The organism is Streptomyces sp. NPDC051051 (assembly GCF_040682975.1).
Lineage (GTDB): Bacteria > Actinomycetota > Actinomycetes > Streptomycetales > Streptomycetaceae > Streptomyces.
Genome location: NZ_JBFBCB010000026.1, coordinates 1 through 57671, shown reverse-complemented (window position 1 = coordinate 57671; position 57671 = coordinate 1). Strand labels below are relative to the sequence as shown.

The following is a 57671-nucleotide window of genomic DNA, read 5'->3' as shown; positions in this document are numbered from 1 at the left end:
CGGCCGGCCGGTTGTCCCGGGGGCGGAGCGTCAGGGCCACCGCCAGCGAGGCCGCCGCGGGGGTCAGGGCCACGAGGGTGAGGGCGGCGGGCAGGGGGAGCGGGATGTCCGCCGCCAGGAACGATGCCGCCGCTCCGTCGAAGGGCATGCCCGTGAGGTCACCGCGGAGGTGGAGGAAGACGAGCAGGGCCAGCATCGAGCCGAGCGCGGTGGACAGGGCCGTCGTGGCCGCCGCGATCGCCATCAGGCGGGCGGGGCCCAGGCCGATCGCCGCCAGGCCGGGGCGGGGCCGGGTGCCGGGGTCGGTGCGGGCGACCGCGAGGGCGAAGTGGACGGTGGCGGCCAGCGGGACCGCGCACCAGGCCAGCCGGAGCGCCGCGCCCGCCGGGGCGCCGGGGTGGCTCAGGGCGTGGCCGAGGGTGCACAGCAGGAGGAAGCCGGTGCCGGCCGAGGCCGTCGCGACGAGCAGACGGCGCAGTTGGACGGCCGGACGGGCGCTGCGGGTCAGGCGGAGAGCGAGCACGTCGCCCGGCCTTCCGACTCGGTGACCGGCGGCAGGTGGACGGTGCGCACCCGACGTCCGTCCAGGAGCGAGACCGTGCGGTCGGCGAGGGCCGCGGTCTCGGCGTCGTGTGTGGCCAGGACGACGGTGATGCCGTGCGAGCGGGCCGCCGTGGTCAGCGTGCGCAGCACGTGGCCGCGGTCCGCCCGGTGCAGGGGGGCCGTCGGTTCGTCCGCGAAGAGGACGGACGGGGCCGGGGCGAGGGCGCGGGTGATGCACACGCGCTGGCGTTCCGCCTGGGTCAGCTCGTGGGGCCGCAGGCGGCACTTGTCGCCGACGTCCAGGCGTTCCAGCCACTCCAGGGCGGCGACCTTGGCCCGGCGGCGGCTGGTGCCGCGCAGCATCAGGGGGAGGGCCGCGTTCTCCCAGACGTTCAGCTCCGGGACGAGCGCCGGCGCCGGGTCGATCCAGCCGAAGCGGTCGCGGCGGAGCCGTTCGCGGGCCATCGGGCCCATGGTGTGCACGGGGACGCTGTTGAACCACACCTCGCCGCGCTGGCCGCGGGCCAGCCCGGACAGGCAGTGCAGCAGGGCCGTCTTGCCGCTGCCGCGCGGGCCGGTCACGGCGAGGATCTCGCCCTCCCGCACGCCGAGCGACACGCCGCCCAGCGCGGGGGAGCCGTCGGGGTGCGTGTAGTGCAGGGCGCGTGCCCACAGCACGTCGTTGTCCGGCGGGGCCTCCATGGGCGTACACCTTCGTTCAGATCCGTAGTTCCCGTGCCGTTCCCCCGTCCGGGGGAACGAAGGCAGGGCCGATCGGTCACTGGCACGCTAGGCAGCCCGGGTCGGGCATCCGGACAGCACACGGCCCCGGGCCGCCGTTTCTCACTCGAACGGACGGCACCGGGGCCGGTGTTGATCACCTGAGAGGAAGATCCCCACGGCTCGGCCGGGGATCCGCGAAGGCCGTCAGAGCTTCGTCCACGCCTCCGTCAGCGTGGCGCGCAGGATCTGCTCGATCTCGTCGAAGGTCTCCTGGTCGGAGATCAGCGGCGGGGCGAGCTGGACGACCGGGTCGCCGCGGTCGTCGGCACGGCAGTACAGGCCGTTGTCGAAGAGCGCCTTGGACAGGAAGCCGTACAGGACACGCTCGGTCTCCTCGTCGGTGAAGGACTCCTTCGTCGCCTTGTCCTTGACCAGCTCGATGCCGTAGAAGAAGCCGTTGCCGCGGACGTCGCCGACGATCGGCAGGTCGTGCAGCTTCTCCAGGGTGGCGCGGAAGGCGCCCTCGTTGTCGAGGACGTGCTGGTTGAGGTTCTCGCGCTCGAACAGGTCGAGGTTGGCGAGGCCCACGGCCGCGGAGACCGGGTGGCCGCCGAAGGTGTAGCCGTGCAGGAAGGTGTTGTCGCCCTTGTAGAACGGCTCGGCCAGGCGGTCGGAGATGACGCAGGCGCCGATCGGGGAGTAGCCCGAGGTCATGCCCTTGGCGCAGGTGATCATGTCCGGCACGTAGCCGAACTTGTCGCAGGCGAACATCGTGCCGAGGCGGCCGAAGGCGCAGATGACCTCGTCCGACACGAGCAGCACGTCGTACTGGTCGCAGATCTCGCGGACCCGCTGGAAGTAGCCGGGCGGGGGCGGGAAGCAGCCGCCGGCGTTCTGGACCGGCTCCAGGAAGACCGCGGCGACGGTGTCCGGGCCCTCGAAGAGGATCTGCTGCTCGATCTGGTCGGCGGCCCAGCGGCCGAAGGCCTCGGGGTCGTCGCCGAAGATCGGGGCGCGGTAGATGTTGGTGTTCGGGACCTTGTGCGCGCCCGGGACGAGCGGCTCGAAGGGGGCCTTGAGGGCCGGCAGGCCGGTGATGGACAGGGCGCCCTGCGGGGTGCCGTGGTAGGCCACCGCGCGCGAGATGACCTTGTACTTGGTGGGCTTGCCGGTCAGCTTGAAGTACTGCTTGGCGAGCTTCCAGGCGGTCTCGACCGCCTCGCCGCCGCCGGTGGTGAAGAAGACCTTGTTCAGGTCGCCGGGCGCGTGGTGGGCGAGGCGTTCCGCCAGCTCCACGGCCTTGGGGTGGGCGTAGGACCACACCGGGAAGAACGCCAGCTCCTGCGCCTGCTTGAAGGCGGTCTCGGCCAGTTCCGTGCGGCCGTGACCGGCCTGCACCACGAACAGGCCCGCGAGACCGTCGAGGTAGCGCTTGCCCTTGTCGTCGTAGATGTGGGTGCCCTCGCCCCGGACGATCGTCGGGACGGGAGCGTTCTCGTACGAGGACATGCGGGTGAAGTGCATCCACAGGTGGTCGTACGCGGTGCGGCTGAGGTCCTTGGTGCTCACGGTTATCGGGTCCTCACGGTTATCGGGTTCCCCACATGTAGGTCTGCTTCTTGAGCTTCAGGTAGACGAAGCTCTCGGTGGAGCGCACGCCGGGCAGCGCACGGATGCGTTTGTTGATGACGTCGAGCAGGTGGTCGTCGTCCTCGCAGACGATCTCGGCGAGGACGTCGAACGAGCCCGCGGTCATCACCACGTACTCGACCTCCGCCATGTCGGTCAGCGCGTCGGCGATCGCCTCGGTGTCCCCCTCGACGTTGATCCCGACCATCGCCTGCCTGCGGAATCCCACGGTGAGCGGGTCCGTGACGGCGACGATCTGCATCACGCCCTGGTCGAGCAGCTTCTGGACGCGCTGGCGCACGGCCGCCTCCGACAGGCCGACGGCCTTGCCGATCGCGGCGTACGGCCGGCGGCCGTCCTCCTGGAGCTGCTCGATGATGCCGAGGCTGACGGCATCCAGGTGCGGGGTGCCGTTCTTGGACTCGCGGGAGTCCCGGTGCTCTGCGCTTCGACTGGCCACGGGGTCACTCTGCACGACGTATCGACAGTTGCGCAAGGTAAGGGCGATGAAATTCGTTGTTTACGTGACTGAGACTTGCGGATTTCGCAGCGGCGGCGCGATCGGGGGTGTTGAAAACGTCGGTGCCCCGATTAGGGTGGGTGTCTCAATCATTGGACAGTTCGACCCTGACACAGGAGGCCGGCAGTGAGCACGGAGCTGCGTGGGCTGCGCACCCTACGGAATTACATCGCCGGTGAGTTCCGGGACGCCGCCGACGGACGGACCACCGAGGTGGTCAACCCCGCGACGGGCGAGGCGTACGCGACGGCACCGCTGTCCGGCCCGGCGGACGTGGACGCGGCCATGGAGGCCGCCGCGGCCGCCTTCCCGGCGTGGCGCGACACCACCCCCGCCGAGCGCCAGAAGGCCCTGCTGAAGATCGCGGACGCTTTCGAGGAGCGTGCCGAGGAGCTGATCGCCGCCGAGGTGGAGAACACCGGCAAGCCGATCGGCCTCACGCGGTCCGAGGAGATCCCGCCGATGGTCGACCAGATCCGCTTCTTCGCGGGCGCGGCCCGGATGCTCGAGGGGCGCTCGGCCGGCGAGTACATGGAGGGCATGACCTCGATCGTCCGCCGCGAGCCGGTCGGCGTCTGCGCGCAGGTCGCGCCGTGGAACTACCCGATGATGATGGCCGTGTGGAAGTTCGCCCCGGCGATCGCGGCGGGCAACACGGTCGTCCTCAAGCCGTCGGACACCACCCCGGCCTCCACCGTCCTGATCGCCGAGATCGTCGGCTCGATCCTGCCCAAGGGCGTCTTCAACGTCGTGACCGGCGACCGCGACACCGGCCGTCTGATGGTGGAGCACCCGGTCCCGGCGATGGCGTCCATCACCGGCTCGGTACGCGCCGGCATGTCCGTCGCCGAGTCCGCGTCGAGGGATCTCAAGCGCGTCCACCTGGAACTGGGCGGCAAGGCGCCGGTCGTCGTGTTCGAGGACACCGACATCGCCAAGGCCGTCGAGGACATCTCCGTGGCGGGCTTCTTCAACGCCGGCCAGGACTGTACGGCGGCCACCCGCGTCCTGGTCCAGGAGGCCATCCACGACGAGTTCGTGGCGGCGCTGGCCAAGGCCGCGGCCGAGACGAAGACCGGGCAGCCGGACGACGAGGACGTGCTCTTCGGCCCGCTGAACAACCCCAACCAGCTCCAGCAGGTCACCGGCTTCATCGAGCGCCTCCCCGCCCACGCCAAGGTGGAGGCGGGCGGCCACCGGGTCGGCGACAAGGGCTACTTCTACGCCCCGACCGTCGTCTCCGGCCTCAAGCAGGACGACGAGATCATCCAGAACGAGGTCTTCGGCCCGGTCATCACCGTCCAGACCTTCACCGACGAGGACCAGGCCGTCGAGTACGCCAACGGCGTCGAGTACGCCCTCGCCTCCTCGGTGTGGACCAAGGACCACGGCCGCGCGATGCGCATGTCCAAGAAGCTCGACTTCGGCTGCGTGTGGATCAACACCCACATCCCGCTCGTCGCCGAGATGCCCCACGGCGGCTTCAAGAAGTCCGGCTACGGCAAGGACCTGTCGGGTTACGGCTTCGAGGACTACACGCGGATCAAGCACGTGATGACGTCGCTGGACGCGTAGGCCTCCGGCGGTTCGGCCGTCGCACCTCGCCGCCCCGGACGGGTGTTCCCGTCCGGGGCGGCGCCGTTCGCGTCGTCGCCGCCGACCGGCTTTGCCATCTCTTTACAACCTGTGTCCCCGCTGTCTCGTCTCTCCGCTCGATCCGTCACGCAGCCCGTGCGGACCGACGAAGGAGAGCGACACATGCGACACACACCCCGGACCGGCCTCACCGCCCTGGCAGTGGCGGGCGCCGCCCTGCTGATCGGCGCGGGGCCGGCGTTCGCCGACGGGGGGACGCCGACGCCCGTCCCGTCCGCCCCCGCGTCCGCCCCCACCCCCGTCCCCGCTCCCACCCGGGCTCCCGCCGAGGCGACGCCGGTGCCCGAGCCCACCGTGATGCCGGGCTCCCGCGGCCAGGTGCCCGTCGTCCCCCGCGGCGCCGCCGACACCGGTGCGGCCACGACGGCCGCGCCGTCGTCCGGCGCCGGCGGCGTGATCGGCGGCGGGGTCGCCGCGGCCTTCGCCGTGGGCGGCGCCGGGGTGTACGTCCTGCGGCGCCGGAGGACGACCGGCGCATGAGCCCGTCCTCCAGGCGCGCCTTCCTCGCCGCGGCCGGCGCCGGCCTGCTCGCGGGCTGCACCGGCGGCCACCCGGCCGACCGGACCCCGGGCACACCGCCCGCTTCGCCGGTCACCTCGCCCGCTCCCCTGCCGGGGGGCCGGGCGGGGGCGGTACGTCCGCTCGGGCGCTCGGCGCCTGTCGCCCTGCGGATCCCCGCCATCGGGGTCGACACCCCGGTCGTACGGCTGGGTCTCCAGGCCGACGGCAGCGTGGAGGTGCCCGCCGTCACCGCCGACGACCGGGCCGGCTGGTACCGGTACTCGCCGACGCCCGGCCAGACCGGGCCGTCGGTGATCCTCGGCCACGTCACGGTCGGGAAGTACGGGGACGGCGTCTTCCGCCGGCTCGACCGGCTGCGCACCGGCGACGGGATCACGGCGCGCCTGGAGAACGGCACGAGCGCGGACTTCGCCGTCACCGCCGTACGGACCGTCGGCAAGGAGGAGTTCCCCACGGCCGACGTCTACGGGAACGTGGACCGGCCCGAGCTGCGTCTCATCACCTGCGGCGGGCCGGTCACCGGGGACGGGTACCGCGACAACGTGATCGTGTTCGCGGTCCTGACCTCTGCGGGAGAACGGTGAAGCGATCCCGCGAGCGGGCGGCGGCCGAACTCTTCGCCGCCCTCTACCCGCGCCTGGCCGGCTGGTGCCGCCGGCTCGTCGACGACGACGAGACCGCCCACGAGATCGCCTCGGAGGCGTTCACCCGGCTCTGGGCGCGCTGGACGGCGGTCGCCGAACCGCAGGGCTTCCTCTACGTCACCGCGGCCAACCTGGTCCGCGACCACTGGCGCAAGCTCGAACGCGAACGCCGGGCCGTGCGCCGGGCGACCGTGGAGGCCGCGGTGAACCCGCCCGCCCCGCCCGCCGACCCGTCGGTCCGGCTGCTCGTGCAGTCGCTGCCCGACCGGCTGCGGGTGCCGATCCTGCTGCACTACTACGCTGACATGCCGATCCGGGAGGTCTCCGTGCTCACCGGGCGCAAGGAAGGAACCGTCAAGGCCGATCTGCACGCGGCCCGCGAACTGCTCCGCGCACACCTGGGGAGAAGCCTTGATCACGCACGCTGACGACGCCGACGACGGCACGCGCGCCGCCGACGACCCGCTGACCGTCATCCTGCGGCCCCCCGCCGGCCACCTCGCCCCGCCGCCCGGCCGCTACGAGGCGGTCCGTCGCGGCGCCGTCCGCCGACGGCTGCTGCGGACCGCGGTGGGAGTGGGCGCGACCTGCGCGGTCGCCACGCTCGTCGTCCTGCCGCTGCGCTCCGGCGGACCGGACGGGCCGGCCGCCCCGGTGGTGCCGATGGCCCCACCGCCCGCGCGCAGCCCGTCGACCGTGCCGACCCCGTCGACGTCACCCGTGCCCACCTCGGACCTCGCCCGGGAAACCCGGGCCCCCGACCCCACCACCGCGCTGCCCACGCCCGGCCCCGACCGCACCGGGTCGCAGGAGGGCCCCGCGTCGTCGCCGTTCCGGTGGCGACAGGGAGCGGCGTCCTCACCGTCACCGTCCACCCGTCGGGACACGCCGTCGGAGGCAGCCACGCGCCGGTGAGGCCGCTCCCCGCGCCGCAGTCGCGGCCGGACCTCCACCATCCCTCCTGCTCCTCCTCCGGGAGGCTGCCGTGGCGGAGGGGCGGCGGGTGCGGCGCCCGTGACGGCGGCGCACGCCCGGGCCCGGGTGGGACGGCCGGCGCCGGCCCCGTCGTGGCGCGGGCGGGTGGCGCTCGGTCCGGGGCCGGACCGCCCGGTGCCTCTCACCGTGTGACCGCCAGTGCCCCCACCGAAGCCGTCACCACCGCCGCCGAGAGAACCGCACCCGTTCCCATCAGGCGGGCCGGCGGCACCCGTACGCCGTACGCGTGGCAGCGTTCGTACCAGAGCAGGGTCGCCAGGGAGGCCCACGGAGTGATCAGCGGGCCGGCGTTGGTGCCGACCAGCAGGGCCAGCAGCTGGTCGTGGTTGGCCAGGGGGACGGCCGCCTCGCCCGCCAGGTAGACGGGGAGGTTGTTGAGGACGTTGGACAGGCCCGCGCCGACCGCCGCCGCGCGGAACATGCCCGCGAGGCCGCCGTCGTCACCGATCGCGGAGGCCAGCAGGGTGTCCAGGCCGTTGGCGTTGACGGTCTCCACGACCAGGAACATGCCGGGGACCATGACCAGCAGCCGCCACGGGATCAGGGAGAGCCTCAGCGCGGCGCGGTCGCGTACCGCGAAGGCCACGACGACGACCACGGCGGCCGTCGCCGAGGCCAGCCACAGCTCCACGTCCGCGACCAGGATCGCCAGCAGGAACCCGCCGCAGGCCAGCGCGCAGGCGCGGAACAGCACCGGGTCGGCGGGCCGGTGCGGACCGGGCGGCACATAGCGGTCCGCGCCCCGCGCATCCGGACCGGCCTCGGGCCGTACGTCCGCCGCGAGCGCCGCGCCCGGCCCGGTGCCCGGGACCGTCTCGCCCGGTCCCGGCGCGCCCCGCCGTCCCCGCCGCCAGTAGAACCCCCACAGGCAGGCCGCCGTCACCACGATCGCCGCGAGCTGCGGCGCCCACATGCGGCCCGCCAGCCCCGCCGGGGACAGCGCGACCCGGTCCGCCGCCAGCAGGTTCGTCAGGTTGGAGACGGGCAGCAGCAGGCTCGCCGTGTTGGCGAGCCAGACCGTGGTCATCGCCAGGGGGAGGGGGGCGACGCCGACGCGGGCGGCCATCGCCAGCATCACCGGGGTGAGGAGGACCGCCGTGGTGTCGAGGTTCAGGGCGATGGTGGTGACGGAGGCGAACGCCACGCAGAGCAGGAAGAGGAGCGGGTATCTGCCTCGGCCGGCGCGGGCGATACAGGCCGCGACCACGTCGAAGACCTCGGCGCGGCTGGTCAGCTCGGCGAGCACGATCACCGTGCCGAGGAACGCCACCAGCGGGGCGACACGGGTCATCGCGTCCGAGGCCGGGCCGGTGGGGAGCAGCCCCGTGGCCACGCAGACCAGTCCGGTCGCGAGGAGACCGATCGCCACCCGGTCCAGTGCATGAAGACGTCGCAGGACAATCACGCCCGAAAGGGTTGCACACCTGTGCCCCGCCGTTGTCGGGAGTCCCCGGCGGCGGGCGGGCTCACGGCCGCGGGCGACGCAGGGGGGAACCGCCGGGCGGGCTCAGTGGCCGTGCGGGGTCTCCTCGTGGGCGCCGGGGCCGGTCCCGGGTGCCGGTGCGACGTCCGTCCCTACCGTGAACGCCGCGGTGCGGACCGTCCCGTCGATCTTGAAGTCGAGGAACAGCCGGTAGGTGCCGGTGCTGGGCGCGGTGGCCGCGAACGACACCTCGGGCCCGGAGGTCTTCTCGCCCTCGGCCTCCTGGTGCGGGTGGACGTGCAGGTAGGCCAGGTCGCCGGAGCGCAGGGCGACCAGATGGCCGTAGGCGCCGAGGTAGGGCTCCAGGGCGGTGACCGGCCGTCCGTCCCGGCGGACGGTGAAGGTCAGGTCGCTCTCGCCGCCCGCGGCGAGCGTGCCCTCCAGGGCGACGGTGTAGCCGTCGACGGTGGCGGTCGCCGCGGGCGCGGGCGCCCGGCTCGCCCGGTACGGCCCGGTGACCGACAGGTCGGAGCCGAGGGTGAGGCCCTCGCCCGCACCGGCCGGCACGAAGTCCGCGAAGACGCGGTAGCCGCCCGCGGCGGGCAGGTCCACCGGTGTGCTCCAGGTGCCGTCGGCGGCCCGGACGGGATGCAGATGGCGGTACGTCGTCAGCTCGCGGGAGGCGACGATCAGGTGCAGCTGCTTGCCGTGGGCCGTCTCGTAGCGGGTCACGGGGGCGCCGTCGGCGTCCCGGACGACGAAGCGCAGACTGCTCCTCCCCGCCGGTACGGCGGTGGTCTCCAGGTCCAGGGAGTAGCCGTCCTGGGAGACCTGGAGGCCGGCCGGGAGGAGGTTCCCGGCCGAGGGCCTCGCGGCCGGCTCCGAGCTGTGGCTCCCGGTGTGTCCGGCGGCCGTCGTCTCCGGGCCGGCCGGGCCGAGTGCCGTGCCGACCCCGTAGGCGGCGCCGAAGGCCGTGGCCAGCGCCGCCGTGAACGCGCCGATCTTCTGCAGGGGGTTCATACCGGTCTCCCGACTCGTCTCTCTTCGCCTGCCACGCATACCCATGGGGGGTATATGTGAGTCAGCTTATACCCCCTATGGGTATGAGAGAAGAGGGGGGTGGTGCGGTGGGTGTCGACCCTGTTTTGAACATGTTCAACTCGTGGGCGTACGCTGCCCGCATGAGCGACAGAGCCGCCCTTCTCCGGGGCATCCGAGCCTGGCTTGTCATCTTCGTCGTCTGCCTGGTGCTCAGCGGCGCCACGGCCTTCCCCCTCGTGCACGAACTGCGCTGGACCGAGGGCCTGTTGCGGTCCCTGTCCGCACCGGAGCACCTCCCCGCCCTCATGGACTGGATCGTGCGGGTACGGCAGGGGCTCGACGTGGTCGACGCCGAGCACCCCTTCGTGCTCTACGGCACCGACTGGCTGGCCTTCGCGCACCTCGTCATCGCGGTCGCCTTCTACGGCCCCTACCGGGACCCGGTCCGCAACATCTGGGTCGTCGAGTTCGCGATGATCGCCTGCGCCGGGATCATTCCGCTGGCCCTGATCTGCGGGCCGATCCGCGGCATCCCCTTCTGGTGGAGCGTGCTGGACATGTCGTTCGGCGTCTTCGGCGTGATCCCGCTGTACGTCGTGCGGCGCAAGATCAAGCGGCTGGAGGCGTTCACCGCCCCCAACGCCTGCACCCCGGCGACTACTTGAGGGCGGCGAGGGCGATGCGCTCGGCCACCGGGTTGGCCTCCTCGCCCTTCGCGTCCGTCGCGTTGACCGAGTAGACCAGGGTCCGGCTCAGGTCCCGGGTCCCGGCGACCATCGCGTTGTAGCCGTACCGGCCGCCCGTCTTGAGCCAGTAGACCCGGCCGCCGTACGCGAACCGCTGGAGCCCGGCACTGTAGGTGGCCCCCTCGACGCGTGCCGGCAGCGTGAACATCTCGCGCAGTTGGGGCCGCGGCACGATCCGCCCCCCGAACAGCGAGGTGAGCAGGCGCTCCAGGTCCGCGGTCGTGGAGATCATGTCCCCGGCCGCGAACCGGTCCGCCTGGTTCCACTCGGTGACGTCGACGAACTCGGTCGTCCCGTCCGCCTTCCTGACGGCCTGATAGCCGCGGTTGTGCGGGCCGGCGATGCGCGGGTCGGTGCCGGGGAAGTACGTGTCACGCATCCCGGCGGGCGCCAGCACCAGTCCGGTGGCCGCGGAGGCGTACGGCCGCCCGGTCACCTTCTCGATCAGCAGGCCGAGGATCGTGTAGTTGATGTTGAGGTAGTGCTGCTTCCGGCCGGGCCGGAACTCCGGTCCCTTCGCCGCCGCCGACGCCACGACCGCCCGGGGCGTGAGCGTGTCGAAGCGGTGGGCGTACAGCTCGGCGAACGTGTCGCCGAGACCGTCGCCGGCCGGGATGCCGCTGGTGTGGTTCAGCAACTGCCGTACGGTGACGGGCCGGAAGTCCCTGCCGAGGAGACCGGGCAGATAGCGCTGGACGGGCCGGTCCAGGTCGATCTCACCGCGCGCCGCGAGCTTCAGCACGGCCGCCGCGGTCACCACCTTCGTCACCGAGCCGGCCCGGAAACGGGCGTGCGGATCGGCGGGACGGCCGCTCGCCAGGTCGTGCACGCCGGCGCTGCCCCGCCAGGTGCCGTCGGTGCCGCCCACCCGGACCAGGACCGCCGTCGCGTCCGCGTCCGGCAGTCCGGTGACCGCCTCGCGCAGGGCCCGCCGATCGAGGTCGTCGGAACGCGGCCCGGCCGGCGCGGAAGCGGGCGAGGCCGGAGCGGGCGAGGCCAGGGCGGGGACCGCCAGCGGGCCCGCCCCGAGGGCGAGCACCAGGGAGGCGGCGAGGGCGACGGTACGGCGGCGGGTGCGCATGCGGGGAGGCTCCTGGGGGATCGGCGTCGGATGCGTGCCCATCCTGCGGCCTTCCGGCGGCGGCCGGATCGTCATCCGGGAGGGCACCCGACCCCGGACTGTCCCGGAGCAAATGGCCCACTCGACAGGGGAGTTGTCGGGGACCACCCCCTAAGGGCTCCCGGCCGTCCCGCTCCCGCCGCCGGCATGCTCCCGCCGCCGGTCAGCCTTTGTCGCGGAGGGCGCGCAGGACGTCGATGCGGTTGGTGGTGATCGAGTCGACGCCGAGGTCGATGAGCCGGCGCATGGAGCGGCGGGTGTCCGGGGTCCACACGGACAGCAGCCGGCCGTCCCGGTGGATCCGGGCGACCAGGTCGCGGTCGACGAGGGAGAAGCGGTAGTTGAGCCAGCGGGGCTCGACCGCCGCCAGCAGCGCGGGCCGCGGCGGTGCCAGGCTCGTGCAGGTCAGGGCGATCTCGGCGGACGGGTCGGCGGCCCGGACGGCGAGCATCGCGGTGGCACCGGCGCAGTAGTAGACGCGCTCCGCCGCGCCGGCCTCGCGGACGGCGTCCACCACCCGGCGCGCCGTCCGCACCTCCCGGGTGCCCGGCAGGTCGATCATCACCCGGCTGTCCCCGGTCGCCGCCAGCGCCTCCGCCAGCGTCGGCACCCCGCCCTCCGTCAGCCCGCGCACCTCGGCCGCCGACAGCGACAGCAGCGGCCGGTCCCGCTCCCACAGCCGCTTCAGCGTCTCGTCGTGCAGCAGCACGGGCACACCGTCCCGGGTGAGCCGTACGTCGATCTCGACGGCGTCCGCGCCCCGGTCGAGCGCGGAACGCAGCGAGTCGAGGGTGTTCTCACGGACGCGGTAGGGGTCGCCGCGGTGGGCCACGGCAGTCACGGTCTGCATGGGCCCATTGTGGTGCCGGCCGGGGAGCGGGGTGGCCGTCAGGGGGCGAGCCACTCCGTGGTGTACCTGTCGATCTCGGCGGCTATCCGCGCCTTGCCGGGCCCGTCGAGGAAGGACGCCTCGACGGCGTTCTTCGCGAGGTCGGCCAGCCCGCGCTCGTCCAGGTCGAGGAGGCGGGCGGCGACGCCGTACTCGCTGTTCAGGTCGGTGCCGAACATGGGCGGGTCGTCGGAGTTGATCGTCACCAGGACGCCCGCCGCGACGAAGTCCCGCAGCGGGTGCTCGTCGAGGGTGCGGACCGCGCGGGTGGCGATGTTGGACGTCGGGCACACCTCGAGCGCGACGCGGTGCTCGGCGAGGTGGGCGAGGAGCTTCTCGTCCCCCGCGGAACTGGTGCCGTGCCCGATGCGCTCGGCGCGCAGATGGGTCAGGGCGTCCCACACCGTCTCCGGTCCGGTGGTCTCCCCGGCGTGCGGCACGGACCGCAGCCCGGCCGCGATCGCCCGGTCGAAGTAGGGCTTGAACTGCGGGCGCGGTACGCCGATCTCGGGCCCGCCGAGGCCGAAGGAGACCAGTCCCTCGGGGCGCAGCCGGTCGTCGGTGGCCAGTCGCGTCGTCTCCTCGGCGGCCTCCAGGCCGGCCTCGCCGGGGATGTCGAAGCACCAGCGCAGGATCGTGCCGAACTCCGCCTCGGCCGCCTTGCGGGCGTCCTCGATCGCGTCCATGAAGGCACGCTCGTCGATGCCGCGGCGGGTGGAGGAGAAGGGGGTGATGGTCAGCTCGGCGTAGCGCACCTGCTGGCGGGCCAGGTCGCGGGCCACCTCGTACGTCAGCAGCCGCACGTCCTCCGGGGTGCGGATCAGGTCCACGACCGAGAGGTAGACGTCGATGAAGTGCGCGAAGTCGGTGAACGTGAAGTAGTCGGCCAGCGCCTCCGGGTCGGTGGGGACCTTGGAGTCGGGGTGGCGGGCGGCGAGTTCGGAGACGATCCGCGGGGAGGCCGATCCGACGTGATGGACGTGCAGTTCGGCCTTGGGCAGGCCGGCGACGAAGGCGTTCAGGGTCAAGGGGTCCTCCCCGGGACGGCACCCCGGGCCACGCGGGCCGGCGGGGTGCGGGTGATCGGCTGATCGGTGAGACGGCATCATCGTAGGCGGACGGGCCGGGGGAGCAACGAGGGCGTCGACGGACGAGGGCGGGCCACCGGCGTCGGGACCTGTGCCGTCGGGGTCCGGTCCCGCGGCCGGCCCGATCGTTCCCGTCCGCCCCCGCCCCCGCCCCCTGCCCCGTCGGCCTCACCCGCCCCGCCTCCGGCCGGACGACGGGATGCGCCGGACAGGCCCTAGCATTGCGGGACGCATGACAGAGGGGGTCCCGCGCATGTCCGACGACGCACCCGGTGGTCCGTCCGACAACTCGTCCCACAACCCGTGGGCCGCGCCCGGCTCCGTGCCCGACGGAGCGGAAGGGCCGCAGTACGCCCACGTGCCCCTGGACAAGTCGGCCACGTCGGGCGGGGAGAGTGTGTCCGGCGGCCCGGCCACCGAGGCCACGACCGCGTCCGGCGCCTCCGCCCGGGACGGGGCGGAGCCCGCCCCGCAGGACGCGCCGGCCCCCGCCGGCCCCGCCCCCGACCCCTGGCCCGCTCCCGCCCCGGCCCCGGACCACGACTCCGGCGTCACCATCGCCGCCGGCGAGGTGCCCACCCCGCAGGACCTCGCGCCTCCTTCCGTCCATGACCAGCAGACGATGACCTCGCTGCCCGGCGTGACGCCGGCCCCCGCGGCCGGCACCCCGCAGGGCGACGTCTCGTTCGCGTCCTTCCCGCCGCCCCGTCCCGGTACCGCGTCGCCCGGCTCGGTGGGCGGCCCCAGCCCCTTCGCCCCGCCCGCCGACGGAGCGGTGCCGCCGCCGCCGATATCCCCCGACGGCCCCGGACAGGTGCCGTACGGCTATCCCGGCGGCTACGGCCACCCGGGCCCGCCCGGTTACGGCGCCACCCCGAGCTACGGCGGCGCCCCGGGCTACGGCGGCGCCCCCGGCCACTACGGGTGGCCCGGCATGCAGCCGGCCCCGAGCAACGGCATGGGGATCACGGCGATGGTCCTCGGCATCGTCGCCGCCGTGGGCTTCTGCCTCTGGCCGGTCGCGATCATCGTGGGCGTCCTCGCCCTGATCTTCGGACTGATCGGCAGGAGCAAGGCCAACCGGGGCGAGGCCACGAACCCGGGTCAGGCCCTGGCCGGCATCATCTGCGGGGCCGTCGGGCTGGTCCTCGGGGTGGGCCTGGCCGTCCTGATCATCGTGGCGCCGTAGGGCCGGCCCGCCCCGGACCTCTCAGGCCCCTCGCAGCAGCAGCCTCGCCTCCATCAGCGCGAAGCCGAGCAGGTTGAGGCCCCTCCAGCGCTCCGGGTCCGTCGCGGCCCCGTCGTCCGCGGCGAGGCCGATGCCCCACACGCGGTCCACGGGGCTCGCCTCCACCAGTACCCGCTCGCCCGTGCCCAGCAGGTACCACCGCAGCTCCGGGTCCGCGCCGAACTTGTGGACGCTGCCCTCGACCACGATCCGGAACCGCTCCCGCTCCCAGACCGCCTCGTCGAAGCCGCGCACCAGCCGCCCGGCCTTCTTCGCCTCGGAGGGGTGATCGGCGGCCAGCACCCGCCGCTCCGCCTCCGCGTCGCCGAACAGGCGTGCCTTGCCGGCCATCATCCAGTGCTCGGCCGTGCGGTACTCCACGCCGGCCACGGTGAACGGGGACGGCCACCACTGGCTCAGGCAGCTCGCGCCCACCTGTCCGTCGTGCCGCGCGCGGTGGCCCCAGAAGTGCAGATACTTGATCCTCGCCCCCGTCCGGACCTCCCTGATCAGGGCTTCCCGGGAATCGATCTTCGCCATGCATTCCACTGTGGCACGCGCCACTGACAGGGCGTCTCGCCTTTTCCGGCTCGACTCGACACCTGGTCGACAGATTCCGTCGCGTAACCAAAAGGCAACAACGGAATCACTTGTTGGAGTCCTATTGCTCTGTCAGGATCGGCACTCAAATCAAGCTGGAGCTACGTCACCCGCCCCCGCGGACATCGGGGCGAAGGCGGAGGAGAGCGACATGCAGAACCCGGGAAGCACCACCCCGGACCCACTCGGCCGGTTTCCCGCACAGGAACGTTTCGCGGACGGCGCCCAGTACATCGCGGGCCGCCTCCGGGCGGGCACGTCCGGCCGCACGCACGCCGTGATCGACCCGGCCACCGGGGAAGAGGTCCTCACCTGTGAACTCGCCGGGGCGGACGACGTCGACGCGGCCGTGGCCGCCGCCCGGTCCGCCTTCCCGGCCTGGGCGGGCGCCACCCCCGGCGAGCGCTCCGACGCGCTGCACCGCTTCGCCGCCGTCCTCGCCGAACAGGCCGAGGACCTCGCCCGCGCCGAGTCCCTCCAGTGCGGCAAGCCGCTGAAACTGACCCGCGAGTTCGACGTCCCCGGCACCATCGACAACACCGCCTTCTTCGCGGGGGCCGCCCGGCACCTCCAGGGCCAGTCGGCCGGCGAGTACTCCGGCGACCACACCTCGTACGTACGGCGCGAACCCATCGGGGTCGTCGGCTCCATCGCCCCCTGGAACTACCCCCTCCAGATGGCCGCCTGGAAGATCCTCCCGGCGATCGCCGCGGGCAACACGATCGTGCTCAAGCCCGCCGAACTCACCCCGCTCACCAGCCTCCTCTTCGCGCAGGCGGCGACCCGGGCGGGCATCCCCGACGGCGTGATCAACATCGTCACCGGGACCGGGAGGGAAGCGGGCGAGCGCCTCGTCGGCCACCCCGACGTGGCCATGACCTCCTTCACCGGCTCCACCGCCGTCGGCCGGCGGGTCGCGGAGATCGCCACCGCCACCGTGAAGCGGCTGCACCTGGAGCTGGGCGGCAAGGCGCCCTTCGTCGTCTTCGACGACGCCGACCTGGACGCCGCCGTGCAGGGTGCGGTCGCCGGCTCGCTCATCAACACCGGGCAGGACTGCACGGCCGCCACGCGCGCGTACGTGCAGCGGCCCCTCTACGAGGCGTTCGTCGAGAGGACGGCCGCCCTCATGGAGACCGTCCGGCTCGGCGACCCCTTCGCCCCGGGCACCGACCTCGGGCCGCTGATCTCGCACGTCCAGCGCGACCGGGTCGCCGCCTTCGTCGACCGGGCGCGTGCCCACGCGCGCGTGGTGACCGGCGGCGAGGCTCCTCAGGGAGATCTCAAGAACGGCGCGTACTATCTCCCCACCCTGGTCGCGGACGCCGCGCAGGACAGCGAGATCGTCCAGTCCGAGATCTTCGGGCCGGTCCTCGTGGTCCTCCCCTTCGACAGCGACGACGAAGGGATCGCGCTCGCCAACGACACGCCGTACGGGCTGGCCGCCTCGGCGTGGAGCCGGGACGTCTACCGGGCGAACCGGGCGACGCGTGAGATCAAGGCCGGGTGCGTGTGGGTCAACGACCACATCCCGATCATCAGCGAGATGCCCCACGGCGGATACAAGGCATCCGGCTTCGGCAAGGACATGTCCGCGTACTCGTTCGAGGAGTACACCCAGATCAAGCACGTCATGTTCGACAACACCGCGGTGGTCCGCAAGGACTGGCACCGCACCGTCTTCGGGGACCGATAGTCACGAATCCGGCCGCCGACCAGGCCGAATCCTCCCGAAAGGGCACCACGCGCATGGAGCAGTACGAGCCAGACCGCCTGACCCCGCCCCAGGCGGCCGCCATACGACGCAGTCTCCGCAACGGCAGGGCGGCCATGACCCGCAGGTCGCTGCTGCGCGCCTCGGCGGGCGGCGCCCTGACGCTGGGCGGTCTCGGGGCGCTGAGCGCCTGCGGGATCCCCGCGGCCGGCAAGACCGAGGGCGGCACGTCCGCCGAGGACCACTCGGCGAAGGAGAAGACCGTCAGCTTCTCCAACTGGACCGAGTACATGGACGTCGACGAGGCGGGCAAACACCACCCGACGCTCGACGCGTTCACCGAGCGGACCGGGATCAAGGTCAAGTACACCGAGGACATCAACGACAACAACGAGTTCTTCGGCAAGATCAAGCCGCAGCTCGCCGCGGGCCAGGACACCGGCCGCGACGTCGTCGTCCTCACCGACTGGCTGGCCGCCCGCCTCATCCGCCTCGGGTGGGCCCAGAAGCTGGACCCGTCCCACCTGCCGCACGCCTACGCCAACCTGTCGAGCCAGTTCCGCAGCCCCGACTGGGACCCCGGACGCGCCTACTCCTACCCCTGGCAGGGAATCTCCACGGTCATCGCCTACAACAAGAAGGCGCTCGACGGCATCGAGGTGAAGTCCGTCTCCGACCTGCTCGACAACCCCAAGCTCAAGGGCCGGGTCGGGTTCCTCACCGAGATGCGCGACAGCATCGGCATGACCCTGCTGGACATGGGCAAGGACCCGGGCAAGTTCACCGACGACGACTACGCGGCGGCCGTCGCCCGGCTCCAGAAGGGCGTCGACAGCGGCCAGATCCGCCGCTTCACCGGCAACGACTACACCTCGGACATCACCAGCGGCGACTTCGCCGCCTGCATCGCCTGGGCCGGCGACGTCGTCCAGCTCAAGGCCGACAGCCCGGACATCGACTTCGTGATCCCGGACAGCGGCTACATGACGTCCAGCGACAACATGCTGATCCCCAACAAGGCACGTCACAAGACGAACGCCGAGCGGCTCATCGACTACTACTACGAGCCGCGGCCGGCCGCGGAACTCGCCGCCTACATCAACTACGTCTGTCCCGTCGACGGCGTGAAGGACGAACTGGCGAAGATCGACGAGGACGCGGCGAACAACCCGCTGATCATCCCCGACAAGGCCATGCAGGCCAAGTCGCACGCCTTCCGCTCGCTGAGCGCGAAGGAAGAGACGGCTTATGAAGCGCAGTTCGCGAAGCTCACTGGGGCGTGACGAGATGAAGACGACGACCAACGCCGGCGGCGACGTCCGCCTGTCCGGCATCAGCAAGACCTACGGCTCCTTCACCGCCGTCCACCCGCTCGACCTGACCGTCCCCCAGGGCTCCTTCTTCGCCCTGCTCGGCGCCTCCGGCTGCGGCAAGACCACCACCCTGCGCATGATCGCCGGCCTGGAGGAGCCCACGTCCGGGACCGTCCACCTCGGCGACCAGGACGTCACCGCCCTCCCGCCCTACAAGCGGCCCGTGAACACCGTCTTCCAGTCCTACGCCCTCTTCCCGCACCTCGACATCTTCGAGAACGTCGCCTTCGGCCTGCGCCGGCGCGGCATCAAGAGCGTCAAGAAGCAGGTCGAGGACATGCTGGAGCTGGTCCAGCTCGGCGAGCAGGCCCGCAAGAAACCGCATCAGCTCTCCGGCGGCCAGCAGCAGCGCGTCGCCGTGGCCCGCGCCCTCATCAACCACCCCAAGGTGCTCCTCCTCGACGAACCCCTCGGCGCCCTCGACCTCAAGCTGCGCCGCCAGATGCAGCTGGAGCTGAAACGCATCCAGACCGAGGTCGGCATCACCTTCGTGCACGTCACGCACGACCAGGAGGAGGCCATGACGATGGCCGACACGGTCGCCGTGATGAACGCGGGCCGCGTCGAGCAGCTCGGCTCGCCCGCCGACCTGTACGAGAACCCGCGCAGCACGTTCGTCGCGAACTTCCTCGGCACCTCCAACCTCATCGAGGCCGAGGTCGACTCCAGGAGCGGCGAGGACATCGTGCTCAGGGCCGGCGGCGGCAAGCTCGTGCTGCCCGGGGCCCGCTGCACCGCACCGGCCACCACCGGCGACAAGGTGCTGGTCGGCGTCCGCCCCGAGAAGATCTCCCTCACCCACGCCGACGACGCGGGCGAGATCCCGGCGGGCCGCAACCGCGTCACCGGCACGATCGCCGCCGGCTCGTTCATCGGCGTCTCCACGCAGTACGTCGTCGACAGCGCCGTCTGCCCCGAGCTGGAGGTCTACGTCCAGAACGTCGACCGCGACACCCGGCTGGTCCCCGGCGCCGAGGTCGTCCTGCACTGGAGCCCCGCCCACACCTTCGGCCTGGACGCGACGCAGGACATCGACGCCGGCATCCAGGAAGAGGCGGCGCTCTGATGGCGACGCTCACGGAGGCGCCACCGCCCCTCTCCCCGACAGCCCCCGAGACCAAGCCGCCCCGCAGACGGGGCCGCTGGACGCCGTACTGGCTGCTGCTGCCCGGCCTGCTCTGGCTGCTGGTCTTCTTCGCGCTGCCGATGATCTACCAGGCCTCCACGTCCGTGCAGACGGGCTCCCTCGAAGAGGGCTACAAGGTCACCTGGCACTTCGCGACCTACTGGGACGCGCTCGGCGACTACTGGCCGCAGTTCCTGCGCTCGGTCCTCTACGCGGCCGCCGCGACGATCCTGTGCCTGGTGCTGGGCTACCCGCTGGCCTACCTCATCGCCTTCCGCGCGGGCCGCTGGCGCAACCTGATCATGGTCCTGGTGATCGCGCCGTTCTTCACCAGCTTCCTGATCCGCACCCTCGCCTGGAAGACGATCCTCTCGGACAGCGGACCCGTCGTCGGCGCCCTCAACACGCTGCACGTCCTGGACGTGACGAGCTGGCTCGGCTGGACCTCGGGGGACCGGGTGCTGGCCACACCGCTGGCCGTGGTCTGCGGCCTGACGTACAACTTCCTGCCGTTCATGATCCTGCCGCTCTACACCTCGCTGGAGCGCATCGACGGACGGCTGCACGAGGCGGCCGGCGACCTGTACGCCAGACCCGTCACCGTCTTCCGCAAGGTCACCTTCCCGCTGTCGATGCCGGGCGTGGTCTCCGGCACGCTGCTGACCTTCATCCCGGCGTCCGGCGACTACGTCAACGCCGAACTCCTCGGCTCCACCGACACCCGCATGATCGGCAACGTCATCCAGACGCAGTTCCTGCGGGTGCTGGACTATCCGACGGCCGCGGCCCTCTCCTTCATCCTCATGGCCGCGATCCTTTTCCTGGTCACCTTCTACATCCGCAGGTCGGGGACGGAGGATCTGGTCTGAAATGCCCTTCGTCAACTGGTTCAAGAGGAATCTCGTCGTCATCGCGGGCCTTTTCACGCTCGCCTATCTGCTGCTGCCCAACGTCGTCGTCACGGTGTTCTCCTTCAACAGACCGAAGGGCCGCTTCAACTACGAATGGCAGCAGTTCTCCACGGACGCCTGGAAGGACCCGTGCGGGGTCTCCGGACTCTGCGGATCGCTGTCGCTCAGCCTCCAGATCGCCTTCTGGGCGACACTCGGCGCGACCGCGCTCGGCACGGCCATCGCCTTCGCGCTCGTCCGCTACCGCTTCCGCGCGCGCGGCGCCGTGAACTCGCTGATCTTCCTGCCCATGGCCATGCCCGAGGTCGTCATGGCGGCCTCGCTGCTCACCCTGTTCCTCAACATGGGGGCGCGGCTGGGGTTCTGGACGATCCTCATCGCCCACATCATGTTCTGCCTCAGCTTCGTCGTGACGGCCGTCAAGGCACGCGTCATGTCGATGGACCCGAGGCTGGAACAGGCGGCCCAGGACCTGTACGCCGGCCCGCTGCAGACCTTCCTGCGGGTCACCCTGCCGATCGCCGCACCGGGAATCGCCGCGGGCGCGCTGCTCGCCTTCGCGCTCTCCTTCGACGACTTCATCATCACCAACTTCAACGCGGGCTCGACCGTCACCTTCCCCATGTTCGTCTGGGGCTCGGCGCAGCGCGGAACGCCCGTCCAGATCAACGTCGTCGGCACGGCCATGTTCCTCATCGCCGTCCTGCTCGTGCTGACCTCCATGGTCGTCACCAACCGCCGCAAGAGGCAGAAGGCGTAAGCCCTCGCCTTCCCGACCCGTCGAGAGCCCGCTGTAGGGAGTTGACATCATGGCCCCTGGCGCCATGAGCCGTGACAGAGACCATCACTGGACGACATCGCTCGCACAGGCGCGGCCGGTCCCGTACTGGCTGGAGGATCCGGGCAAGCCCCGCCCCGAGCCCGCGCTCACCGGTGCCACCACCTGCGATCTGCTGGTCGTCGGCGGCGGGTACAGCGGACTGTGGACCGCGCTGGTCGCCAAGGAGCGCGACCCGCAGCGGGACGTGGTGCTGCTGGAGGGCCGCGAGGTGGGCTGGGCCGCCTCGGGCCGCAACGGAGGCTTCTGCGCGGCCTCCCTCACCCACGGCCTGGCCAACGGGCTGACCCGCTGGCCGGACGAGATCCACCGGCTCGAGGAACTGGGCGCGCGCAACCTCGACGAGATCGAGGCGGCGATCGCCCGGTACGGCATCGACTGCGACTTCGAGCGCACCGGTGAGATCGACGTGGCGACCGAGCCGCACCAGGCACGCGAACTGCGCGACTGGTACGAGGAGATCGAGGGCAGGGGCCTCGCCGGGGGCATCGAGTTCCTCGACGGCGACGCCGTGCGCGAGCAGGTCGCCTCACCCACCTTCCGGGCGGGGCTGTACGACCGCCGCGGCGTGGCCATGCTCCACCCGGCCAAACTCGCGTGGGGCCTGAAGCGGGCGTGCCTGCGCCTCGGCGTCCGCGTCCACGAGCACACCCCCGCGCTGACGCTGAAGCCGTACGGCGCGGGGATGGCCGTCCGCACCCCGTACGGGCGGGTCCGCGCGCGGCAGGTCGCGCTCGGCACGAACGTCTTCCCCAACCTGGTCAGACGGGTCCGCGCCTACACCGTGCCCGTCTACGACTACGCGCTGATGACGGAGCCGCTGAGCGCCGGGCAGCTCGACGCGATCGGCTGGAAGAACCGGCAGGGCCTCGGCGACAGCGCCAACCAGTTCCACTACTTCCGGCTCTCCGCCGACAACCGCGTCCTGTGGGGCGGCTACGACGCGATCTACCCGTACGGCGGCCGGGTGCGCGCCGAGTACGACGACCGGCCGCAGACGTACGCCAAACTCGCCGAACACTTCTTCACCTGCTTCCCCCAGCTGGAGGGGCTGCGCTTCACGCACGCGTGGGGCGGCGCGATCGACACCTGCTCGCGCTTCTCGGCCTTCTTCGGCACGGCCCACCACGGCAAGGTGGCGTACGCCGCCGGCTACACCGGGCTCGGCGTGGGCGCGACCCGGTTCGGCGCCGAGGTGATGCTCGACCTGCTGGCGGGCGAGCCCACCGAGCTGACCTCGCTGGAGATGGTCCGCAGGAAGCCGCTGCCCTTCCCGCCCGAACCGTTCGCCTGGACCGGCATCGCGCTCACCAAGTGGTCGCTGGCGCGGGCGGACACGCACGGCGGCCGACGCAACCTGTGGCTGCGGACCATGGACCGGCTCGGGCTCGGCTTCGACAGCTGACGGTCCCGCCGGCGTGAGCCGGTTCACTCCGACGAGGACGCCCGACCCGCGTAATGCCGGCCGGGGACCTCCCTCTCCCTCGTGACGCGCACGCGTCGACGAGACACAGGGAGGTCCCCATGGCCGGGACGAAGACGGCCGTCGAGTGGCTGGCATCCGTCGCACCGGATCCCGAGGTCTGCCGCCGGCAGTGGAGGCGCAACCCGCTCGGGATCGCTCTCCTGCCCGCGGGCAGGGCCTGGGACGTGCTCATCCTGCCGGGCGGACTCGGCTTTCCCACGCTCGACGTCCTCACCCGCGTCCTCGACCGGCCCGGCCCCGTACTGGCCGGCTTCGGCGACCGGCGGGTGGGCTTCCTCGTGCCGCCGGGCACGGCCGCCCGCTGGGTCGGCACCGGCGTCCGCGCGGCCGGGCCGGGCACCTGGATCGTCGTGCCCCATCCGGGCCGTACGACCGGAGGCGTCCGCTGGCTGGTGCCGCCGGACGGCTCGGGCACCCTGACGGACCCGGCCCTCCTCGAACTGGCGATGCACGAGGCGGCGGCGGGCCCCGTCGGGAGGGACGGCGGCTGACCCACCCGCTCCGGGCCCCGGCGTCCGCCGGGGGAGACGACGGCCGACCTGCCGGGCGCCGGCCTCCGCCGGGAGGGACGGCGGCCGGCCCGTTCCCCCGGACCTCCGACCCGGCCGGTCCGTCCCCGGACCTCCGACCCGGCCGGTCCGTCCCCGGACCTCCGACCCGGCCGGTCCGTCCCCGGACCTCCGACCCGGCCGGTCCGGGAAGCGCGCCGCGGACCCGGTGACGCCCGCACCTCGCGTCGGCCACCCGTGGGGCCGACGCGGCGACCGGCGCTATTCCGGTGCCGTCGCCTTGAGGGCCAGCCACAGCTCCATCCGTACGTCCGGATCGTCCAGGGAACGGCCCAGGATCTCCTCCACGCGGCGCATGCGGTAGCGGAGCGTGTGGCGGTGGACGCCCAGGTCGGCCGCCGCGGCGTCCCACTGGCCGTGGCGGGAGAGCCAGGCACGCAGGGAGGCCACCAGGTCGCCCCGGCCCGTCGCGTCGTGCTCGCGCAGGGCCCGCAGCAGACCGTCGGCGAAGGCCTTCACCGCGTCGTCCGCGAGGAGCGGCAGGACCGAGCCCGCCGCGAGCCGCTCGTGCTCCACGAGGACCCGCCCCCGGCGCCGCGCCACCGACAGCGCCTGCTCGGCCTGCTTGTACGCGGCCGCCGCGGCGATCGGACCGGCCGGCGCGGACAGGCCGACGACCAGTTCGTCCTCCTCGCCCTCCGACCCGGACGCGCGCGCGTCCTCCAGCGCCGCCCCGTAGGAGGCGGCGGCCGCGGCCGCCGCGCCCCCGTCGGCGGCCAGCACCACCAGCCGCTCGCCCTCGGGCACCACCAGCACGGTCTCCCCGGACCGGGCGGCCGCCGACTCCACGACCTCGGCGAGCCGGCCCAGCGGGTCCCCGGCCCGGTCGGCGGAGCCGGGCACGCGCGCGTGCGAGGACGCCTCGGCATGGGTCCGCGCGGACGCCGGCTCGGCCACCAGCACCCGGAACGGAGCGTCCAGCAGACCCCCGTACAGGTCGCCGGCGACGGCCCGCGCGTGGTCCGGCTCGCCCGCCAGCAGCATGCGCAGCACCGCCACCCCGATCCGCTGCTCCGCCGCCTGGAGCGAGCGCGAGCGTTCCGTGGTGAGGGTCAGCAGGGCGATCGCCGAGTGGACCGCGTAGCGCTCCGCCGTGCCGAGCGTCGACGCCGTACCGACCGCGAGGGCGGCCCGCGGGCGGCGGCCGGTGCCCAGGGAGTGCAGTTCGACCCGGTCGTCGTGATCGGAATGCTCGGGCCCGCCGACCACCGCCGAGGCCGGCGCCGGACGCTCCCGCAGCCGCTCCACGTCCGCCGTGAGCCGCGCGGCCCGCCGCCCCGCCCACTCCGGCGCGCTCGCGACGACGGTGCCCGAGGCGTCGTAGAGCGCGGCCCAGCCGTCGACCTGGGAGGCGAGCGCGGCGAGCAGGCCCTCCGGGCCGGCCGTCAACGCCTGCCTGGTCAGCTCCCGCTGGGCCGCGAAACCGGCCGTCACCGCGCGGTACTGGTCGGCCGCTATCGCCGCCGACACCTCCTTGCTGATGGCCAGGAACGGCGTGCGCCGGGGCACCTCCAGCAGGGGCAGCCCCTCCTCCTCGGCCGCGTCCACGAGGGCCTGGGGGACCTCCTCGTAGTTGACGCCGACGGCGAAGCCGAGTCCGACCACCCCGGCCCCGGCCAGCCGCCGCACGTAGCGCCGCATCGCCTCCGGGTCCTCCGCGTCCAGCTTCAGCGCGGTGATCAGCAGCAGCTCCCCGCCCTCCATGTACGGCACGGGGTCGGCGAGTTCGCTGACGTGCGCCCAGCGCACCGGTACGTCCAGACGGTCCCCGCCCGCCCGCACGGTCAGTTTCAGCGCGGAGTGGTGGACGAGCGAGGCGAGCGTGGGGGGCATGGGACCTTCAGGTCAGAGGCGGACGCGCGGCGATCGACCGGGTGATCTTTTGGCCGCTTCGTATGAAGGGCCATGTCGATTCTGCCTCACTGGAGGGGTGTCCCGCGCCTCGTTTCCGCCGCGCGGACCCGCTCGGCCCCGGAGACCCGCTCAGCCGCGCAGATCCACCAGCAGCGGCGGCGCGTGCTCACCCCCGACGGTGGTCAGGGACAGCACCGCGTGCCCCGGCGGGACCTCGTGCGCCAGCTGCGACGCCGACCACCGCTCCCGCTCCACCTGGCGCACGGTCACCGCGTCCGTGGTCACGGCCTTGCCGGTGACCAGCTTCCGCAGGGCGTGCAGGGCCCGGGTCATCGGCTGGTCGGCGAAGACGGTGTGCTTGGCGACCTCCGTCGTCTCCACCCACTCGGTGCCCCAGGTCTGCGCGAACCGGCTGCCGTCCCAGGTGGTGATCCCGGAGAACGCCATCCGGCAGCCGACGGCCCCGTACAGCGGGCCGTGCAGGGCCTCCGGGACGTCGGCGACCGTGCGCAGCGACAGCAGCACGCCCGCGTTCTGCGAGCGCAGCCGCTGGATCCGGCGCACCGACCCGGCGGTCACCGCGCCCGTCGCGTCGTCCAGGACCAGGGCGGCGAAGTGCGTGCGCCCCGCCTCCCGCACGACCGTGTGGAACTGGGCGAGGACCAGCCGGGTGATCAGCCGGCCGGCCTCCTCGTGGCCGCGCTCCGGCAGGTCCACGCGCACCCGCAGCGGATGGTGGGCGACGGCCCGCAGGGAGAACGCCCGGTGCGCTCCGCCCGGTGCCCCGCCGGCACCGCCGTTCCCGCCGAGGAACCCGGTGAGGACCGGCCGGTTCAGCAGCGCCAGCCGGTCGGCGAGGGCCCGGCCCGGGTCGCCGGGCGCGTCCGCCTGCCGGACGCGCGCGTCCAGCTCGCGGCGCATGACCTCGTCCCCGGCCACGGCGTCGTGCAGCGCGGACAGCGCCGTCGGCTCGCCCTCCAGCAGCTCGCGCAGGACCGGCAGCGCGGGGAAGCGGCCGTGCACGGCCCGGTAGGGGCCGAGGAGCTGGGCGAGGGCGGTGGCCGCGCCCTGGGCGCTCACCGTGTCGAGGTCGCCGACCAGCGCCTCGGCGAGGACGGCGGCGGCCTCGTCGGCGTCGTCGGACTCGGCGTACGGGTCGAGGTCGTGCACCGACGCGGGGTCCCCGATCCGGACGATCACGTCGAAGGCGGAGTCGGAGGCGAGCGGGCTCCCCGCCGAGGAGACGGCGACCAGCGCGCACGACCCGGTGAGCGCCTGGAGGGCCAGCGCCTCGACGACCGGCTCCACCAGCGTCCGCGTCTTGCCCGAGCCGGACGGGCCGACCGCGAGCAGCGAGGTGCCCAGCACGTCCGGGCCGAGCGCGGCGCCCGCGTCGTGGTAGGCCGCGGGTGCGCGTTCGGCGGCCACCCACCGTCCGATGCGCACCTGGTGCGCGAGCAGGTCGTGGCGCCCGGTGCGCCGCGGCAGGTCGCGGGAGCCGGAGGGGTGGGTCCAGGCGGCCCCGGCCTGCCGCAGCACGGTCTCGCGGAAGTCCGGACGGCCCGTCGTCCACGCGCGGGTGACGCGTGCGCAGTCGACGTCGTTCATCCGCCCGGCCGTGACCTCGGCGGTCAGCACGTCGGCCGCCTCGTGCTGCCCGGCGTCCCGCAGCTCCGGCCACTCGGCACGCGGCCGCTCGACGGGAACGGGCGTCCGGGGACCGGCGGCCGCACGCCGGGCGGCGAGCCGTTCCCCCAGGTACGGCCACCAGCCGCCGACCAGCGCGAACGGCCACACCACGAGCAGGGTGATCACGGTGTACAGCGTGTCGGTGAACAGCTGGGAGGCGAACAGGTCGTAGCTGCCGGCGATCAGGGCGACCAGGGAGAACAGCGGGTCGACGACGGGCAGCGGGTCCCAGCCCACCCCCGGGAAGGCGCTCGGGAACACGAAGCTCAGCGCTACCAGGGCGCCCAGCAGCCCGAGCAGCGCCCGCGAGGGCTGCGGCCGACGGCCGACGAAGTGGCGTACGACGTCGGGCCAGCCGCCCAGCCGCCCCATGGCGTACACCAGGACGGCGAAGAAGACGCCGTCGTACACCACCCGGGCCTCGGCGCCCTCCATGGTCTTCGGCGAGGCGATCGTGCCGCCCCACCACCAGCCGTCCGGGGTGAACAGCCGCAACGGCGCGAACTGGTACGGCAGGCCGCCCCGGCGCCACAGCGACCACAGCACCAGCGCCACCACCAGCGGGATGAGCAGGCCGACGACGGTGACGGGCGCGAGCCGCTCGCTCGCCCGCGCGCCCTTCGGCAGCCGGTACCCGAACCGCCAGACGCCCGGCCGGGCGGCGGCACGGGGCTCGTTCAGCCACGCCGCGACCGCGGAGGACGCCCGGGCGCCCGGCCCGCCGGCGTGCGGCACCGACGGCTCACCGGCCGGCAGGGGCGGAGCACCGGCGGGCAGCGGCGGCGCCTCGCCCGGCCGGGGCGGCACACCGGGTGGGCCGGCGGGGCGCTCCGGCGGCACCGCCGGGCGCGGCACGGGATTCGCATGCGTGCCCCGCGCGTCCTGCGTCCCGTCGCTGTCCATCGCCCCTGCCCCCTGACCGGCCGCTCCGTCCACCATCGCCGAGTCAATCTAACGCCCCCGCCTGGGGAGTTCACCGCTTACGCGGCCGGGCGCCGACGGCGGACCCCGAGCGGCTATGTCCACGACGGACAACGGGCACCGCCGACAACGCCCACATGGAGCATGCCCGCACCCCCTTCCCCGGCCTAACCTGCGAGAAAAGGACCTGTGCGTCCGTGCAGACGGACCCCGGTACGCCCGGTACGCAAGATCATCAGGGAGCCCCCATGACCGCACTTCCGCAGGAGCGCCGCGTCGTCACCGCCATCCCCGGCCCGAAGTCGCAGGAGCTTCAGGCCCGCCGCGTCGCCACGGTCGCGCAGGGCGTGGGCTCTGTGCTGCCGGTGTTCACCGCGCGCGCGGGCGGCGGCATCATCGAGGACGTCGACGGCAACCGTCTGATCGACTTCGGCTCCGGTATCGCGGTGACCAGCGTCGGCGCCTCCGCCGAGGCCGTCGTACGCCGGGCCGCCGCGCAGCTCGCCGACTTCACCCACACCTGTTTCATGGTCACCCCCTACGAGGGCTACGTGGAGGTCGCCGAGGCCCTCGCGGAGCTGACCCCGGGCGACCACGCCAAGAAGTCCGCCCTGTTCAACAGCGGTGCCGAGGCCGTCGAGAACGCCGTCAAGATCGCCCGCGCCCACACCAAGCGCCAGGCGGTCGTCGTCTTCGACCACGGCTACCACGGCCGGACGAACCTGACGATGGCGCTGACGTCCAAGAACATGCCGTACAAGAACGGCTTCGGTCCGTTCGCGCCCGAGGTCTACCGGGTGCCGGTGGCCTACGGCTACCGCTGGCCGACCGGTGCCGAGAACGCCGGCCCCGAGGCCGCCGCGCAGGCCATCGACCAGATCTCCAAGCAGGTCGGCGCGGACAACGTGGCCGCGATCATCATCGAGCCGGTGCTCGGCGAGGGCGGTTTCATCGAGCCGGCGAAGGGCTTCCTGCCCGCGATCCGCCAGTTCGCCGCCGACAACGGCATCGTCTTCGTCGCCGACGAGATCCAGTCCGGCTTCTGCCGCACCGGCCAGTGGTTCGCCTGCGAGGACGAGGGCATCGTCCCCGACCTGATCACCACCGCCAAGGGCATCGCGGGCGGTCTGCCGCTCGCCGCCGTCACCGGCCGCGCCGAGATCATGGACGCCGCCCACGCGGGCGGCCTCGGCGGCACCTACGGCGGCAACCCGGTCGCCTGCGCCGGCGCGCTCGGCTCCATCGAGACGATGAAGGAGCTGGACCTCAACGCGAGGGCGAAGCGGATCGAGGAGGTCATGAAGGGCCGCCTGACCGCCATGCAGGAGAAGTTCGACATCATCGGCGACGTGCGCGGCCGCGGCGCGATGATCGCCGTCGAGCTGGTCAAGGACCGCACGACGAAGGAGCCGAACCCCGAGGCGACCGCCGCGCTCGCCAAGGCCTGCCACCAGGAGGGCCTGCTGGTCCTGACCTGTGGCACCTACGGCAACGTGCTGCGCTTCCTGCCGCCGCTGGTGATCGGCGAGGACCTGCTGAACGAGGGCCTCGACATCATCGAGCAGGCCTTCGCCGGCGTCTGAGCGGGCCGTCGCCCCCGGTCCGGGAGGGTTGTCGCCCCCGGTCCGGGAGGGCCGTCGCCCGTGTCCGAGCGGGCCCTGTGCGTCCGGTCCGGGAGCCACGGAATTCCGGGCCGGGCAGAGCGTGTGAAGAAGGTGTGCGGGGTGGATGGCGGGAGGGGGATCCGTCTGTCGTCCCGCCGGTCCCTGCCGTAGGTTCTTCCCAGATGAGAGATACACCCCGCCCACAGGGGACTGTGGGCGAACCCAGGACGGGGCCTCCCCAGCTTCGACCTGGTCGTGCCTCGCGCACACGACCGGAGCTTCCCGCTCCGGATCTCCTCACCGATCGGACGGCCGCCCGCCCCAGACCCCCCGGGGCGCGCGGCATCCCGATCCGGACGGCCGCCCCGCAACCATCCCCCCGGTTCCGGGGCGGCCGACCTCCTTCTCGGACAGAGGCTTCTCGCGAACAGGCCACTGCCTGCGGACCCCGGTTCACGCCGGGGTCTTCTTTTTCGACCACATGCGATACGGTACGTCTCGTCTCGCGCCGTGCCAGGAGGCTCTCATGCACCGCTACGTCGACGCCGCCCCCGGCATCCGCCTCCGGGTGGAGGAACGCGGCCCCGCCGACGCGCCCCCGCTGCTGCTGATCATGGGCGCCCAGGCGCCCGGGGCCGGCTGGCCCGACCCGTTCGTGGACCTGCTCGCCGCCCACCACCGCGTCATCCGCTACGACCACCGCGACACCGGCCGCTCCACGTGGGCGTTCGACGAGCACCCGTATCCGATCACCGTGCTCGCGGACGACGCCGTGACGCTCCTCGACGCCCTCGATGTCCACCGGGCCCATGTCGTCGGCCTCTCCCTGGGCGGGATGCTCGCCCAACTGCTGCTCGCCGACCACCCCGACCGGCTGCACACCGCGACCCTGATGGGCACCCAGGCGCTCAGCTCCACGCCGTACGTACGGCCGGACGGCGTGGCGGTGCCCGTCGAGGAGCTGCCCGGGGTCGACCCGCGGGTGCTGGAGCTGTGGGCCCGGCCCGTGCCGCCCGACCTGTCCCTGGAGGCCGAGCTGGACCGGAGGGTCGAGCACTGGCGGTTGCTGAGCGGTGACGTCCTTCCCTTCGACGCCGCCCGTACCCGTGCTTTCGAGCGCGGGGTCATCGAACACACCGGGCATCACCGCACCAACACCGCGCACGGCCGGGCCGACGCCTCCGGCATGGACCGCACCGAGCAACTCGCCCGCGCCGAGGTGCCCACCCTGGTGGTCTCCGCCCCGGCCGAGCCGGTCTTCCCGCCACCGCACCCGCAGCACCTCGCCCAGGTGATCCGGGGCGCCCGCCTCGTGGAGATCCCCGGTATGGGACACGCCCTGCCGCCCGCGGTGCACGCCCCGCTGGCCGCCGCGGTCCTGGAACACACCCGTTCCTGACAAGCTGGGGCCCATGTCGACCCGCTCCCAGCCGGAGGCCGAGGGCGCCGCTGCGCCACCGGCCCCCGGACGCGCCGCCCGGGGCACGCTGCTGTTCGGTCTGCCCGCGCTGCTGCTCGCCCTGATCACCTGGCAGGTCGCCGCCGAGGGGCCCCTGCTGGACCTGGACGCGCGCCTGAGCCGGGCTCTCGTGCACCCCGACCGGGGCGCCGAACTGCTGGCCGATCTGGGCGACGTGCAGGTCGCGGTGCCGGTGCTCGTGCTGGTCGCCGGGTACGCCGCCGGGCGGGCGCGGTCCGCGGGTGTGGTGCGGTGGTGGCTGCCCTTCCTCGCCGGGGCGGCGCTGATGGCGCTGGTGCCGCTGATCGTCGTACCGCTGAAGGAGTGGACGGACCGGCCGGGCACGCCCGCCGTGCCGCCGGCCACCGGGTACTACCCCTCCGGGCACACCGCGACGGCGGCCGTGGCCTACGGGGCGGCCGTGCTCGTCCTGCTGCCCCGGCTCGGCTCCCGACTCGCCCGCCGTACGGCCGTCGCCACGGCCCTCGTCCTGGTCGCGGCCGTCTCCTTCGGCCTGGTGCGGCGGGGCTACCACTGGCCCCTGGACGTGGTGGCGAGCTGGTGCCTGGGCGTGCTGCTGCTGGGGGCGCTGTGGCTGGTCCTGCGGCGGATCGGGCGGTGAGCCGCCGGGGGACCGTGGCCGGCTCGTGGCCGACCCCGCCAAAGCGGCGTACCCCCGGCCCCCACCACTACGAGTCGGACAAGCGACCCTCCGGCCCCGCACCCCTACCGTGGACCAGGAAAAGCCAGCACACCCCACTACGCGGAAGGGCCGGGACTCATATGCCCCAGGAAAAGAATGTGGGGGTCACCCACGCCTTCTGGCTCGCCGGCCGCCAGGTCACCGGCGAGGACAGCTTCGACGTCACCTCCCCGTGGGACGGCCGTCTCGTCGGCAGGGTCAGCGTGCCGACCGACGCGCAGGTCGAGGAGGCCGTGGCCGCCGCGTACGCCGTGCGGGACGAGTTCGCCGCCACCCCGGCGCACGTCCGTGCCGCCGCCCTCGACCACGTCAGCAAGCGGCTCGCCGAGCGCACCGAGGAGATCGCCCAGCTGATCTCCGGCGAGAACGGCAAGCCGATCAAGTGGGCGCGGGGCGAGGTCGGCCGGGCGGTGTCGGTGTTCCGGTTCGCCGCCGAGGAGGCCCGCCGGTTCAACGGCGGCGAGGCCCAGCGGCTCGACACCGACGCCGGCGGCCAGGGCCGGCTGGCCCTCACCCGGCGCTTCCCCAAGGGGGTCGTGCTCGGCATCGCGCCGTTCAACTTCCCGCTGAACCTGTGCGCCCACAAGGTCGCCCCGGCCGTCGCGGCCGGTGCGCCGATCATCCTGAAGCCGGCCCCGGCCACCCCGCTCTCCGGCCTGATCCTCGGTGAGCTGCTCGCCGAGACCGGCCTGCCCGCCGGCTCGTGGAGCATCCTGCCGGTCTCCAACGACCGCATGCCCGCCCTCGTCCAGGACGAGCGGCTGCCCGTGATCTCCTTCACCGGCTCCGAGAAGGTCGGCTACGCGATCATGGACTCGGTGCCGCGCAAGCACTGCACCCTGGAGCTGGGCGGCAACGGCGCGGCCGTCGTCCTCGGCGACTTCGCGAGCGACGCCGACCTCGACTGGGCCGCGACCCGCATCGCCACCTTCTCCAACTACCAGGGCGGCCAGTCCTGCATCTCGGTGCAGCGGGTCATCGCCGACGCCTCCGTGTACGACCGGCTGCTGCCGCGCATCGTCGCCGCCGTCGAGGCCCAGGTCACCGGTGACCCCTCCGACGACCGGACCGACGTCGGCCCGCTGGTCAGCGAGGACGCGGCCAAGCGCGTCGAGACCTGGGTCGACGAGGCGGTCGCGGCGGGCGCCGCCCTCCTCGCCGGCGGCAAGCGCGAGGGCGCCTCCTACGCGCCGACCGTCCTCACCGACGTACCGGCGGACACCACCCTCGCCTGCGAGGAGGTCTTCGGACCGGTCCTCACGGTGACGAAGGTGGACGGTGAGGCCGAGGCCTTCGCCGCCGTCAACGACTCCAAGTACGGCCTCCAGGCGGGCGTGTTCACGCACGACCTCCAGGCCGCCTTCCGTGCCCACCGGGCGCTGGAGGTCGGCGGCGTGATCATCGGCGACGTGCCCTCCTACCGTGCCGACCAGATGCCGTACGGCGGCGCCAAGCAGTCCGGCGTGGGCCGCGAGGGCGTGCGGTTCGCGATGGACGACTACACCTACGAGCGCGTGCTGGTCCTCACCGGTCTCGCTCTCTGACGTGCTCAGGAAGCTCTGACGTGCTCCGGAAGGGGCCCGGCACCGATCCCCGTCGGTGCCGGGCCCCTTCGTCGCGTCAGCCGTCCCCGGACCCTCGACCGGAGAAGCCGACGAGCGCGAGCCGCAGTGGGCCGCGCAGTTTGATGCGCAGGTCGTGGACGCCCTCGGCGGTGAAGGGGGCCTCCAGCGTGGTGTAGGCGTAGGGTCCCGCCGTGGGCGTGCCGAGGGTCAGGGTCACCGGCGGTCCGTCGGCCGACGCGATCTCCACCGTGCCCCCGCCCGCCACCTCCAGCGCGACCCCCGTGACACCGGCGCCGAAGTCGCAGGCCCGGTAGAGCAGTTCGGCCGTACCGCCCGCCGCGGGTGTCACCGCGTCGCCCGACACCTTCGTCCGGTCGACGATCTCCGCGCCGCCGTGCTCGTCGAAGTCGACGGCGGCCAGCCCGTCGCGCAGGACCGGACGGGGGGCGGCCGCGTCGCCGTCCAGCGTCACCGTCGTCCGCAGCCGCACGTCCTCGCTGGACGCACCGACCAGCAGGTCGTACGCCCCCGGTTCGCGGCGCCAGCCGCCCCGCGCCACGTCCCAGAACGCGAAGGCGGACAGCGCCACCTCGAAGGACAGTTCCGTCCGGGCGCCGGGCGCCAGCGTGACCCGGTGGTGGGCCAGCAGTTCACGCCGGGGACGGGGGACCGAGGGGTCCACCGCCCGTGCGTAGAGCTGGGCGACCTCGTCGGCGGTCACCTCGCCGGTGTTGGTCACCGTGAAGGACACCCGCACCGAGTCCTCCCCGACCCGCACCGTCAGGTCGGCGTACCCGAACGAGGCGTACGACAGGCCGTGCCCGAAGGGGAACAGCGGAGTGCCCTCGAAGTAGAGGTACGTCTGGCGGCCGCCGATCACGTCGTAGTCCAGCAGGTCGGGCAGGTCCGCGTCGCCGGCGTACCAGGTCTGCGGGAGCCGGCCGGCGGGGGAGACGTCACCGGCCAGCACCCGGGCCAGGGCGGTGCCCGCGGCCTGCCCGCCGTGCGCCGTCCACAGCACCGCGGACAGGTGCTCCGGCTCGATCGCGTACGGGTACGCCGACACCAGTGCCAGCACCGTCCGCGGGTTCGCGGTCCGGGCGGCCTCCAGCAGCCGTTCCTGCTGGCCGGGCAGCCGCAGGGTCGTACGGTCCTCGGTCTCGCGGCCGTTGATGTGCGGGTCGTTGCCCGCCACCACCACGACCACGTCCGCCCCGGCCGCCGCCCGCGCCACCGCCTCCGTGCCCCGCTCGGTGACGACCAGGCCGAACACCTCGGGATCCCCGTCGCCGACGTCGGCAACCTTCACGCCGTCGGCGGCGACCCGGACGTGGCGACCCGTGCCGAGATGCCGCAGGAGGTGACCGTCGCCATGGGGTTCCAGGCGGAACGTCTCCTGCACCACCCAGCCGCCGGGCTGCTCCGCGGAGGCGCGCAGGAAGCCGTCCTCGGCGACCGAGAGGTGGCGGCCGTCGGGGGCGCGCAGGGTGAGCACGTCCTCGCCCCAGTCGACCAGGGCGAACTCGGTGCCGTCGGGGCCGGTGGTGAGCGGGGGCAGGTCGGTGCGGCCCGCGAGCAGCGCCGGGTCGAGGGCGCCCTCGGCGCCGCGCGCCTCGTCGGGGGAGTCGGGGGCCGGCGGCACCTTGAGGAACGTTCCGGCGGCGGTCCGCAGCAGGACCCGGTCCACGCCCTCCGCGAACTCCACCCGCTCCGTGCCGAACCGCTCGTACAGCCCCTGCAGGGGGGTGGAGCGGTGGATCAGGGTGCCGCTGTACCAGTCGAGCTTGCACTCGTCGGCGAGCAGGCCGACCACCGCGATCCGGGTGTCCGCGGCCAGCGGCAGCACCCCGTCGTTGCGCAGCAGCACCACCGCCTGTTCGGCGGCCTCCCGGGCGAGGGCGCGGTGGGCCGGGGTGTCGAACGCGCCGGTGCCCGCGTGCGGGTCGTGGTGCGGGTCGAACTCGCCCAGCCGGAACCGCACCGAGAGCTGACGGCGGACCGCCGCGTCGATGTCCGCCTCGGTCAGCAGCCCCCGCTCGTACGCCCCCGTGACCCGCTCGACGATCTTCGAGCCGTCGGTGCCGTGGTCGGTGAAGCTGTCCACGCCGGCGGCCAGCGAGGCCGCCGTCGCCTCCTCGTGGGTGTCGAAGTAGTGCTCGGAGTCGACCAGGTTGGAGGGCGCGCCCGCGTCCGAGCAGACCAGCAGCTCCTGCTCGGTCCAGGACCGCAGCTGCTCGCGCAGGTACGGCGACACGTGGTTGGGACGCCCGTTGACCAGGTTGTACGCGGGCATCACCCCGGCCACCGCGCCCGCCTCGACCGTGTCGCGGAAGGCCCGCAGGTCGTACTCGTGCAGCACGCGCGGGCGGACCGAGGAGGACGTGACGTCCCGGCCGGTCTCGTTGTTGTGGGCCAGCCAGTGCTTGAGCACCGGGGCCGTGCGCCAGTAGGTCGGATGTTCGCCGCGCAGACCGTGCGTGTAGGCGGTGGCGATGGCGGAGGTGAGCCTCGGGTCCTCGGAGTAGCCCTCCTCGTTGCGGCCCCACAGGGGGTGGCGCAGCAGGTTCACCGTGGGGGCCCAGACGTTGAGGCCGACCCGCTCGTCGCGGGCGCGCATCGCGCGGACCTCCCTGGACACCGCCTCGCCCACCCGCCGCACCAGCTCCGGGTTCCAGGTCGCGCCCAGCCCCACGGCCTGCGGGAACACCGTCGCCGGGCCCATCCACGCCACCCCGTGCAGCGCCTCCTGGCCGGTGCGGAACGCCCCGACGCCGAGCCGTTCCACGGCGGGTGCGAACTGGTGCAGGAAGGAGATCTTCTCCTGGAGGGTCAGTCGCGACAGCAGATCGTCGATGCGCTTCGCGAACGGCAGGCGCGAATCGCGGAACGGCGGGGCGGGCGGCGTGGATGCGGTCACGTGGGGTTCCCTTTGCGGTGGAGCGGGAAGACGCTTTCGAAGCGCTTCGATGCTCATTCGGTCCTGGGGTGGGTGTCAAGAGACTCCACGGTAACGACGGGGACTCATGGTCGTCATTTCAAGCCGGGTATGAGCGTGGGGCAATCCCGAACAGGTCCGAGGAATCTTGGGAGCGACCCTTGTGCACCCCCATGCCTTCACTTAACCTCACTGCAACATCGAAGCGCTTCGACGATCCTTCGACAATGCGGAGCCACCGCCATCAGGCGGGCAGACCTCCGATGACCGGGGGCCGGGGCGCTTCAGCTCAGCCAGTTCCACTCGAGACACCGCAGCCGACGGCCACCGCCGGGTGTCCTGGTGCGCCATGAAGGGTTGACGCAATGACGCCGAACGCCGCTTCCTCCTCCGGTTCTTCCGGGCCCAGCCGGAGAAGCTTCCTCGCCTCCACGGCGGTCGCCACCGCAGCGGTGGCCGGAGGCATGCCGCTGCTCGCCGCCTGCGGCGGTTCGGAGAGCGGCTCGCGCGACGGCACCACCTCGGGCAAGGACGCCAAGAAGATCCTGCCGACCTTCGTCGCCGGCAGCGTGGTGACGCCCGACATCCCCTCCAAGAACGGCTCCTCGGTCGGCTTCACCTCCAAGCTCGACCTCGCGGGCCTGAAGACCTCGGTGCCGGAGAAGCTCGGCAAGGGCGGCAAGGTCACCGTGATGTCGCCGTTCTGGGGATCGCCGCCGAAGGGCGACAACCCCTACTACACGGCGATGAACGCCCTCACCGGCGTCGACGTCGTCTGGCAGAACCAGGACGGCAACACCTACGACCAGAAGCTCGGCGCCGTGCTCGCCTCCAGCGACGTGCCCGACGTCGTGGTCGTCCCCGGCTGGAACATGGGCGGCAAGATACCCAGCGCCATCCTCAGCAAGTTCGCCGACCTGGGCCCGTACCTGTCCGGCGACAAGGTCAAGGAGTACCCGAACCTCGCGGCGATCCCGACCGACGCCTGGCAGCGGTCGATCTTCGGCGGCAAGCTGCGCGGCCTGCCGATGCCGTCGTCGTACGTGACGAACATCGTGCCCTTCTACCGCAAGGACCTCTTCGACAAGGAGGGCTACGCGGTCCCGACGACGACGGACGAGTTCACCGCCCTCGCCAAGGAGATCACCAACGCCAAGGCCAAGGTGTGGGCCTGCGGCGACATGAAGTGGACGGCGTTCAACAGCTTCGGCGTGCCGTCCGGCGGGGAGAAGCCGCTCGGCTGGATCGTCCAGGACGGCAAGCTGGTCAACCGCATCGAGCTGGACGCCTACCTCGAGGCGCTGGAGTGGACCCGCAAGCTGTTCGCCGCCGGGTACGTGCACCCCGACTTCAAGCTGGGCAAGAGCCAGGCCGTCGACCCGAGCACCAAGTTCGCCGCCGGCGAGTTCCTCATCTACAACAACGACATCTCCAGCTGGTACGGGCAGCAGGCCTCGCAGGCCACCCAGAACCCCGGCTATCAGATCTGGGGCATGGACATCTTCGGCCACGGCGGCGCCGACCCGGTCATCTACGCGACCCAGCCCGCCAACATCTTCGCCTTCGTCAACAAGAAGGCCTCCGAGTCGGTCATCCGTGACGTGCTGGCCCTCGCCAACGTCACCGCCGCCCCTTACGGCACCAAGGAGTACATGCTCACCAACTACGGGGTGGAGGGCACGCACTACAGCGTCAAGGACGGGGTGCCCGTCAAGAACGACAAGGGCAACCAGGAGGTCCTCAACGCCTTCGTGATGGTCGCGAGCCCGGCCTCGACCATCGCCCACCCCGACTTCCCGGACATCGCCAAGGGCCAGGTCGAGTGGCAGCAGCGGATGGGCGCCTTCACCAGGAAGTCGGCCTTCTACGGCATGCAGATCACCGAGCCCAGCCGCTGGACCAGCCTGTCCAACGACTTCGAGCAGCTGGAGGACGACATCGTCCGCGGACGCAAGAAGATCGGCGACATGCAGGCGGCCGTCTCCGACTGGAAGAAGAAGGGCGGCGACCAGCTCCGCGACTGGTACCAGAAGCTGCTCGACGACAACGGCGCGGCGGCGAGCTGACCCGGAACCGAGGCAAGGAGAACGGCCGTGTCCCACAGCACGGTGCCTCGGAGCAGGCCCGAGGCAGACGAGACGGACAAGAGCCCGGCGGCGTCCGGCAAAGCCGCCGGTTCCGGGGAGGGCCGGTCCTCGGGCAGGCTGAGCCTGCGGACCAGGTTCCGGCGCGACCGCGTCCTGCTGCTGATGACGCTGCCGGCGGTCGTCCTGATCCTGGTCTTCAACTACGTGCCGATCCTCGGCAACGTGGTCGCCTTCCAGGACTACGACCCCTACATCAGCGACAACGGGGTCGTCTCCATCCTGCACAGCCCCTGGGTGGGCCTGGAGAACTTCCAGCGGCTCTTCGAGGACCCGGACTTCTGGGCGGCGGTCCGCAACACCCTCGTGCTGTTCTTCCTCCAGCTGGTGCTGTACTTCCCGATCCCGATCGGGCTCGCGCTGCTCATCAACAGCGTGGTCAGGCCCCGGGTGCGGGCGGTGTCGCAGGCGATCCTCTACCTGCCGCACTTCTTCTCGTGGGTGCTCGTCATCGCCGTGTTCCAGCAGCTGTTCGGCGGCGCGGGCATCCTCTCGCAGCTGCTGCGGCAGCACGGGTACGACGGCATCGACATCATGACGGACCCGGAGACCTTCAAGTTCCTCATCACCGCGCAGAGCGTCTGGAAGGACGCCGGCTGGGGCATCATCGTCTTCCTCGCCGCCCTGGCCTCGGTCAATCCGGACCTGTACGAGGCCGCCGCGATGGACGGCGCCAACCGGTGGCGCCGCATGTGGCACGTCACCCTGCCCGCCCTGCGGCCGGTCATCGCCCTGCTGCTGGTGCTCCGGGTCGGCGACGCCCTCACCGTCGGGTTCGAACAGATCCTGCTGCAACGTGACGCGGTGGGACCGGGGGCGTCGGAGGTCCTCGACACCTTCGTGTGGTGGAACGGCGTCCGCAACCAGGACTTCGGCTACGCGGCCGCCGCCGGCCTGATCAAGGGCGTCATCAGCCTCGGCCTCGTGCTCGTGGCGAACAAGGTGGCCCATCTCATGGGCGAGCAGGGGGTGTACAAGAAGTGAGCACCGTGACGGACAAGCCCGCGACCGGCGGGCCCGTGACCGACAAACCCGTGCGCGCACCGGGCCGGTGGGCCGCTCCGCCGCGGCCCGTGTGGGAGGAGGAGCCCAGCAGGGCCGGCCTCGCCGGCAAGGGCATCGCCCTGGGCTTCGCCTGCCTCGCCATCGTCTTCCCGCTGTGGATCGTCCTCGTCACCAGTCTGTCCTCGCGGAAGACCATCGACGAGGCCGGCGGCCTGGTGATGATCCCCAAGGAGATCACCTTCGTCGCCTACCGGGAACTCCTCAGCGGCGGCCAGGTCACCCGCGCCGCGGTCGTCAGCGTCCTGATCACCGTCGTCGGTACGGCGTTCTCGATGACGGTGTCCGTGCTGTGCGCCTACGGCCTGTCCCGCTCGGGGTCGCTCGCCCACCGCTGGATCCTGATGACCCTGCTGGCGACGATGTTCTTCAGCGCCGGACTGATCCCGACCTACCTGCTCGTGCAGTCCCTGGGCCTGACGGACACCTACCTCGCGCTGATCCTCCCCAGCGCGGTCAGCGTCTTCAACATCCTGGTCCTGCGCGGCTTCTTCATGGGCATCTCGCAGGAACTCGTCGACAGCGCGCGGATCGACGGGGCGGGGGACTTCCGCATCCTCTGGCAGATCGTCATGCCGCTGTCGCGGGCCGTCCTCGCGGTGATCACGCTGTTCTACGCCGTCGGCTACTGGAGCGCCTGGTTCAACGCCTCGCTCTACCTCAACGACCAGGACATGATGCCGCTCCAGAACGTCATGATCCAGCTGGTGCAGAAGCAGGAGGCGCCGGTCGGGATGGGGCAGGCCATCAAGACGGGCCAACTGTCGGCGCTGGCCGTGCAGATGGCGGTCATGGTGATGGCCCTGCTGCCGGTGGCGGTGCTGTCCCCGTTCGTCCAGAAACACTTCAGGAAGGGGATGCTGACGGGCGCCGTGAAGGGCTGAGGGCGGCTCCGCCGGCCGTACGGGTCACGGGGCCGTCCGCCGCCCGCGGCCCGTCGGTGGCCGGTCGCGCGGTTCCCCGCGCCCCTGGGCGAGTGCCCTCACCCGCCCCGTCGTCCAGTTCCGGACGCCTGTCGCAAGTCCCCACCCGCACCCCGGCCACCTCCCCACGTCCCCGCGAGGTCACCCATGTCGGCTTCTTTCCTTTCCCGCCCCTCCCGCCGCACCGTGCTCGCCGGGACGGCGGCCGCGGCGGCCCTCACCGCCGCCCCCGCCCTCCAGGGCCGCGCCCACGCCGCGGAACAGAGCACCCACGCCGCGGAACAGGAGCGGTCCGGCGCCCCCGCCTACCGTTGGCGCACCGCCGTCGTCGGCGGCACCGGCTTCGTGACGGGCGTCCTCTTCCACCCCGCCGTCCGAGGCCTCGCCTACGCCCGCACGGACATCGGCGGCGCGTACCGCTGGGACGACCGCACCGCCCGCTGGACCCCCCTCACCGACCACCTCGGCTGGGACGACTGGAACCTCCTCGGCGTCGAGGCCCTGGCCGTCGACCCGGCGCACCCGGACCGCCTCTACCTGGCCCTCGGCACCTACGCCCAGTCCTGGGCCGGCAACGGCGCGGTCCTGCGCTCCGAGGACCGCGGCGCCACCTGGACGCGCACCGACCTCACCGTGAAGCTCGGCGCCAACGAGGACGGCCGGGGCACGGGCGAGCGCCTCCTGGTGGACCCGCGCGACAGCGACACCCTCTGGCTGGGGACCCGGCACGACGGACTCCTCAAATCCACGGACCGGGGCGCCACCTGGAAGACGGCGGACACCTTCCCGGTCACCCCGAGCCCCACCGGGCAGGGCGTCACCCTCCTCGTCGCGGCCGGCCGCACCCTCTACGCCGGCTGGGGCGACTCCGACGGCGCGACGCCCAACCTCTTCCGGACCGCCGACGGCACCACCTGGGAGCCCGTCCCCGGACAGCCCGCCGGTACCGCCGCGAAGGTCCCGGTCCGGGCCGCGTACGACCGGCACGCGCGTGAGCTGTACGTGACGTACGCCGACGCCCCCGGCCCCAACGGACAGTCCGACGGCAGCGTGCACAAGCTGGCCACGGTCACCGGCAGGTGGACCGAGGTCACCCCGGTGAAGCCCGGCGGGACCACCGACGACGGCTCGTCGGACACCTTCGGCTACGGCGGGGCCGCCGTGGACGCCCGCCGCCCCGGCACCGTCGTCGTCTCCACCAACAACCGCTGGGCGGCCGTCGACACCCTGTACCGCAGCACCGACGGCGGCCGCACCTGGACCTCCCTCAAGGACACCGCCGTCCTCGACGTGTCGGAGACCCCCTACCTCAAGTGGGGAGAGGCGAAGCCCAAGTTCGGTTGGTGGATCCAGGCCGTCGCCGTCGACCCGTACGACTCGCGGCACCTCGTGTACGGCACCGGCGCGACCCTCTACGGCACCCGGGACATGAAGCACTGGGCCCCGCAGATCCGCGGCCTGGAGGAGACGTCCGTGCGCCAGTTGATCTCGCCCCCGACCGGGCGGGCGCACCTGATCAGCGGCTCCGGGGACATCGGCGTGCTGTACCACGACAGGCTCACCGCCTCGCCCTCCCGCGGCATGGCCACGAACCCCGTGACCGGCACGGCCACGGGACTGGCGATGGCCGCGGCCAGGCCGGCGTACGTCGTGCGCACCGGCTGGGGCGACCACGGCAACGGCGCCCGCTCCGACGACGGCGGGCGGACCTGGACGCCCTTCCCGGCCCAGCCCGCCCTCGGCAAGGACGCGCCGGGGCCGATCGCCGTCAACACCGACGGCAGCGTGCTGCTGTGGGTGTTCGTGCACTGGGACGGCACCAGGCACCCGGCCCACCGCTCCACCGACGACGGCGCCACCTGGTCCGAGGTCCCCTCCTTCCCCAAGGGCGCCACACCGGTCGCCGACCCGGCCGACCCCACGCGCTTCTACGCGTACGACACCGACACGGGGACGCTGTTCGCCAGCACCGACGGCGGCCTGACCTTCACCCCGCGCGCGAGCGGACTGCCCTCGGGAGACAGCCAGTTCGAGCTGGTCGCGGCGTCCGGCCGGTCCGGCGACCTGTGGCTGAGCACCAAGGGGAACGGGCTCCACCGGTCCACGGACGGCGGCGCGACCTTCTCGAAGGTCGCCGGCCCCCGGGCCTCGTACGCCCTCGGCTTCGGCAAGGCGGCCGACGGCGCCGCCTACCCGGCGGTCTACCTGGTCGGAGCCGTCGAGACGATCACCGCCGTGTACCGCTCCGACGACGAGGCGAAGAGCTGGGTGCGGATCAACGACGACGCCCACCAGTGGGGTTGGACCGGCGAGACGATCACCGGTGACCCACGGGTGTACGGCCGGGTCTACCTCGCCACCAACGGGCGCGGCGTCCAGTACGGGGAGCCCGTCTGATGCCCGGCCTGGACACGGTGACGAACGGCCGCATCCTCTTCGGCGGCGACTACAACCCCGAGCAGTGGCCCGAGGAGACGTGGCAGGAGGACGTCCGGCTGATGAAGGACGCCGGCGTCAACTCCGTCACCCTCGGCGTCTTCTCCTGGGCGAAGCTCGAACCTCGCCCGGAAACAAGGGAGTTCGGCTGGCTCGACCGGCTCATGGACCTGATGCACGCCCATGGCGTCGGCGTCGTCCTGGCCACCCCCACCGCCTCGCCGCCGCCCTGGATGGGCCACCTCCACCCGGACACGCTCCCCGTCGACCAGGACGGGCGCACCGAGTGGTGGGGCGGACGCCAGCACTTCTCGCACTCCAGCGCCACCTACCGCCGCCTCGCCGCCGCGATCACGGAGGACCTCGCCGCCCGCTACGGCGGCCACCCGGCCCTGACCATGTGGCACATCAACAACGAGTACTGCACCTACGACTGGGGCGACGAGGCCGCCGCCCGCTTCCGCCGCTGGCTCCAGGACCGGTACGGCACCCTCGACGCCCTCAACGAGGCATGGGGCACCGCCTTCTGGAGCCAGGGCTACGGCGACTGGGCCGAGGTCCACACGCCCCGTCACGCCCACTACCTGAAGAACCCCACCCAGGTGCTGGACTTCAAACGGTTCACCTCCGACATGCTCCTGGAGTGCTTCACCGCTGAGCGGGACATCGTCCGCCGGGCCACCCCGAACCTCCCCGTGACCAGCAACTTCATGCCGCTGTGGGCCGGCCAGGACGCCTGGCGCTGGGCGGCGGAGGAGGACGTCGTCTCCGTCGACCTCTACCCCGACCCGCGCGACCCGCTCGGCGCCCAGCACGGCGCCCTCGTCCAGGACATGACCCGCTCGCAGGCCCGCGGCCCCTGGATGCTGATGGAACAGGCGGCCGGACCCGTCAACTGGCGCGGGGTGAACCACCCCAAGCCGCGCGGCCTCAACCGCCTGTGGTCCCTGCAGGCCGTGGCCCGCGGCGCCGACGCCGTCTGCTACTTCCAGTGGCGCCAGTCCCGCCAGGGCGCGGAGAAGTTCCACTCCGGCATGGTCGGCCACGCGGGGGAGGAGGGCCGCACCTACCAGGAGGTCAGACGGCTCGGCGCCGACCTCGCCAGGATCTCCGCGCGGGTGACCGGCCGGCACAGTGTGAACGACATCGCGGTCCTGCACGACTGGCACGCCTGGTGGGCGAGTTCCCAGGAGGCCCGGCCCTCCGCGCACGTCGGGCACGCGGACGTCCTGCACGCCTGGCACCGCGCCCTGTGGGAGTCCCACCTCACCACCGACTTCGCCCACCCCGAACACGACCTCGGCGGATACAAGCTGGTCGTCGTCCCGCAGCTCTACCTCCTCACCGACACCGCGATCGACAACCTCCTCGCCTACGTCCGCGGCGGCGGCACCCTCGTCAGCGGCTTCCTGACCGGCGTCGCCGACGAGGACGACCGGATCCGCCCCGGCGGCATGGACGCCCGGCTGCGCGAGCTGTTCGGCATCCGCACCCTGCACGAGTGGTGGCCGCTGGACCCCGAGGAGCACGCCGTGTGCGACGGCTTCCGCGGCACCCTGTGGTCGGAGGAGATCGAGAAGACCGACGACGCCGTGGCGGAGGCCTCCTACCGGGGCGGAGACCTCGACGGCCTGCCCGCCGTGCTCCGCAAGGACCGCGCCTGGTACGTCTCGACACTCCCCGAACCCGACTCCCTGCGCGAACTGCTCGCCCGGATCGCGGCCGGCGCCGGGGCCGTCCCGGTGCTCGCGGACCTGCCCGACCGGGTCGAGGCCGTCCGCCGCGGTGACCTGCTGTTCCTGCTCAACCACGGGCGCGAGTCCGTGACCGTCGAGGTGCCGGGCACCCACCGGAACCTCCTGGCCGACGCCGACGCCGACGCCGACGCCGACACCGGTACCGGTACCGGTACCGACGCGGACGCCGAGGTGACGGACCGGGTCACCCTCGGCCGCTACGGCGTCGCGGTGCTCTCGTCATGACCGCCGGCCCCGTCCACGGCACCTGGGAGCCGCGCCCGGCCGCCCGCTGGGAGGACGGCTTCCTCAGCGGCAACGGCCACCACGGCGCCCTCGTGTTCGGTGATCCGGACGACGACCGCGTCGTCGTCACCCACCACACCCTCGTCCGCCCCAACGGCGCCGAACACGCCGCACCCCCGCGGCTCGCCGCCGGACTCCCCGACCTCCAGGACCGGCTGCTCGCCGGGGACCTCACGGCGGCCGAGGACTTCACCGACGGACGGCCTCTGCAGTGGGTGCAGCCCTTCCACCCCGCGTTCCAGATCCGGCTCCGGCGACCGGACGCCGACGCCCGCGACTATCGCCGTGACGTCGACTTCCGCACCGGCGAGGTCACCGCCGCCACCGCCGACTGGACCAGCCGCGTCCTCGTCTCCCGCGCGGACGACGTCGTCGTCCAGCACATCACCGCCCCGGCCCTCACCCTCGACATCACCCTGGACCACCGCCTCCCGAACGCGCCCGCCCGCCTGGGCGTGGGCCACGGCGCGCTCCTCACCCCGGAGGGCGCCGTCCTCAGCCTCCGCGCCCGCTACCCGGACAGCGACCGCGGGTACACCGGCGTCACCCTCGTCGCGGTGACCGGCGGCCGGCTCTCCCTCGCCGCCCCGGGCGCCCGCGTCGAGAGCGCCGACTCCGTCCTGCTCCTCACCCGCGTCCGCCGCCACACCGGCGACCTCGACGTCACCGAGGAGACCCGCTCCCTGCGCGCCGTCCTCGCCGGACGGACGTACGACGACCTCCTCGACCGCCACACGGCACTCCACCGCACCGCCTACGAGCGGGTCGCCCTCGACCTCGCAGCCGACCCGGACGAACGCACCCTGCCCGGCTCGGAGCTGCTCGCGCGCCCCGGCGGCACGGCGCTCCTGGAACGGCTCTTCGCGGCCGGCCGCTACCACCTCCTCAGCGCGAGCGGCCTCCTCCCGCCCCGCCTCACCGGCCTGTGGACCGGCGACTGGGACACGGCCTGGGCCGGCGCGTTCACCACCGACGCCAACCTCAACCTCCAGACGGCGTCGGCGGCGGCCGCCGCCCTGCCCGAGGTCACCGCGGCCCTCGCCGCCCTCGTCCACCGCCAGCGGGACGACTGGCGGGAGAACGCCCGCGCGATCTTCGGCGCCCGGGGGATCGTCGCCCCGCCGCACACCGACGGCGAGTCGGGACTGACCTACCACTTCAGCCGCGAGTACCCGCTCCACCTGTGGACGGCCGGCGCCGACTGGCTGCTCAAGCCGCTCGTCGACCACGACGAGACCCACGGCGGACAAGACCCCCGCACCGCCGCCGCGCTCGCCGAGACCGTCCTGTTCTACGAGGACTTCCTCACCCGCACCGACGCCGACGGCCACCTCGTCGTCGTCCCGTCCTACTCACCGGAGAACCGGCCCGCGGGCGGGAGCTGGGGCGCGATCAACGCGGCCATGGACCTCTCCGCCGCCCGGCACGCCCTGCGCACCGCCGCCGCCTACCACCCGGACGACGCGGCCCGCCTGCGGGCCCTCGCCGACCGGCTCCCGCCGCACCGCGTCAACGCCGACGGCGCCCTCGCCGAATGGGCCTGGCCCGGCCTCGGCGACACCTACGACCACCGCCACCTCAGCCACCTGTACGCCGTCTGGCCCCTCGACGAGATCAACCCCTACGACACGCCCGCGCTCGCGGCCGCCGCCCGCCGCGCGCTCGAACTGCGCGGACCCGAGAACGACTCCGCGCACGGCCACCTCCACCACGCGCTGATCGCGGCCCGGCTGCGCGACGGCCGGCGCGTCGGCGAGGCGCTCGCCCGGGTGCTGGAGGGCGACTTCTTCCACGCCTCCCTGATGAGCGCCCACTACCCCCGCCGCGACGTCTACAACGCGGACGCCGCCCACACCCTGCCCGCCGTCGTCATCGAGGCGCTCGTCCAGTCGACCCCCGACCGGCTGGTCCTGCTGCCCGCCCCCGTCCCCGCCCTCCCGGCGGGCGAACTGCGGGGCGTACGCACCCGGTTCGGCGCCGTCCTCGACCTCGCCTGGGGTCCCGGCGGAGCCCGCGCCGTCCTGCGCCCGCACCGCACGCACCGCATCGACGTCCTGACTTCCTCCGGCACGGAGCCGCTCGACCTCGTCGCCGGAGAGGACCACGTCCTCACCCTGGGGACGTGGTAGCTCCCCGCACATCCCCCCGCATCCCCCCACCCATGGAAGGGACACCATGGCACCTCGCATCCTCGGCAGGGTCACCAAGGCCCTGCTCGCTCCAGCCCTGGCGCTCGGCGCCACCGTCGGCCTCGCCGCCGCCCCCGCCCAGGCGGCCGTCTGGAACTCCTGCGACCAGTGGGGCAACACCGGCCTCAACGGCTACACCCTCTACAACAACATCTGGGGCTCCGGCGCCGGCAGCCAATGCGTCTGGGCCAACTCCGGCACCAACTGGGGCGTCTGGGCCGACCATCCCAACACCGGCGGCATCAAGTCCTACCCGAACGCCAAGAAGGTGATCAACAAGACGATCACCTCGCTCGGCTCCCTCACCAGCAGCTACAACGTCACCGTCCCGTCGTCCGGCGCCTACAACTCCTCGTACGACATCTGGGACACCGACTACGACTACGAGATCATGCTCTGGGTCAACAAGACCGGGGCCGTCGGACCCCTCGGCACCTCGCAGGGCACCGTGACGCTGGGCGGTCACACCTGGACCGTGTACAAGGGCAGCAACGGCGCCAACGAGGTGTTCTCGTTCATCCGCACCTCGAACTCGTCGTCCGGCACCGTGAACATCCTCCCGATCCTCAGGTGGATCAAGGACACCAAGGGCTGGATGGGCAACGAGACCATCGGCGACGTCCAGTTCGGCTTCGAGATCACCTCGTCCGCGGGCGGCCTGAACTTCCAGACCGACAACCTCACCGTCAGCAGCAGTTGACCGGACGGGGCGGCGCCGCACGGCACGCGTGAGCGGCCCCGCCCCGCCGGTGCGGCGCGGCCGGCCCCTCCTCCCTCCCCGGGACGGGACCGGCCGCGCTTCCTCGTCCGCCGCGACTACCCGGCCACGGGCAGCCGCGCCCCGTCCCGCAGGAACAGCGGGATCCGGTCCAGCGGTGCGTCGACCGTCACGGCCGAGCCGCCCTCGTACGTCTCACCCGTCCAGGCGTCCGTCCAGCGCGCGCCCGCCGGAAGGTAGGCCGTCCGGACCGTCGCGCCCGCCGTCAGCACCGGGGCGACCAGCAGGTCACGGCCGAGGAGGTAGGAGTCGTCGACGGACCAGGCCGCCCGGTCGTCGGGGAACTCCAGGAACAGCGGCCGCATCACCGGCAGCCCCTCCTCGTGCGCCTCCCGCATGACCTGGAGCACGTACGGCTTCAGCCGCTCGCGCAGCCGCAGGTACTTCTCCAGGACGGCCCCGGCCTCCTCGCCGTACGACCACACCTCGTTGGGGCCGCCGGTCATCTCCGGGCCCAGCGGCATGCCCGGGTCGCGGAAGCCGTGCAGGCGCATCAGCGGGGACAGCGCGCCGAACTGGAACCAGCGGACCATCACCTCGCGGTACTCCGGGTCGTCCGGGTCGCCGCCGTGGAAGCCGCCGATGTCGGTGTTCCACCACGGGATGCCCGACAGGGCGGTGTTGAGGCCCGCCGCGATCTGCCGGCGCAGGGTCGCGAAGTCGGTGCCGATGTCACCCGACCACAGGGCGGCGCCGTAGCGCTGACTTCCCGCCCACGCCGAGCGGTTGAGGGTGATGATCTCGTCGTCGCCGCAGCCGGACGCGCGCAGGCCCTCGTAGAAGGTCCGGGCGTTCTCGGCCGGGTACATGTTGCCGACCTCCAGGCCCGGCCCCGCCCAGTACCGCAGGTTCTCCGGGAAGCCCGGCTTCAGCTCCGGCTCGCAGGCGTCCAGCCAGAACGCCGTGATCCCGTAGGGGGCGAGGTAGTTGTCGCGGATCCGTGACCACACGAACTCCCGGGCGTCGGGGTTGGTGGCGTCGTAGAAGGCGACCTGGACCGGGGTGGCGACCTCCTTGTCCGGCCAGTCGGCGTGCGCCATCGGGCCGTACTGGGTGCCGATGAAGTAGCCGCGCTGCTCCATCACCGGATGGTTCTCCGACAGCGGGGACACCGACGGCCAGACGCTCACCACCAGCTTGACGCCCAGCTCGTCCAGTTCGCGGACCATCGCGGCCGGGTCCGGCCATTCCTTCGGGTCGAACTTCCACTCGCCCAGGTGCGTCCAGTGGAAGAAGTCGCACACGATGACGTCCAGGGGCAGCCCGCGCCGCTTGTACTCCCGTGCCACGGCCAGGAGTTCGTCCTGGGTGCGGTAGCGCAGCTTGCACTGCCAGAAGCCGGCCGCCCACTCCGGCAGCATCGGCGTACGGCCCGTCACCGCGCTGTAGCGGCGCTGGGCGTCGGCCGGTGTGCCCGCGGTGACCCAGTAGTCGATCTGGCGGGCCGAGTCGGCCACCCAGCGGGTGCCGTTGTGCGCCAGCTCCACCCGTCCGATCGCCGGGTTGTTCCACAGCAGGGTGTAGCCCCGGCTGGAGGTGAGCACCGGGATGCCGACCTCGGCGTTGCGCTGGACCAGGTCCAGCACCAGTCCTTTCTGGTCGAGCCGCCCGTGCTGGTGCTGACCCAGGCCGTAGAGCTTCTCGTCGTCGTAGGCGGCGAACCGCTGCTCCAGACGGTGGTGGCCGTTGCCCACGGCCGTGTAGAGCCGCGGGCCGGGCCACCAGAAATGGGCGCGCTCCTCGGCCAGCAGCTCCCGGTCGTCGGAGCTGTCCAGGAACCGGACCAGCCCTTCGGCGTCCACCTCGACGGTGAGTGCGCCGACCGTCAGCCGGCCCCGCCCGTCCTCGATCTCGACCGTGGAGGAGGCCGGCGGCGCCTCGTCGAGCAGCGCGCCGGGCAGACCGTCGAGGACGGGACCGCCGAGCCGCGCACGGACCCGGACCCCGTCCGGACCCCACGGCTCGACACGGACGGTCTCCTGGCGGCCGCTCCACTCCAGCGCACCGTCCCGCTCGCGGAAGGTGCCGACGGTGGGAGACGACTGCGCCAGGCTGACCTGGGGCTGGTTTTCGGCAGGCTGATTCACGTGGCGTGCTCCTGTGCTCCTGGAGGAGTGAGTCATGGAGGAGGAAGAGGCATGGGGGTGCCACGGACGCGGCACCGGTGCGGCTCGGGGACGTGCGGGGACGTGCAGGTCGGGCGGGACGTCGGGAACGAGCGGGGGACGTGCGGGTCGGGCGGGGACGTGCGGGGTGGTGCGGCCGTCCGGTCAGGAAGCGGCCGGCGCGGGGCCCGAACTCGCACGGACCGTCAGCTCCGGGGCGAGCAGCATCACGTCGTCGTCACCCCGGCCGTCGAGCTTGGCCACCAGCTGCTCCACGGCCCGCCGCCCCATCTCCTGCGCGGGGATGGCGACCGACGTCAGCCGCACCGACGCCTGCACGGCCACCTGGTCGGGGCAGATGGCGACCACCGACACGTCCTCGGGCACGGCCCGGCCCTGCTGGCGCAGCAGCGCGAGCAGCGGCTCGACCGCCGACTCGTTCTGCACGACGAAGCCGGTGGTGCCGGGCCGCTCGTCGAGGATCCGGGCCAGCGTCACCGCCATGGCGTCGTACCCGTTCTCGCAGGGGCGGTGCAGCACGCGCAGACCCAGTTCCTTCGCGCGGGACCGGAGCCCTTCGAGGGTGCGCTCGGCGAAACCGGTGTGCCGCTCGTACACCGCGGGCGCCTCGCCGATGACGGCGAGGTCGCGGTGCCCGAACGTCGCCAGGTGCTCCACGCACAGCGCGCCGGTCGCGCTCCAGTCGAGGTCCACACAGGTCAGGCCCGTGGTGTCGGCGGGCAGCCCGATCAGGACCGACGGCTGGTCGGTGCCGCGCAGCAGCGGCAGCCGCTCGTCGTCGAGCTGGACGTCCATCAGGATCATCGCGTCGGCGAGTCCGCTGCCGGTGACCCGGCGCACCGCGTCGGGACCCTCCTCGCCGGTGAGCAGCAGGACGTCGTAGCCGTGCGTACGCGCCGTGGTGGCGACCGCGATGGCGATCTCCATCATCACCGGCACGTACATGTCGGTGCGCAGCGGGATCATCAGCGCGATGATGTTCGACCGGCTGCTGGCCAGGGCCCGCGCGCCCGCGTTCGGGTGGTAGCCGAGCTGGCGGATGCTCTGCTCCACCCGCTCCCGGGTGGTCGCGGAGATGGACCGCTTGCCGCTGAGGACATAGCTCACCGTGCTCGCCGAGACTCCGGCGTGCTGGGCGACCTCGGCGAGGGTGACCATCCAGCTCTCCAAGATGTGTGAAGCGCTTCGACAGTGCGCAAGGGGAACAAGGGCGAGTGAGGGTGCTTTGACAGTAGCTCTAGCGGGAGTGGGTGTCCATAGGTTGTCGAAGCGCTTCGACAGGGTTTCTCCGGCGTTTCCCCGGCACGGTCCGGCGGGCCGGATTCCGCGGGCCGCGGCAACCTTGCGTGCCCGCTGCGACCACTGGGAGGACGTACAGGAACCGTCCCCCCGGAAGGACCCCCGATGCAACACCGCAGACCCCGTCTCTCCCGGACGGCGAAGGGCCTCGTCGCCGCCGCGGTCGCCCTCGCGGCCGCCGCCGGCGTCACCGTCGCCCAGGCGGGCGAGTCGAGCAGGAAGTGCACGGCGTTCGACACCGTCACGCTCGGCAAGTACTACGTGAACAACAACCTCTGGAACCAGGGGAAGGCCGTCGGCAGCCAGTGCGTCTGGGACAACTCCCGGACGGGCTCGACCGTGTCCTGGGGGACGGACTACGACTGGGCCAACAGTGCCACCGGCAAGGACTACGACGTGAAGTCCTACGCCAGCACCGTCCTCGGCTGGCACTGGGGCTGGAAGGTCGACAAGGCGAAGACCGGACTGCCGATCCGGGTCGGCGACCGCAAGAAGGTGACCGTGAGCTGGGACTTCTCCGTCTCCGCGAACCCCGGTGTCATGAACGTCGCCCACGACCTGTGGCTGCACGACAAGAACACCGCGGACTGGCAGGACCAGCCCACCGACGAGGTCATGATCTGGCTCAACCGCCAGGGCGGCGCGGGCCCGCTGGGCACCAAGTACGGCAGCGTCAGCCTGGGCGGCGCCATGTGGGACCTGTACCGGGGCGACATCGGCTGGAACGTCTACTCCTTCGTCCGCCGCACCAACACCACCAAGGCCACGCTGAACCTCGACGACTTCACCCAGGCACTCGTCCGGCGCAAGCTCCTCGGCAACGACAAGTACGTCTCCGGCATCGAGTCCGGGACCGAGGTCTTCAAGGGCAAGGGCCGTCTGGACACGAAGTCGTACACGGTCACCATCGGCTGACCGGACGCGCGAGGGGTGGTGGGTTCGCCCCGGATCGGGTACCAACGATCGGGTAGCACCCATCGGTAACCGATGTGGTCCGAGATCCCGATTCGCGGCGAGGTGAGCCTCATGTCCGCACCACCCCTCAAGAAGCCCGTCGTCACCGAACGTGAGGCCCGACAGGTGGCGGAGGCCGCCCGGGAACAGGACTGGCGCAAGCCCAGCTTCGCCAAGGAACTGTTCCTGGGCCGTTTCCGCCTCGACCTCATCCACCCCCACCCCCTCCCCGCCGACGAGGCCGTACGCCGCGGCGAGCGGTTCCTGGCCGAGCTCCGCGAGTTCTGCGAGACGCGGATCGACGGCGCCCTCATCGAGCGCGAGGCACGCATCCCCGACGAGGTCGTGGCCGGCCTCAAGGAACTCGGCGCCCTCGGCATGAAGATCGACCCCGAGTACGGCGGGCTCGGCCTGACCCAGGTGTACTACAACAAGGCACTGGCCCTGGTCGGCTCGGTCAGCCCGGCGGTCGGCGTGCTGCTCTCGGCACACCAGTCGATCGGCGTGCCGCAGCCTCTGAAGCTGTTCGGCACCGACGAGCAGAAGCAGCGGTTCCTGCCGCGCTGCGCCCGCACCGACATCAGCGCCTTCCTCCTCACCGAGCCGGACGTCGGCTCCGACCCGGCCCGCCTCGCCACCAGCGCCGTACCCGAAGGGGACGACTACGTCCTCGACGGCGTGAAGCTGTGGACCACCAACGGCGTCGTCGCCGACCTGCTGGTCGTCATGGCCCGGGTGCCCAGGAGCGAGGGCCACCCGGGCGGCATCACCGCCTTCGTCGTGGAGGCGGACTCGCCCGGCATCACCGTGGAGAACCGCAACTCCTTCATGGGACTGCGCGGCATCGAGAACGGCGTCACCCGCTTCCACCGGGTCCGCGTCCCCGCCGCGAACCGCATCGGCCCCGAGGGCGCCGGTCTGAAGATCGCGCTGACCACCCTCAACACCGGCCGCCTGTCGCTGCCCGCCTCCTGTGTGGCGGCCGGCAAGTGGAGCCTGAAGATCGCCCGCGAGTGGTCGGCGGCCCGCGAGCAGTGGGGCAGGCCCATCGCCGGCCACGAGGCGGTCGGGGCGAAGATCTCCTTCATCGCGGCGACGACCTTCGCCCTGGAGGCCGTGCTCGACCTGTCCTCGCAGATGGCCGACGAGAACCGCAACGACATCCGCATCGAGGGCGCCCTGGCCAAACTCTTCGCCTCCGAGATGGGCTGGCGGACGGCCGACGAACTGGTCCAGATCCGCGGCGGCCGCGGCTTCGAGACCGCCGACTCCCTCGCCGCCCGCGGCGAGCGGGCGGTCCCCGCCGAACAGGTCCTGCGCGACCTGCGCATCAACCGCATCTTCGAGGGCTCGACGGAGATCATGCACCTGCTGATCGCCCGCGAGGCCGTCGACGCCCACCTCTCGGTCGCCGGCGACCTCATCGATCCCGACAAGACCCTCCAGGACAAGGCGAGGGCGGGTGCCAACGCGGGCGTCTTCTACGCCAGGTGGCTGCCGAAGCTGATCGCGGGGCCCGGTCAACTCCCGAACTCCTTCACCGAGTTCAAGCACGAAGTCGACCTCTCCCCGCACCTGCGGTACGTCGAGCGGCACGCCCGCAAGCTGGCCCGCTCCACCTTCTACGCCATGTCCCGCTGGCAGGGCCGCATGGAGACCAAGCAGAACTTCCTCGGCCGGATCGTCGACATCGGCGCCGAACTGTTCGCGATGAGCGCGGCCTGCGTGCGCGCCGAGCTGCTGCGTTCCCGCGGCGAGCACGGTCGCGAGGCCTACCAGCTCGCCGACGTGTTCTGCCGCCAGTCCCGCATCCGCGTCGAGGAACTCTTCACCCGCCTGTGGTCCAACACCGACGCCCTCGACCGCAAGGTCGTCGAGGGCGTCCTGTCGGGCACCTACGAGTGGCTGGAGCACGGCATCGTCGACCCGTCGGGCGAGGGCCCGTGGATCGCCGACACGACGCCCGGGCCCAGCGCGCGGGAGAACGTCCACCGCCCCGTCAGGTGACGGCCCGAGGGGCGGCGGAGCGCGGGTGCCTCAGCAGTACGTGTATCCGCTGCCCCTCGAGGACCACGAGCAGGAGTCGACCTTCGCGCCGCTCGCCCTGTAGAGCTTCGCGGTGTCGCCGGTGTTGTTCCAGACGTACCAGGAGCGGCCCCAGTACTTGTCGGTCCCGGTGTTGGTCCCCTTGCCGGTGTGCACCTTCTTGGAGCTGCCGGCCGCGATCCGCACGTCGCCGAAGGTGTACGTGTAGCCCGTGACGTCCTTGATCTTCCAGCCCTTGAGCGAGACCGTCGACGAGGTCGAGTTCTTGATCTTGACCCACTCGCCGTTGAGGCTCGTGTTCGAGCCGCCGTCCGAGCCGGGGCTGTCGTAGTACACCTGGTGGATGTGCACGGACCCGGCGGCCTGGGCCGGAGAGCTGAGCAGCGTGCCGGTGATGACGGCGGCACCCGCGAGCGCGGGCAGGGCGGCGCGTATGCGCATGGAGAATCCCCCCAAGGATGTCGTCCGACGGCGGCCGGTCGTCCACCGGCCGAACTGAAGTGTTATCACACGATCTTCACTCGTTCTTCACGGCGGGGAATCTGCCTCCGACGGGCGCAGAGAGCGACCAGGCACCCGCACGAAGGACGTGCTGTCCTCACGGAGGGCCGATGCGGCCACAATGGGGGGATGAGTGACAGTCCAGCTCCCCTCGCCGACCCCCACCTCGTCTACGACCCCGTGGCGGGCGACGGCCCGAAGGACGTGGTGATCCTCGGCTCCACGGGCTCGATCGGCACCCAGGCCATCGATCTCGTGCTGCGCAACCCCGACCGGTTCCGGGTCACCGGCCTCTCCGCCAACGGCGGACGCGTCGCCCTCCTCGCCGAACAGGCGCACCGGCTCAGGGCCAGGACCGTCGCGGTGGCCCGCGAGGACGTCGTACCGGAGCTGCGCGAGGCGCTCACCGCGCGGTACGGCGTCGGCGAGCCGCTCCCCGAGATCCTCGCCGGACCGGACGCGGCCACCCGGCTCGCCGCCTCCGACAGCCACACCGTGCTGAACGGCATCACCGGCTCCATCGGCCTCGCGCCCACCCTCGCCGCCCTGGAGGCGGGCCGCACCCTCGCGCTCGCCAACAAGGAGTCGCTCATCGTCGGCGGCCCGCTGGTGAAGGCGCTCGCCAAGCCCGGCCAGATCATCCCGGTCGACTCCGAGCACGCGGCGCTGTTCCAGGCCCTCGCGGCCGGCACCCGCGCCGACGTCCGCAAGCTCGTCGTCACCGCCTCCGGCGGTCCCTTCCGCGGCCGTACCAAGGACCAGCTGGCCCACGTCACCGTCGAGGACGCCCTCGCGCACCCCACCTGGGCCATGGGCCCGGTCATCACGATCAACTCGGCGACCCTCGTCAACAAGGGCCTGGAAGTCATCGAGGCGCACCTCCTCTACGACATTCCCTTCTCCCGCATTGAGGTGGTCGTGCATCCGCAGTCGTATGTCCACTCGATGGTTGAGTTCACGGACGGATCGACACTGGCGCAGGCGACGCCCCCCGACATGCGCGGGCCCATCGCCATCGGCCTCGGCTGGCCCGAACGGGTTCCCGACGCGGCGCCCGCCTTCGACTGGAGCAAGGCGTCGACGTGGGAGTTCTTCCCGCTCGACGACGACGCCTTCCCCTCCGTGAACCTCGCCCGGCACGTCGGCGAGCTCGCGGGGACGGCCCCGGCGGTGTTCAATGCCGCCAACGAGGAGTGCGTGGAGGCGTTCCGCAAGGGCGCGCTGCCGTTCAACGGGATCATGGAGACCGTGACGAGGGTCGTCGAGGAACACGGCACCCCGCGCGCGGGAACCTCGCTCACCGTGCCGGACGTCCTCGAAGCGGAGACCTGGGCGCGCGCCCGGGCCCGGGAACTGACGGCACAGACGGCGGAGGCCCGTGCATGACGACCCTGATGTTCATCCTCGGCATAGTGGTCTTCGCGTTCGGCCTGCTGGTGTCGATCGCCTGGCACGAGCTGGGGCACCTGTCCACCGCCAAGCTCTTCGGCATCCGCGTCCCGCAGTACATGGTCGGCTTCGGCCCGACCATCTGGTCCCGCCACAAGGGCGAGACCGAGTACGGCGTCAAGGCGATCCCGTTCGGCGGCTACATCCGCATGATCGGCATGTTCCCGCCGGGTGACGACGGCCGCGTCACGGCCCGCTCCACCTCGCCCTGGCGCGGCATGATCGAGGACGCCCGCTCGGCGGCGTACGAGGAACTCCGGCCCGGCGACGAGACGCGCATGTTCTACACGCGCAAGCCGTGGAAACGGGTCATCGTGATGTTCGCGGGCCCCTTCATGAACCTGATCCTCGCGGTCGCCCTCTTCCTCACCGTCCTGATGGGCTTCGGCATCCAGCAGCAGACCACGTCCGTCGCCTCCGTCTCGCCCTGCGTCATCGCCCAGAGCGAGAACCGCGACACCTGCGAGAAGGGCGACCCCGCCTCGCCGGCGGCGGCCGCCGGCATGCAGAAGGGCGACAGGATCGTCTCCTTCGCCGGCCGGCCCACCGAGGACTGGGACACCCTCTCCGACCTCATCCGGGTCAGCGCCGGCAAAGAGGTCGCGATCGTCGTGGACCGGGACGGCCGCGAACTCACCCTGAACGCGAAGATCGCCACCAACCAGGTCGCGAAGAAGGACGCCAACGGCTCCTACGTCCAGGGCGAGTACGTCAAGGCGGGCTTCCTCGGCTTCAGCGCGGCCACCGGAGTCGTCAAACAGGACTTCGGCGAGTCCACGACCTGGATGACCGAACGGGTGGGTGACGCCGTCGACTCCCTCGCCGCCCTGCCCTCCAAGATCCCCGCCCTGTGGGACGCGGCCTTCGGCGACGGCCCCCGCGAACCCGACTCCCCGATGGGCGTCGTCGGCGCGGCACGGGTCGGCGGAGAGATCGCCACCCTCGACATCCCGGCCTCCCAGCAGCTCGCGATGTTCGTGATGCTGCTCGCCGGCTTCAACCTCTCCCTGTTCCTGTTCAACATGCTCCCGCTGCTGCCGCTCGACGGCGGCCACATCGCGGGCGCCCTGTGGGAGTCGCTGCGCCGCAACCTCGCCAAGGTGCTGCGCCGCCCCGACCCCGGCCCCTTCGACGTGGCGAAGCTGATGCCGGTGGCCTACGTGGTGGCCGGGATCTTCATCTGCTTCACCGTCCTGGTGCTGATCGCGGACGTCGTCAACCCGGTCAAGATCTCCTAGCCGCACGGCGTTCGGGCGGCCCGGCACGCTCTGTGCCGGGCCGCCTTCCCGTGAGCGGGTTCGACGGCCGGTGGGGGTGGCCCCGGCGGGGTGTTCCGAGAGCGGGGGAGTGCCCGCGCAGCGGCGCCCGTGCCGTAATCTCGAACCCGGGAGCCCGCCACCGACGGGACCTGGACCTTGATCCACGACTTGGGGTTGCACAGCAGATGACTGCGATTTCTCTCGGCATGCCGTCCGTTCCGACCAAGCTCGCCGAGCGCCGCAAGAGCCGGCAGATCCAGGTCGGGTCCGTGGCGGTGGGCGGGGACGCTCCCGTCTCCGTCCAGTCGATGACGACGACGCGTACGTCGGACGTCGGTGCGACGTTGC

The 57671-nt window shown here is 72.4% G+C and carries 46 protein-coding genes (1 of these 46 running past the window's edge); 30 read left to right on the top strand and 16 right to left on the bottom strand.

Annotated features, from left to right (window positions below; all coding sequences use genetic code 11):
* The 4 genes from AB0N31_RS20635 to AB0N31_RS20620 all read right to left on the bottom strand — a co-directional run.
* A protein-coding gene (locus AB0N31_RS20635; protein WP_366059823.1) for a hypothetical protein crosses the window boundary here: on the bottom strand, nucleotides 1-523 show its start. Its footprint begins 890 nt before the window's first position; 523 of the gene's 1413 nt are visible here — the first part of the coding sequence; its start codon is at nucleotides 521-523; the stop codon falls past the left edge of the window.
* Complete coding sequence (locus AB0N31_RS20630) at nucleotides 505-1245, bottom strand: ATP-binding cassette domain-containing protein (protein WP_366059822.1); 741 nt, start codon at nucleotides 1243-1245, stop codon at nucleotides 505-507. The genes AB0N31_RS20635 and AB0N31_RS20630 overlap by 19 nt, the downstream gene beginning before the upstream one ends.
* A gap of 225 nt (nucleotides 1246-1470) precedes the next feature.
* Complete coding sequence (locus tag AB0N31_RS20625; protein WP_366059821.1) at nucleotides 1471-2835, bottom strand: aspartate aminotransferase family protein; 1365 nt, start codon at nucleotides 2833-2835, stop codon at nucleotides 1471-1473.
* A gap of 19 nt (nucleotides 2836-2854) precedes the next feature.
* Entirely contained in the window at nucleotides 2855-3370 is a 516-nt protein-coding gene (locus AB0N31_RS20620) for an Lrp/AsnC family transcriptional regulator (RefSeq protein WP_363091985.1), read from the bottom strand.
* Between the two features lie 171 nt (nucleotides 3371-3541).
* On the opposite strand from AB0N31_RS20620, the gene AB0N31_RS20615 reads away from it, so the two are divergent.
* The 5 genes from AB0N31_RS20615 (at nucleotide 3542) to AB0N31_RS20595 (ending at nucleotide 7152) form a co-directional block, all read left to right on the top strand.
* Nucleotides 3542-4990 carry a gamma-aminobutyraldehyde dehydrogenase gene (locus tag AB0N31_RS20615; RefSeq protein ID WP_366059820.1) on the top strand — a complete coding sequence of 483 codons (1449 nt, stop codon included), beginning with the start codon at nucleotides 3542-3544 and terminating at the stop codon, nucleotides 4988-4990.
* A 183-nt stretch (nucleotides 4991-5173) separates the two neighbouring features.
* Nucleotides 5174-5551, top strand: a complete 378-nt coding sequence (locus AB0N31_RS20610) for a sortase-dependent protein (RefSeq protein WP_366059819.1) — start codon at nucleotides 5174-5176, stop codon at nucleotides 5549-5551.
* Nucleotides 5548-6177, top strand: a complete 630-nt coding sequence (locus tag AB0N31_RS20605) for a class F sortase (protein WP_366059818.1) — start codon at nucleotides 5548-5550, stop codon at nucleotides 6175-6177. The genes AB0N31_RS20610 and AB0N31_RS20605 overlap by 4 nt, the downstream gene beginning before the upstream one ends.
* A complete protein-coding gene (locus tag AB0N31_RS20600) occupies nucleotides 6174-6665 on the top strand; it encodes an RNA polymerase sigma factor (RefSeq protein ID WP_366059817.1) in 492 nt (163 codons plus the stop codon). Before AB0N31_RS20605 ends, AB0N31_RS20600 begins: the two co-directional genes overlap by 4 nt.
* Complete coding sequence (locus AB0N31_RS20595; RefSeq protein ID WP_366059816.1) at nucleotides 6649-7152, top strand: hypothetical protein; 504 nt, start codon at nucleotides 6649-6651, stop codon at nucleotides 7150-7152. The genes AB0N31_RS20600 and AB0N31_RS20595 overlap by 17 nt, the downstream gene beginning before the upstream one ends.
* Before the next feature lie 202 nt (nucleotides 7153-7354).
* Here the strand turns inward: AB0N31_RS20595 and AB0N31_RS20590 are convergent, their stop codons facing one another.
* Nucleotides 7355-8602, bottom strand: coding sequence for an SLC13 family permease (locus AB0N31_RS20590; protein ID WP_366059815.1), 1248 nt, complete (start codon nucleotides 8600-8602; stop codon nucleotides 7355-7357).
* Nucleotides 8603-8740: 138 nt separating this feature from the next.
* Complete coding sequence (locus tag AB0N31_RS20585) at nucleotides 8741-9676, bottom strand: hypothetical protein (protein ID WP_366059814.1); 936 nt, start codon at nucleotides 9674-9676, stop codon at nucleotides 8741-8743.
* Between the two features lie 161 nt (nucleotides 9677-9837).
* On the opposite strand from AB0N31_RS20585, the gene AB0N31_RS20580 reads away from it, so the two are divergent.
* Nucleotides 9838-10362, top strand: a complete 525-nt coding sequence (locus AB0N31_RS20580; RefSeq protein ID WP_366059813.1) for a hypothetical protein — start codon at nucleotides 9838-9840, stop codon at nucleotides 10360-10362.
* On the opposite strand, the gene AB0N31_RS20575 is transcribed toward AB0N31_RS20580, so the two are convergent.
* The 3 genes from AB0N31_RS20575 to AB0N31_RS20565 all read right to left on the bottom strand — a co-directional run bounded on the left by AB0N31_RS20575 (nucleotide 10355) and on the right by AB0N31_RS20565 (nucleotide 13561).
* The gene (locus tag AB0N31_RS20575) at nucleotides 10355-11524 is read right to left on the bottom strand and encodes a serine hydrolase domain-containing protein (protein WP_366059812.1); all 1170 of its coding nucleotides are present in this window, start codon (nucleotides 11522-11524) and stop codon (nucleotides 10355-10357) included. The genes AB0N31_RS20580 and AB0N31_RS20575 overlap by 8 nt on opposite strands.
* 202 nt (nucleotides 11525-11726) lie before the next feature.
* Nucleotides 11727-12413, bottom strand: coding sequence for a glycerophosphodiester phosphodiesterase (locus AB0N31_RS20570; protein ID WP_366059811.1), 687 nt, complete (start codon nucleotides 12411-12413; stop codon nucleotides 11727-11729).
* Between the two features lie 38 nt (nucleotides 12414-12451).
* The gene (locus tag AB0N31_RS20565) at nucleotides 12452-13561 is read right to left on the bottom strand and encodes an adenosine deaminase (RefSeq protein ID WP_366059810.1); all 1110 of its coding nucleotides are present in this window, start codon (nucleotides 13559-13561) and stop codon (nucleotides 12452-12454) included.
* A gap of 232 nt (nucleotides 13562-13793) precedes the next feature.
* On the opposite strand from AB0N31_RS20565, the gene AB0N31_RS20560 reads away from it, so the two are divergent.
* Nucleotides 13794-14729 (top strand): DUF4190 domain-containing protein, encoded by a 936-nt coding sequence (locus tag AB0N31_RS20560; protein ID WP_366059809.1) that lies wholly within the window; start codon nucleotides 13794-13796, stop codon nucleotides 14727-14729.
* Between the two features lie 21 nt (nucleotides 14730-14750).
* On the opposite strand, the gene AB0N31_RS20555 is transcribed toward AB0N31_RS20560, so the two are convergent.
* On the bottom strand, nucleotides 14751-15308 hold the full coding sequence (locus AB0N31_RS20555) for an NADAR family protein (RefSeq protein WP_366059808.1): 558 nt from the start codon (nucleotides 15306-15308) through the stop codon (nucleotides 14751-14753).
* Nucleotides 15309-15519: 211 nt separating this feature from the next.
* Between AB0N31_RS20555 and AB0N31_RS20550 the strand changes: the two genes are divergently transcribed.
* The 7 genes from AB0N31_RS20550 (at nucleotide 15520) to AB0N31_RS20520 (ending at nucleotide 23307) form a co-directional block, all read left to right on the top strand.
* Complete coding sequence (locus AB0N31_RS20550; protein WP_366059807.1) at nucleotides 15520-17064, top strand: gamma-aminobutyraldehyde dehydrogenase; 1545 nt, start codon at nucleotides 15520-15522, stop codon at nucleotides 17062-17064.
* A 53-nt stretch (nucleotides 17065-17117) separates the two neighbouring features.
* Nucleotides 17118-18365, top strand: coding sequence for a spermidine/putrescine ABC transporter substrate-binding protein (locus AB0N31_RS20545; protein WP_366059806.1), 1248 nt, complete (start codon nucleotides 17118-17120; stop codon nucleotides 18363-18365).
* A 4-nt stretch (nucleotides 18366-18369) separates the two neighbouring features.
* On the top strand, nucleotides 18370-19521 hold the full coding sequence (locus AB0N31_RS20540) for an ABC transporter ATP-binding protein (protein WP_366059863.1): 1152 nt from the start codon (nucleotides 18370-18372) through the stop codon (nucleotides 19519-19521).
* Nucleotides 19521-20450: an ABC transporter permease gene (locus AB0N31_RS20535; RefSeq protein ID WP_366059805.1), complete on the top strand. Its 930-nt coding sequence runs from the start codon at nucleotides 19521-19523 to the stop codon at nucleotides 20448-20450. The genes AB0N31_RS20540 and AB0N31_RS20535 overlap by 1 nt, the downstream gene beginning before the upstream one ends.
* 1 nt (nucleotide 20451) lies before the next feature.
* Nucleotides 20452-21252: an ABC transporter permease gene (locus AB0N31_RS20530; RefSeq protein WP_366059804.1), complete on the top strand. Its 801-nt coding sequence runs from the start codon at nucleotides 20452-20454 to the stop codon at nucleotides 21250-21252.
* 49 nt (nucleotides 21253-21301) lie between these two features.
* Nucleotides 21302-22735: an FAD-dependent oxidoreductase gene (locus tag AB0N31_RS20525; RefSeq protein ID WP_366059803.1), complete on the top strand. Its 1434-nt coding sequence runs from the start codon at nucleotides 21302-21304 to the stop codon at nucleotides 22733-22735.
* A 119-nt stretch (nucleotides 22736-22854) separates the two neighbouring features.
* Nucleotides 22855-23307, top strand: a complete 453-nt coding sequence (locus AB0N31_RS20520) for a hypothetical protein (protein ID WP_366059802.1) — start codon at nucleotides 22855-22857, stop codon at nucleotides 23305-23307.
* Nucleotides 23308-23586: 279 nt separating this feature from the next.
* On the opposite strand, the gene AB0N31_RS20515 is transcribed toward AB0N31_RS20520, so the two are convergent.
* Both AB0N31_RS20515 and AB0N31_RS20510 read right to left on the bottom strand, forming a co-directional pair.
* On the bottom strand, nucleotides 23587-25218 hold the full coding sequence (locus AB0N31_RS20515; protein WP_366059801.1) for a PucR family transcriptional regulator: 1632 nt from the start codon (nucleotides 25216-25218) through the stop codon (nucleotides 23587-23589).
* 150 nt (nucleotides 25219-25368) lie between these two features.
* Nucleotides 25369-27831 (bottom strand): ATP/GTP-binding protein, encoded by a 2463-nt coding sequence (locus AB0N31_RS20510; protein ID WP_366059799.1) that lies wholly within the window; start codon nucleotides 27829-27831, stop codon nucleotides 25369-25371.
* A gap of 266 nt (nucleotides 27832-28097) precedes the next feature.
* Between AB0N31_RS20510 and gabT the strand changes: the two genes are divergently transcribed.
* The 4 genes from gabT to AB0N31_RS20490 all read left to right on the top strand — a co-directional run bounded on the left by gabT (nucleotide 28098) and on the right by AB0N31_RS20490 (nucleotide 33159).
* Entirely contained in the window at nucleotides 28098-29432 is a 1335-nt protein-coding gene (gabT, locus tag AB0N31_RS20505; protein ID WP_366059798.1) for a 4-aminobutyrate--2-oxoglutarate transaminase, read from the top strand.
* 547 nt (nucleotides 29433-29979) lie between these two features.
* The gene (locus AB0N31_RS20500) at nucleotides 29980-30852 is read left to right on the top strand and encodes an alpha/beta hydrolase (RefSeq protein WP_366059797.1); all 873 of its coding nucleotides are present in this window, start codon (nucleotides 29980-29982) and stop codon (nucleotides 30850-30852) included.
* Nucleotides 30853-30865: 13 nt separating this feature from the next.
* The gene (locus tag AB0N31_RS20495; RefSeq protein ID WP_366059796.1) at nucleotides 30866-31534 is read left to right on the top strand and encodes a phosphatase PAP2 family protein; all 669 of its coding nucleotides are present in this window, start codon (nucleotides 30866-30868) and stop codon (nucleotides 31532-31534) included.
* 179 nt (nucleotides 31535-31713) lie between these two features.
* On the top strand, nucleotides 31714-33159 hold the full coding sequence (locus tag AB0N31_RS20490; RefSeq protein ID WP_366059795.1) for an aldehyde dehydrogenase family protein: 1446 nt from the start codon (nucleotides 31714-31716) through the stop codon (nucleotides 33157-33159).
* Between the two features lie 76 nt (nucleotides 33160-33235).
* Here AB0N31_RS20490 and AB0N31_RS20485 read toward each other — a convergent pair whose 3' ends face one another.
* Entirely contained in the window at nucleotides 33236-36097 is a 2862-nt protein-coding gene (locus tag AB0N31_RS20485) for a glycoside hydrolase family 3 C-terminal domain-containing protein (RefSeq protein ID WP_366059794.1), read from the bottom strand.
* Nucleotides 36098-36480: 383 nt separating this feature from the next.
* Here AB0N31_RS20485 and AB0N31_RS20480 point away from each other — a divergent pair, with 383 nt between their 5' ends.
* From AB0N31_RS20480 to AB0N31_RS20450, 7 genes are all read left to right on the top strand, one after another.
* Complete coding sequence (locus tag AB0N31_RS20480) at nucleotides 36481-38181, top strand: extracellular solute-binding protein (RefSeq protein ID WP_366059793.1); 1701 nt, start codon at nucleotides 36481-36483, stop codon at nucleotides 38179-38181.
* A gap of 27 nt (nucleotides 38182-38208) precedes the next feature.
* Complete coding sequence (locus tag AB0N31_RS20475; RefSeq protein ID WP_366059792.1) at nucleotides 38209-39243, top strand: ABC transporter permease subunit; 1035 nt, start codon at nucleotides 38209-38211, stop codon at nucleotides 39241-39243.
* Between the two features lie 35 nt (nucleotides 39244-39278).
* Nucleotides 39279-40205, top strand: a complete 927-nt coding sequence (locus AB0N31_RS20470; RefSeq protein ID WP_366059862.1) for a carbohydrate ABC transporter permease — start codon at nucleotides 39279-39281, stop codon at nucleotides 40203-40205.
* A 186-nt stretch (nucleotides 40206-40391) separates the two neighbouring features.
* Nucleotides 40392-42641: a 1,4-beta-glucanase gene (locus AB0N31_RS20465; protein ID WP_366059791.1), complete on the top strand. Its 2250-nt coding sequence runs from the start codon at nucleotides 40392-40394 to the stop codon at nucleotides 42639-42641.
* Nucleotides 42641-44662 (top strand): beta-galactosidase, encoded by a 2022-nt coding sequence (locus AB0N31_RS20460; protein ID WP_366059790.1) that lies wholly within the window; start codon nucleotides 42641-42643, stop codon nucleotides 44660-44662. The genes AB0N31_RS20465 and AB0N31_RS20460 overlap by 1 nt, the downstream gene beginning before the upstream one ends.
* Nucleotides 44659-46851 (top strand): glycoside hydrolase N-terminal domain-containing protein, encoded by a 2193-nt coding sequence (locus AB0N31_RS20455; protein WP_366059789.1) that lies wholly within the window; start codon nucleotides 44659-44661, stop codon nucleotides 46849-46851. The genes AB0N31_RS20460 and AB0N31_RS20455 overlap by 4 nt, the downstream gene beginning before the upstream one ends.
* A 46-nt stretch (nucleotides 46852-46897) precedes the next feature.
* The gene (locus AB0N31_RS20450; RefSeq protein ID WP_366059788.1) at nucleotides 46898-47611 is read left to right on the top strand and encodes a hypothetical protein; all 714 of its coding nucleotides are present in this window, start codon (nucleotides 46898-46900) and stop codon (nucleotides 47609-47611) included.
* Nucleotides 47612-47727: 116 nt separating this feature from the next.
* Here AB0N31_RS20450 and AB0N31_RS20445 read toward each other — a convergent pair whose 3' ends face one another.
* Complete coding sequence (locus AB0N31_RS20445) at nucleotides 47728-49776, bottom strand: glycoside hydrolase family 31 protein (protein ID WP_366059787.1); 2049 nt, start codon at nucleotides 49774-49776, stop codon at nucleotides 47728-47730.
* A 183-nt stretch (nucleotides 49777-49959) separates the two neighbouring features.
* Nucleotides 49960-50973, bottom strand: a complete 1014-nt coding sequence (locus tag AB0N31_RS20440) for a LacI family DNA-binding transcriptional regulator (RefSeq protein WP_366059786.1) — start codon at nucleotides 50971-50973, stop codon at nucleotides 49960-49962.
* 246 nt (nucleotides 50974-51219) lie between these two features.
* On the opposite strand from AB0N31_RS20440, the gene AB0N31_RS20435 reads away from it, so the two are divergent.
* Together AB0N31_RS20435 and AB0N31_RS20430 are read left to right on the top strand one after the other, a co-directional pair.
* Nucleotides 51220-52029, top strand: a complete 810-nt coding sequence (locus tag AB0N31_RS20435; protein ID WP_366059785.1) for an endo-1,4-beta-glucanase — start codon at nucleotides 51220-51222, stop codon at nucleotides 52027-52029.
* A gap of 111 nt (nucleotides 52030-52140) precedes the next feature.
* Entirely contained in the window at nucleotides 52141-54075 is a 1935-nt protein-coding gene (locus AB0N31_RS20430) for an acyl-CoA dehydrogenase family protein (RefSeq protein WP_366059784.1), read from the top strand.
* A gap of 30 nt (nucleotides 54076-54105) precedes the next feature.
* Here the strand turns inward: AB0N31_RS20430 and AB0N31_RS20425 are convergent, their stop codons facing one another.
* Nucleotides 54106-54555: a lamin tail domain-containing protein gene (locus tag AB0N31_RS20425; protein ID WP_366059783.1), complete on the bottom strand. Its 450-nt coding sequence runs from the start codon at nucleotides 54553-54555 to the stop codon at nucleotides 54106-54108.
* A 189-nt stretch (nucleotides 54556-54744) separates the two neighbouring features.
* Here AB0N31_RS20425 and dxr point away from each other — a divergent pair, with 189 nt between their 5' ends.
* The 3 genes from dxr to AB0N31_RS20410 form a co-directional block, all read left to right on the top strand.
* Entirely contained in the window at nucleotides 54745-56001 is a 1257-nt protein-coding gene (gene dxr, locus AB0N31_RS20420; protein ID WP_366059782.1) for a 1-deoxy-D-xylulose-5-phosphate reductoisomerase, read from the top strand.
* The gene (locus AB0N31_RS20415; RefSeq protein WP_366059781.1) at nucleotides 55998-57302 is read left to right on the top strand and encodes a site-2 protease family protein; all 1305 of its coding nucleotides are present in this window, start codon (nucleotides 55998-56000) and stop codon (nucleotides 57300-57302) included. The genes dxr and AB0N31_RS20415 overlap by 4 nt, the downstream gene beginning before the upstream one ends.
* Nucleotides 57303-57508: 206 nt before the next feature.
* A partial coding sequence (locus AB0N31_RS20410; protein WP_356860538.1) for a flavodoxin-dependent (E)-4-hydroxy-3-methylbut-2-enyl-diphosphate synthase occupies nucleotides 57509-57671 on the top strand: 163 nt, incomplete at its 3' end.

Coding starts and splice junctions, on each gene's coding strand:
- AB0N31_RS20545 (WP_366059806.1), top strand. CDS start 17,118: ATGGAGCAGTACGAGCCAGACCGCCTGACCCCGCCCCAGGCGGCCGCC.
- AB0N31_RS20530 (WP_366059804.1), top strand. CDS start 20,452: ATGCCCTTCGTCAACTGGTTCAAGAGGAATCTCGTCGTCATCGCGGGC.
- AB0N31_RS20630 (WP_366059822.1), bottom strand. CDS start 1,245: ATGGAGGCCCCGCCGGACAACGACGTGCTGTGGGCACGCGCCCTGCAC.
- AB0N31_RS20525 (WP_366059803.1), top strand. CDS start 21,302: ATGGCCCCTGGCGCCATGAGCCGTGACAGAGACCATCACTGGACGACA.
- AB0N31_RS20430 (WP_366059784.1), top strand. CDS start 52,141: ATGTCCGCACCACCCCTCAAGAAGCCCGTCGTCACCGAACGTGAGGCC.
- AB0N31_RS20500 (WP_366059797.1), top strand. CDS start 29,980: ATGCACCGCTACGTCGACGCCGCCCCCGGCATCCGCCTCCGGGTGGAG.
- AB0N31_RS20460 (WP_366059790.1), top strand. CDS start 42,641: ATGCCCGGCCTGGACACGGTGACGAACGGCCGCATCCTCTTCGGCGGC.
- AB0N31_RS20455 (WP_366059789.1), top strand. CDS start 44,659: ATGACCGCCGGCCCCGTCCACGGCACCTGGGAGCCGCGCCCGGCCGCC.
- AB0N31_RS20610 (WP_366059819.1), top strand. CDS start 5,174: ATGCGACACACACCCCGGACCGGCCTCACCGCCCTGGCAGTGGCGGGC.
- AB0N31_RS20575 (WP_366059812.1), bottom strand. CDS start 11,524: ATGCGCACCCGCCGCCGTACCGTCGCCCTCGCCGCCTCCCTGGTGCTC.
- AB0N31_RS20540 (WP_366059863.1), top strand. CDS start 18,370: ATGAAGACGACGACCAACGCCGGCGGCGACGTCCGCCTGTCCGGCATC.
- AB0N31_RS20535 (WP_366059805.1), top strand. CDS start 19,521: ATGGCGACGCTCACGGAGGCGCCACCGCCCCTCTCCCCGACAGCCCCC.
- AB0N31_RS20580 (WP_366059813.1), top strand. CDS start 9,838: ATGAGCGACAGAGCCGCCCTTCTCCGGGGCATCCGAGCCTGGCTTGTC.
- AB0N31_RS20480 (WP_366059793.1), top strand. CDS start 36,481: ATGACGCCGAACGCCGCTTCCTCCTCCGGTTCTTCCGGGCCCAGCCGG.
- AB0N31_RS20605 (WP_366059818.1), top strand. CDS start 5,548: ATGAGCCCGTCCTCCAGGCGCGCCTTCCTCGCCGCGGCCGGCGCCGGC.
- AB0N31_RS20570 (WP_366059811.1), bottom strand. CDS start 12,413: ATGCAGACCGTGACTGCCGTGGCCCACCGCGGCGACCCCTACCGCGTC.
- gabT (WP_366059798.1), top strand. CDS start 28,098: ATGACCGCACTTCCGCAGGAGCGCCGCGTCGTCACCGCCATCCCCGGC.
- AB0N31_RS20550 (WP_366059807.1), top strand. CDS start 15,520: ATGCAGAACCCGGGAAGCACCACCCCGGACCCACTCGGCCGGTTTCCC.
- AB0N31_RS20435 (WP_366059785.1), top strand. CDS start 51,220: ATGCAACACCGCAGACCCCGTCTCTCCCGGACGGCGAAGGGCCTCGTC.
- AB0N31_RS20585 (WP_366059814.1), bottom strand. CDS start 9,676: ATGAACCCCCTGCAGAAGATCGGCGCGTTCACGGCGGCGCTGGCCACG.
- dxr (WP_366059782.1), top strand. CDS start 54,745: ATGAGTGACAGTCCAGCTCCCCTCGCCGACCCCCACCTCGTCTACGAC.
- AB0N31_RS20520 (WP_366059802.1), top strand. CDS start 22,855: ATGGCCGGGACGAAGACGGCCGTCGAGTGGCTGGCATCCGTCGCACCG.
- AB0N31_RS20450 (WP_366059788.1), top strand. CDS start 46,898: ATGGCACCTCGCATCCTCGGCAGGGTCACCAAGGCCCTGCTCGCTCCA.
- AB0N31_RS20555 (WP_366059808.1), bottom strand. CDS start 15,308: ATGGCGAAGATCGATTCCCGGGAAGCCCTGATCAGGGAGGTCCGGACG.
- AB0N31_RS20560 (WP_366059809.1), top strand. CDS start 13,794: ATGTCCGACGACGCACCCGGTGGTCCGTCCGACAACTCGTCCCACAAC.
- AB0N31_RS20440 (WP_366059786.1), bottom strand. CDS start 50,973: ATGGTCACCCTCGCCGAGGTCGCCCAGCACGCCGGAGTCTCGGCGAGC.
- AB0N31_RS20515 (WP_366059801.1), bottom strand. CDS start 25,218: ATGCCCCCCACGCTCGCCTCGCTCGTCCACCACTCCGCGCTGAAACTG.
- AB0N31_RS20565 (WP_366059810.1), bottom strand. CDS start 13,561: ATGATGCCGTCTCACCGATCAGCCGATCACCCGCACCCCGCCGGCCCG.
- AB0N31_RS20495 (WP_366059796.1), top strand. CDS start 30,866: ATGTCGACCCGCTCCCAGCCGGAGGCCGAGGGCGCCGCTGCGCCACCG.
- AB0N31_RS20465 (WP_366059791.1), top strand. CDS start 40,392: ATGTCGGCTTCTTTCCTTTCCCGCCCCTCCCGCCGCACCGTGCTCGCC.
- AB0N31_RS20415 (WP_366059781.1), top strand. CDS start 55,998: ATGACGACCCTGATGTTCATCCTCGGCATAGTGGTCTTCGCGTTCGGC.
- AB0N31_RS20425 (WP_366059783.1), bottom strand. CDS start 54,555: ATGCGCATACGCGCCGCCCTGCCCGCGCTCGCGGGTGCCGCCGTCATC.
- AB0N31_RS20510 (WP_366059799.1), bottom strand. CDS start 27,831: ATGGACAGCGACGGGACGCAGGACGCGCGGGGCACGCATGCGAATCCC.